Annotated in this window: 54 protein-coding genes (2 of these 54 cut by a window edge); 22 read left to right on the top strand and 32 right to left on the bottom strand. The window is 70.3% G+C overall.

The genetic code is table 11. The features are described 5' to 3' along the window. The 3 genes in view from CRP56_RS13495 to CRP56_RS13485 are tightly spaced (at most 38 nt apart) and all read right to left on the bottom strand, a layout consistent with a single transcriptional unit that may run on beyond the window. Positions 1–984, bottom strand: the 5' portion of a protein-coding gene (locus tag CRP56_RS13495; protein ID WP_179851008.1) for an NAD(P)/FAD-dependent oxidoreductase. Its footprint begins 429 nt before the window's first position; 984 of the gene's 1,413 nt are visible here — the first part of the coding sequence; the start codon lies at positions 982–984; its stop codon lies beyond the left edge, outside the window. After that, positions 977–2,161 (bottom strand): MAB_1171c family putative transporter, encoded by a 1,185-nt coding sequence (locus CRP56_RS13490; protein WP_097274010.1) that lies wholly within the window; start codon positions 2,159–2,161, stop codon positions 977–979. The genes CRP56_RS13495 and CRP56_RS13490 overlap by 8 nt, the downstream gene beginning before the upstream one ends. Before the next feature lie 38 nt (positions 2,162–2,199). Continuing rightward, positions 2,200–2,796: a toxin-antitoxin system, toxin component family protein gene (locus tag CRP56_RS13485; protein WP_179851007.1), complete on the bottom strand. Its 597-nt coding sequence runs from the start codon at positions 2,794–2,796 to the stop codon at positions 2,200–2,202. A 226-nt stretch (positions 2,797–3,022) separates the two neighbouring features. Between CRP56_RS13485 and arfA the strand changes: the two genes are divergently transcribed. Beyond that, a complete protein-coding gene (gene arfA / locus CRP56_RS13480) occupies positions 3,023–4,534 on the top strand; it encodes an arabinosylfuranosidase ArfA (protein ID WP_097263717.1) in 1,512 nt (503 codons plus the stop codon). 11 nt (positions 4,535–4,545) lie between these two features. Here the strand turns inward: arfA and CRP56_RS13475 are convergent, their stop codons facing one another. Then, on the bottom strand, positions 4,546–7,176 hold the full coding sequence (locus tag CRP56_RS13475) for a beta-galactosidase (protein ID WP_097263714.1): 2,631 nt from the start codon (positions 7,174–7,176) through the stop codon (positions 4,546–4,548). A gap of 93 nt (positions 7,177–7,269) precedes the next feature. Here CRP56_RS13475 and CRP56_RS13470 point away from each other — a divergent pair, with 93 nt between their 5' ends. Then, positions 7,270–7,740 (top strand): RrF2 family transcriptional regulator, encoded by a 471-nt coding sequence (locus CRP56_RS13470; RefSeq protein WP_097274005.1) that lies wholly within the window; start codon positions 7,270–7,272, stop codon positions 7,738–7,740. A 135-nt stretch (positions 7,741–7,875) separates the two neighbouring features. Continuing rightward, positions 7,876–8,532, top strand: a complete 657-nt coding sequence (locus tag CRP56_RS13465; protein WP_097263711.1) for a DUF4360 domain-containing protein — start codon at positions 7,876–7,878, stop codon at positions 8,530–8,532. Positions 8,533–8,547: 15 nt separating this feature from the next. Here CRP56_RS13465 and CRP56_RS13460 read toward each other — a convergent pair whose 3' ends face one another. From CRP56_RS13460 to CRP56_RS13450, 3 genes are all read right to left on the bottom strand, one after another. Then, positions 8,548–9,267, bottom strand: coding sequence for a hypothetical protein (locus tag CRP56_RS13460; protein ID WP_143664902.1), 720 nt, complete (start codon positions 9,265–9,267; stop codon positions 8,548–8,550). A 181-nt stretch (positions 9,268–9,448) separates the two neighbouring features. After that, entirely contained in the window at positions 9,449–9,658 is a 210-nt protein-coding gene (locus CRP56_RS13455) for a DUF397 domain-containing protein (RefSeq protein WP_097263706.1), read from the bottom strand. Further along, positions 9,655–10,476, bottom strand: coding sequence for a helix-turn-helix domain-containing protein (locus tag CRP56_RS13450; protein ID WP_097263703.1), 822 nt, complete (start codon positions 10,474–10,476; stop codon positions 9,655–9,657). Before CRP56_RS13450 ends, CRP56_RS13455 begins: the two co-directional genes overlap by 4 nt. 131 nt (positions 10,477–10,607) lie before the next feature. On the opposite strand from CRP56_RS13450, the gene CRP56_RS13445 reads away from it, so the two are divergent. Further along, positions 10,608–11,081, top strand: a complete 474-nt coding sequence (locus CRP56_RS13445; protein WP_097263700.1) for an ATP-binding protein — start codon at positions 10,608–10,610, stop codon at positions 11,079–11,081. A 112-nt stretch (positions 11,082–11,193) separates the two neighbouring features. Here CRP56_RS13445 and CRP56_RS13440 read toward each other — a convergent pair whose 3' ends face one another. From CRP56_RS13440 to CRP56_RS13395, 10 genes are all read right to left on the bottom strand, one after another. After that, complete coding sequence (locus tag CRP56_RS13440) at positions 11,194–11,970, bottom strand: intradiol ring-cleavage dioxygenase (protein ID WP_097263698.1); 777 nt, start codon at positions 11,968–11,970, stop codon at positions 11,194–11,196. A 149-nt stretch (positions 11,971–12,119) separates the two neighbouring features. Next, positions 12,120–12,536 (bottom strand): hypothetical protein, encoded by a 417-nt coding sequence (locus CRP56_RS13435; RefSeq protein ID WP_097263695.1) that lies wholly within the window; start codon positions 12,534–12,536, stop codon positions 12,120–12,122. Positions 12,537–12,665: 129 nt separating this feature from the next. Next, positions 12,666–14,270: a pyridoxal phosphate-dependent aminotransferase gene (locus CRP56_RS13430; protein WP_097263692.1), complete on the bottom strand. Its 1,605-nt coding sequence runs from the start codon at positions 14,268–14,270 to the stop codon at positions 12,666–12,668. Between the two features lie 171 nt (positions 14,271–14,441). Beyond that, the gene (locus CRP56_RS13425; RefSeq protein ID WP_097263690.1) at positions 14,442–15,488 is read right to left on the bottom strand and encodes an aldose epimerase family protein; all 1,047 of its coding nucleotides are present in this window, start codon (positions 15,486–15,488) and stop codon (positions 14,442–14,444) included. 64 nt (positions 15,489–15,552) lie between these two features. Next, entirely contained in the window at positions 15,553–16,797 is a 1,245-nt protein-coding gene (gene mmsB, locus CRP56_RS13420) for a multiple monosaccharide ABC transporter permease (RefSeq protein ID WP_097263687.1), read from the bottom strand. Then, positions 16,794–18,344 (bottom strand): multiple monosaccharide ABC transporter ATP-binding protein, encoded by a 1,551-nt coding sequence (mmsA, locus tag CRP56_RS13415; RefSeq protein WP_097263685.1) that lies wholly within the window; start codon positions 18,342–18,344, stop codon positions 16,794–16,796. Before mmsA ends, mmsB begins: the two co-directional genes overlap by 4 nt. A gap of 68 nt (positions 18,345–18,412) precedes the next feature. Then, complete coding sequence (chvE, locus tag CRP56_RS13410; RefSeq protein WP_097263682.1) at positions 18,413–19,525, bottom strand: multiple monosaccharide ABC transporter substrate-binding protein; 1,113 nt, start codon at positions 19,523–19,525, stop codon at positions 18,413–18,415. 138 nt (positions 19,526–19,663) lie between these two features. Next, positions 19,664–20,632 (bottom strand): hypothetical protein, encoded by a 969-nt coding sequence (locus CRP56_RS13405; protein WP_079309747.1) that lies wholly within the window; start codon positions 20,630–20,632, stop codon positions 19,664–19,666. Between the two features lie 141 nt (positions 20,633–20,773). After that, positions 20,774–21,778 (bottom strand): zinc-dependent alcohol dehydrogenase, encoded by a 1,005-nt coding sequence (locus tag CRP56_RS13400; RefSeq protein WP_097263680.1) that lies wholly within the window; start codon positions 21,776–21,778, stop codon positions 20,774–20,776. Next, positions 21,775–22,935 carry a mandelate racemase/muconate lactonizing enzyme family protein gene (locus CRP56_RS13395; RefSeq protein WP_059191553.1) on the bottom strand — a complete coding sequence of 387 codons (1,161 nt, stop codon included), beginning with the start codon at positions 22,933–22,935 and terminating at the stop codon, positions 21,775–21,777. The genes CRP56_RS13400 and CRP56_RS13395 overlap by 4 nt, the downstream gene beginning before the upstream one ends. A 288-nt stretch (positions 22,936–23,223) precedes the next feature. Here CRP56_RS13395 and CRP56_RS13390 point away from each other — a divergent pair, with 288 nt between their 5' ends. The 6 genes from CRP56_RS13390 to CRP56_RS13360 all read left to right on the top strand — a co-directional run bounded on the left by CRP56_RS13390 (position 23,224) and on the right by CRP56_RS13360 (position 30,307). After that, positions 23,224–24,243 carry a LacI family DNA-binding transcriptional regulator gene (locus CRP56_RS13390; RefSeq protein WP_097263677.1) on the top strand — a complete coding sequence of 340 codons (1,020 nt, stop codon included), beginning with the start codon at positions 23,224–23,226 and terminating at the stop codon, positions 24,241–24,243. Between the two features lie 132 nt (positions 24,244–24,375). Continuing rightward, positions 24,376–25,383, top strand: a complete 1,008-nt coding sequence (locus CRP56_RS13385; protein WP_097263674.1) for an ABC transporter substrate-binding protein — start codon at positions 24,376–24,378, stop codon at positions 25,381–25,383. A gap of 136 nt (positions 25,384–25,519) precedes the next feature. After that, on the top strand, positions 25,520–27,091 hold the full coding sequence (locus tag CRP56_RS13380) for a sugar ABC transporter ATP-binding protein (RefSeq protein ID WP_097263672.1): 1,572 nt from the start codon (positions 25,520–25,522) through the stop codon (positions 27,089–27,091). Continuing rightward, entirely contained in the window at positions 27,088–28,167 is a 1,080-nt protein-coding gene (locus CRP56_RS13375; RefSeq protein WP_097263669.1) for an ABC transporter permease, read from the top strand. Before CRP56_RS13380 ends, CRP56_RS13375 begins: the two co-directional genes overlap by 4 nt. Further along, positions 28,167–29,198 carry a galactofuranose ABC transporter, permease protein YjfF gene (gene yjfF / locus CRP56_RS13370; protein WP_097263666.1) on the top strand — a complete coding sequence of 344 codons (1,032 nt, stop codon included), beginning with the start codon at positions 28,167–28,169 and terminating at the stop codon, positions 29,196–29,198. Before CRP56_RS13375 ends, yjfF begins: the two co-directional genes overlap by 1 nt. 146 nt (positions 29,199–29,344) lie before the next feature. Then, positions 29,345–30,307 (top strand): SCO2400 family protein, encoded by a 963-nt coding sequence (locus tag CRP56_RS13360; protein ID WP_257040763.1) that lies wholly within the window; start codon positions 29,345–29,347, stop codon positions 30,305–30,307. A gap of 37 nt (positions 30,308–30,344) precedes the next feature. On the opposite strand, the gene CRP56_RS13355 is transcribed toward CRP56_RS13360, so the two are convergent. Then, positions 30,345–30,782: a MarR family winged helix-turn-helix transcriptional regulator gene (locus tag CRP56_RS13355; RefSeq protein ID WP_097263658.1), complete on the bottom strand. Its 438-nt coding sequence runs from the start codon at positions 30,780–30,782 to the stop codon at positions 30,345–30,347. An 89-nt stretch (positions 30,783–30,871) separates the two neighbouring features. On the opposite strand from CRP56_RS13355, the gene CRP56_RS13350 reads away from it, so the two are divergent. Continuing rightward, on the top strand, positions 30,872–31,870 hold the full coding sequence (locus tag CRP56_RS13350) for an NADP-dependent oxidoreductase (RefSeq protein ID WP_097263655.1): 999 nt from the start codon (positions 30,872–30,874) through the stop codon (positions 31,868–31,870). A 109-nt stretch (positions 31,871–31,979) separates the two neighbouring features. Beyond that, positions 31,980–32,399, top strand: a complete 420-nt coding sequence (locus tag CRP56_RS13345; protein WP_097263653.1) for an organic hydroperoxide resistance protein — start codon at positions 31,980–31,982, stop codon at positions 32,397–32,399. 254 nt (positions 32,400–32,653) lie between these two features. On the opposite strand, the gene CRP56_RS13340 is transcribed toward CRP56_RS13345, so the two are convergent. Together CRP56_RS13340 and CRP56_RS13335 are read right to left on the bottom strand one after the other, a co-directional pair. Next, complete coding sequence (locus CRP56_RS13340) at positions 32,654–33,805, bottom strand: serine hydrolase domain-containing protein (protein ID WP_097263650.1); 1,152 nt, start codon at positions 33,803–33,805, stop codon at positions 32,654–32,656. Next, positions 33,802–36,357 (bottom strand): M14 family zinc carboxypeptidase, encoded by a 2,556-nt coding sequence (locus CRP56_RS13335; RefSeq protein ID WP_097263647.1) that lies wholly within the window; start codon positions 36,355–36,357, stop codon positions 33,802–33,804. The genes CRP56_RS13340 and CRP56_RS13335 overlap by 4 nt, the downstream gene beginning before the upstream one ends. A gap of 170 nt (positions 36,358–36,527) precedes the next feature. Here CRP56_RS13335 and CRP56_RS13330 point away from each other — a divergent pair, with 170 nt between their 5' ends. From CRP56_RS13330 to CRP56_RS13320, 3 genes are read left to right on the top strand one after another with little or no spacing between them, the layout of a single operon-like run. Continuing rightward, entirely contained in the window at positions 36,528–37,391 is an 864-nt protein-coding gene (locus tag CRP56_RS13330; RefSeq protein ID WP_097263644.1) for a hypothetical protein, read from the top strand. A gap of 59 nt (positions 37,392–37,450) precedes the next feature. Further along, positions 37,451–38,236, top strand: coding sequence for an EI24 domain-containing protein (locus tag CRP56_RS13325; protein WP_097263642.1), 786 nt, complete (start codon positions 37,451–37,453; stop codon positions 38,234–38,236). Then, positions 38,233–38,847: a LysE family translocator gene (locus tag CRP56_RS13320; protein ID WP_097263639.1), complete on the top strand. Its 615-nt coding sequence runs from the start codon at positions 38,233–38,235 to the stop codon at positions 38,845–38,847. The genes CRP56_RS13325 and CRP56_RS13320 overlap by 4 nt, the downstream gene beginning before the upstream one ends. Here CRP56_RS13320 and CRP56_RS13315 read toward each other — a convergent pair. Further along, the gene (locus tag CRP56_RS13315) at positions 38,819–40,060 is read right to left on the bottom strand and encodes a pyroglutamyl-peptidase I family protein (protein ID WP_097263636.1); all 1,242 of its coding nucleotides are present in this window, start codon (positions 40,058–40,060) and stop codon (positions 38,819–38,821) included. The genes CRP56_RS13320 and CRP56_RS13315 overlap by 29 nt on opposite strands. 133 nt (positions 40,061–40,193) lie before the next feature. Continuing rightward, complete coding sequence (locus CRP56_RS13310; protein ID WP_097274003.1) at positions 40,194–41,165, bottom strand: LysR family transcriptional regulator; 972 nt, start codon at positions 41,163–41,165, stop codon at positions 40,194–40,196. A 50-nt stretch (positions 41,166–41,215) separates the two neighbouring features. On the opposite strand from CRP56_RS13310, the gene CRP56_RS13305 reads away from it, so the two are divergent. From CRP56_RS13305 to CRP56_RS13295, 3 genes are read left to right on the top strand one after another with little or no spacing between them, the layout of a single operon-like run. After that, positions 41,216–42,013 carry an NAD(P)-dependent oxidoreductase gene (locus tag CRP56_RS13305; RefSeq protein ID WP_097263632.1) on the top strand — a complete coding sequence of 266 codons (798 nt, stop codon included), beginning with the start codon at positions 41,216–41,218 and terminating at the stop codon, positions 42,011–42,013. A gap of 8 nt (positions 42,014–42,021) precedes the next feature. Next, positions 42,022–42,411, top strand: a complete 390-nt coding sequence (locus CRP56_RS13300) for a RidA family protein (RefSeq protein WP_097263629.1) — start codon at positions 42,022–42,024, stop codon at positions 42,409–42,411. 25 nt (positions 42,412–42,436) lie between these two features. Further along, positions 42,437–42,766 carry a YrdB family protein gene (locus tag CRP56_RS13295; RefSeq protein WP_097263626.1) on the top strand — a complete coding sequence of 110 codons (330 nt, stop codon included), beginning with the start codon at positions 42,437–42,439 and terminating at the stop codon, positions 42,764–42,766. A gap of 9 nt (positions 42,767–42,775) precedes the next feature. Here the strand turns inward: CRP56_RS13295 and CRP56_RS13290 are convergent, their stop codons facing one another. Then, positions 42,776–43,354 carry a TetR/AcrR family transcriptional regulator gene (locus tag CRP56_RS13290; RefSeq protein ID WP_097263623.1) on the bottom strand — a complete coding sequence of 193 codons (579 nt, stop codon included), beginning with the start codon at positions 43,352–43,354 and terminating at the stop codon, positions 42,776–42,778. Positions 43,355–43,480: 126 nt separating this feature from the next. Here CRP56_RS13290 and CRP56_RS13285 point away from each other — a divergent pair, with 126 nt between their 5' ends. Continuing rightward, positions 43,481–45,913 carry a glycoside hydrolase family 3 protein gene (locus CRP56_RS13285; RefSeq protein ID WP_097263620.1) on the top strand — a complete coding sequence of 811 codons (2,433 nt, stop codon included), beginning with the start codon at positions 43,481–43,483 and terminating at the stop codon, positions 45,911–45,913. A gap of 78 nt (positions 45,914–45,991) precedes the next feature. On the opposite strand, the gene CRP56_RS13280 is transcribed toward CRP56_RS13285, so the two are convergent. Both CRP56_RS13280 and CRP56_RS13275 read right to left on the bottom strand, forming a co-directional pair. Continuing rightward, positions 45,992–46,966 (bottom strand): aldose epimerase family protein, encoded by a 975-nt coding sequence (locus CRP56_RS13280; RefSeq protein WP_097263617.1) that lies wholly within the window; start codon positions 46,964–46,966, stop codon positions 45,992–45,994. A gap of 15 nt (positions 46,967–46,981) precedes the next feature. Then, positions 46,982–47,875, bottom strand: coding sequence for an SGNH/GDSL hydrolase family protein (locus CRP56_RS13275; protein WP_097263614.1), 894 nt, complete (start codon positions 47,873–47,875; stop codon positions 46,982–46,984). Positions 47,876–48,144: 269 nt separating this feature from the next. Here CRP56_RS13275 and CRP56_RS13270 point away from each other — a divergent pair, with 269 nt between their 5' ends. After that, positions 48,145–48,639 carry a DUF3145 domain-containing protein gene (locus CRP56_RS13270; protein ID WP_059192193.1) on the top strand — a complete coding sequence of 165 codons (495 nt, stop codon included), beginning with the start codon at positions 48,145–48,147 and terminating at the stop codon, positions 48,637–48,639. A 78-nt stretch (positions 48,640–48,717) separates the two neighbouring features. Here CRP56_RS13270 and CRP56_RS13265 read toward each other — a convergent pair whose 3' ends face one another. The 5 genes from CRP56_RS13265 to fasR form a co-directional block, all read right to left on the bottom strand. Continuing rightward, the gene (locus CRP56_RS13265; protein WP_097263612.1) at positions 48,718–49,989 is read right to left on the bottom strand and encodes a beta-ketoacyl-[acyl-carrier-protein] synthase family protein; all 1,272 of its coding nucleotides are present in this window, start codon (positions 49,987–49,989) and stop codon (positions 48,718–48,720) included. An 85-nt stretch (positions 49,990–50,074) separates the two neighbouring features. Further along, on the bottom strand, positions 50,075–50,323 hold the full coding sequence (locus CRP56_RS13260; RefSeq protein ID WP_015660680.1) for an acyl carrier protein: 249 nt from the start codon (positions 50,321–50,323) through the stop codon (positions 50,075–50,077). Positions 50,324–50,405: 82 nt separating this feature from the next. Further along, entirely contained in the window at positions 50,406–51,407 is a 1,002-nt protein-coding gene (locus CRP56_RS13255; protein ID WP_097263609.1) for a ketoacyl-ACP synthase III, read from the bottom strand. Between the two features lie 17 nt (positions 51,408–51,424). Continuing rightward, a complete protein-coding gene (locus CRP56_RS13250) occupies positions 51,425–52,339 on the bottom strand; it encodes an ACP S-malonyltransferase (protein WP_097263606.1) in 915 nt (304 codons plus the stop codon). A gap of 89 nt (positions 52,340–52,428) precedes the next feature. Continuing rightward, positions 52,429–53,634, bottom strand: coding sequence for a fatty acid biosynthesis transcriptional regulator FasR (fasR, locus tag CRP56_RS13245; RefSeq protein ID WP_097263603.1), 1,206 nt, complete (start codon positions 53,632–53,634; stop codon positions 52,429–52,431). Positions 53,635–53,696: 62 nt separating this feature from the next. Between fasR and CRP56_RS13240 the strand changes: the two genes are divergently transcribed. After that, positions 53,697–54,347: a pirin family protein gene (locus tag CRP56_RS13240; protein ID WP_097263599.1), complete on the top strand. Its 651-nt coding sequence runs from the start codon at positions 53,697–53,699 to the stop codon at positions 54,345–54,347. Here the strand turns inward: CRP56_RS13240 and CRP56_RS13235 are convergent. Together CRP56_RS13235 and CRP56_RS13230 are read right to left on the bottom strand one after the other, a co-directional pair. Next, positions 54,344–55,162 (bottom strand): serine hydrolase domain-containing protein, encoded by an 819-nt coding sequence (locus CRP56_RS13235; RefSeq protein WP_097263596.1) that lies wholly within the window; start codon positions 55,160–55,162, stop codon positions 54,344–54,346. The genes CRP56_RS13240 and CRP56_RS13235 overlap by 4 nt on opposite strands. Before the next feature lie 18 nt (positions 55,163–55,180). Then, complete coding sequence (locus CRP56_RS13230; RefSeq protein ID WP_097274001.1) at positions 55,181–55,651, bottom strand: GNAT family N-acetyltransferase; 471 nt, start codon at positions 55,649–55,651, stop codon at positions 55,181–55,183. A gap of 97 nt (positions 55,652–55,748) precedes the next feature. Between CRP56_RS13230 and CRP56_RS13225 the strand changes: the two genes are divergently transcribed. Further along, positions 55,749–55,803, top strand: the start of a protein-coding gene (locus tag CRP56_RS13225) for a MerR family transcriptional regulator (protein WP_179851005.1). The gene runs 416 nt beyond the window's last position; the window shows 55 of its 471 coding nt (coding positions 1–55); its start codon is at positions 55,749–55,751; its stop codon lies beyond the right edge, outside the window.

The raw sequence follows: 55,803 nt of genomic DNA, 5'->3' as shown, positions 1-55,803 counted from the left end.
CGCGGCCAACGCGTCGCCCAGGACGGTGAAGTTGTCGGGCCAGGCGGGCATCCGCTCGTAGAAGTAGCGCCGATTGACCGTCGTCCGCGTGAAGGCCACGTCGGACAACGGCTCGGCGCGGGCGAGGAGTTGGCCGATCAGCGGGTGCCGCAGCTCCTCGCGGGCGAAGCGGGCGAAGTCGTCGCCGGAGGCGTTCGCGGAGGTCGGTTCGCCGCCGCGGGTGCCGTTGAGGGTGACGATCCAGCGGCCGTTCTCGATGGGCAGCAGGAACCCCGCACGGCCGGGACCGTCGCCGCGGGCGTCGGACTGGACGTTGACGACCGGGAAGCCGTCACGGGCCTGCTCGGGCGCGAGATACAGCCGACTCGCGTAGGCCAGGCCGGAGTCGACCTCGCGCTGCTCCGGCGCGGGCAGGCCGAGCTCCGTGAGCCAGCGGGGCGCGCCCGAACCCCGCCCGCTCGCGTCCACGACCAGCCCGGCGTCGAGGGTCCGCTCCCGCCCGTCGCGCCCGCGCACCCGCACCCCGGTGACGGCGTCGGAGCTTCCGAGCAGCCCCAACACCTCCGTGCCGTCGCGGAGTTCGACGCGCTCGTCGGCGAGGACCCGTGCCCGGACCGTCGCGTCGAACAGATCGCGCCCGGCGAGGATGACGTGGTGGGACTCAGGCCAGCGGCGGAACCAGCCGTGCGCCGACAGCACGACCATGTCCGTGGTGACCGGCGCCCGGCGGGCCCCGGCGGCGCGGAGTTCCGCGGTGACACCGGGCAGGAGTTCCTCCAGCGCGCGCACACCGCCCGACCACAGCATGTGGGCGTGCCGGGCCTGTGGCAGCCCCTTGCGGGGCGCGGGCGCCACGGGCAGTTCGTCGCGCTCCACGACGACGACCCGCTCGGCGAGCCCGGCCAGGGCGGCGGCCGCGAGCATGCCGGTGTGGGATCCCCCCAGGACTACGGCGGTTCTGACGGGGGACGGAGCTTCAGTCATGCGTGGACATGCTCTCTGCCGGGACGGCCGCGCGGGCGCGTACCGCCTTGATCTCCTCGGGCTTGCGCAGGGCCTGGGACACGGCCTGGATCTCCTGCAGCAGGTAGGTGGTGTCGGGGGCGCTGGTGCCGCCGCCGTCGGGGGAGCGCCGCTCGGCCTCCACCGCGTCCAGGATCGTCACGGCCGCGGCGAGGGCCTGCGCGCGGCCGGGCGCGAAGCCGAGGGCGAGGGCGGCGTCGTACGACCGGGTCCGCAGGTCCTCGTCGAGGCGGCGGGCGAGCTGGAGGAGGGTGTCGCGGATGAACGTCTCGCGGCGGATGAGCCGCATCTCGGGCGTCGCCCGCAGACCGAGCGGCTCGCGGCTGCCCGCGACGGTCCGCATGAGCCGGGCCAGCGGCGCGAGGCCGCGGTGGCGGTGGCGGACCAGCCAGCGCTCCTGGAGGTACTGGCCGGCGTGCGGCACGATGAAGCCGACCGCGACGAACGTGGCGGCGATGCAGGCGGCCGAGGGCGCCACGTTGGTGTTCAGCCAGTCCAGGTCGTGCCCGGTCCAACGGGCCGCCACCGCCGTGAGCTTGGCCGCGCTGAACAGCAGGTTCGTCGCGAAGCCGATCCCGAGGAAGCGCAGTCCCCAGCGCAGCCAGGCGTCGAGGCCTTCGGTGCGGATCCAGTTCCACACCAGCCGGGACGTGACCAGGCTCGCCACGGTGTGCGCGGTCAGATAGAGGAGGATCAGCTCCCGCATGAAGGGCGTCGAGGCGTAGTACGTGTCCAGGTCCCGGATCTGTTCCACGGGCACGTCGGCGAGCGCGAACAGGATCCACAGCGCGGCGACGACCGCCGCGTAGACGGCGACCACCCAGCGGGTCGCGCGGCGGGTCTGGGCGTGGCGTTCGGTGCGGCCGTTGCGCCAGTGCACGACCAGCAGCAGCCAGGACGCGCACAGCGCGGTCAGCAGCGAGTACACCCAGGGCGCGGCGATGTTGGGGACGCCGGTGACGCGGTTGGTCCAGGCGATCGTGGAGGGGGCCGCGAAGACGAACACCGCGCAGGCGAACAGCAGCAGGCCGCCGACGGCCCGCAGCAGCGGGTCCCGCCACAGTTTGAGGATGCTGGGCAGTTTGATCGCCAGCGCGGCGGTCAGCACGGCGGTGGGCAGCCAGAAGGAGACGTACATCCCGCTGAGGAGGTTTCCGGCGGCCAGGGTGCTGTCGCTCACCGCTCGGTGTCCCGGCGTCCGCGATAGCCCATGGACCGCTCCAGCGGGGCGAGGTGGTGCCGGCCGCCGTGGCCCGACAGATAGGGCCGGAAGACGGCCGCGAGCCGGTGCCCGAAGTCGTCCGCCTCGGCCTCGTCCGTCTGCCGGGAGCCGTCGCGGGCGGCGACGGTCAGGGCGTCCTTCCAGTCGGGCTCGCCCGCCAGCGCGCGGGCCGCGGCCGGACCGACGCCGTGCCGGTGCCCGGCGTGCAGATGCCACAGCTCATGGCCGAGGATGACCAGTTGCTGCACCGCCTCGGCCCGCTCCTCGACGATGACCAGGTCGAAGTCCTGGAACTCCACCCACAGCCCGGTCACCTCGATCTCGTCGGGAAACCGCTCGAACCGCAGCTCCACGGGCCGCCCGCCCCGGCGGACGCTCATCGCCTCGCACAGCGCCCGGCACACCTCGCGCACCCCGGCCGGGGGCCGCGGCCTGGCCCGCACGGCGGCGCCGAGCTCGCCCGCCAGATCACGCATCGCGGAACCGCTTCTCGCCCGCCGCAGCGCCGCGGCGATCCGCCCCGCTCCGGTGCGCGCGCCCGCGATGTCCATCGATCCCCCTTCTCACCACCGCACGGCAGTTCGTCCGAGAGTACGCGGCGGGGAGTGTTCACGTCATGGGTTCCGATGACGGTTCAAGCAAGTGGGAGACGATCGCCCAGGATCTGAGAATCCCGCGCGGACCATTGACGGGAAAGTGCTTCCTCTCTACGGTCCGTTCGAGGTTACGGGCAGTCTTCGAAATGCCGAACAAGCGACCCCGTCACGAAAGGCGACCATGCGCACCGCTCGCTTCACCCTCGACCCCGCCTTCAAGGTCGGCCAGGTCAACCCCCGTGTCTTCGGCTCCTTCGTCGAACACCTCGGCCGCTGCGTCTACACCGGCATCTTCGAACCCGACCACCCCACCGCCGACGCGGACGGCATCCGCCAGGACGTCCTCGCACTCGTCCGCGAACTCGGCGTCACCACCATCCGCTATCCCGGCGGCAACTTCGTGTCGGGCTACAAGTGGGAGGACTCCGTCGGCCCGCAGGCGGAGCGTCCCCGTCGCCTCGACCTCGCCTGGCGCTCCACGGAGACGAACCGCTTCGGCCTGTCGGAGTACATCGCCTTCCTCCGCAAGGTCGGCCCCCAGGCCGAACCGATGATGGCCCTCAACCTCGGCACCCGGGGCGTCGCCGAGGCCCTGGAACTCCAGGAGTACGCCAACCACCCCGCCGGCACCGCCCTCGCGGACCTCCGTGCCGCGCACGGCGACAAGGAGCCCTTCGGCATCAAGCTCTGGTGCCTCGGCAACGAGATGGACGGCCCCTGGCAGACCGGCCACAAGACGGCGACGGAGTACGGCCGCCTCGCCGCCGAGACGGCCCGCGCGATGCGCCAGATCGACCCGAACGTCGAACTCGTCGCCTGCGGCTCCTCCAGCCAGTCCATGCCGACGTTCGCCGAGTGGGAGGCGATCGTCCTCGCCGAGACGTACGAGCTCGTCGACCACATCTCGCTGCACGCCTACTACCAGCCGGAGAACGGCGACATCGACTCCTTCCTGGCCTCCGCCGTCGACATGGAGTCCTTCATCGAGAACGTGGTCGCGACCGCCGACCACATCGGCGCGAAGCTCAAGTCCAAGAAGAAGATCAACCTCTCCTTCGACGAGTGGAACGTCTGGTACATCTCGGACTGGCACGCGATCGAGAACTCCGACGCGCGGGACTGGGCGGAGGCCCCCCGCCTGCTGGAGGACAACTACAGCGTCACCGACGCCGTCGTCTTCGGCTCCCTCCTCATCGCCCTGCTCCGGCACGCCGACCGCGTCACCGTCGCCTGCCTCGCGCAGCTCGTCAACGTGATCGCCCCGATCATGACCGAGCCGGGCGGCCCGGCCTGGCGGCAGACGACGTTCTTCCCGTTCGCGCAGGCCGCGCGGTACGGCCGCGGCGAGGTCCTCGACGTACGGGTCGACTCCCCGACGTACCCCACCGAGAAGTACGGCGAGACCGACCTGCTGCACGCCACCGCCGTGCGCGCGGAGGACGGCTCGGTCACCGTCTTCGCCGTGAACCGCAGCCGGACGGAGGCGCTGCCTCTCGAAGTCGCCCTGGGCGCCCTGAACCTGACGTCGGTCGTCGAGCACAGCGCCCTCGCCGACGCCGACCCGGACGCCCGCAACACCCTCGCCGAGCCGGAGCGGGTGGCCCCGCACCCGGTCGAGGGCACCGTCCTCACGGACGGCACTCTGACCGCCGTCCTCGAACCGCTGTCGTGGAACGTGATCCGGTTGGCCTGACAGGCCATTGCTCAGACGTTCTCCACCGGCACCCCGCCCGCCGACGCGCCCAGCAGGGTCAGCCGTACGTCCCTGGGGCCCGCCTCCGTCGTCCCGTCCGAAAGGACCGCCAGGGCGAGGGAGTTGGTGCCCCGGGTACGCAGGATGCCGTTCGGCAGGACGAAGGGGTGCCGGGGGCCGGCGTCGTTGACGTACTGGCCCATGTTCCAGCCGTTGAGGAAGACCTGCACCCGGTAGGCGCGCTTCGGATCGTCGTCGAGGGTGAGTCCGATCGAGGCGTCGACGCCGGTGGGGACGGAGAGCCGGAAGCCGGTCCGGTACCAGGTCACGCCCTGGCGGCGGTCGGCGCGCGGCAGCTTCACGGCCTCCCACGCCCGGTCGTCGAAGGCGGGCAGGTGCCAGCCCTCCCGCTCGCCGTACAGCCCGCCGTTGTTGAGCGGCCCGCGCACCCGGTCGACGGCAGCGGACCCCTGGAGTCGCCAACTCACCCTCGCGGACGCCCCCTTGAAGCGCGCCGACGTCAGTCCGCGGGCCGCCTTGTGGGTGTCGAGGGAGGTGTCGTCCACGTCATGCGCCATCCGGCGGACGAGCACGGACAGCACATGCTCCTCGCGCTTCCGCAGCTTCTCGGGTACGTCGAAGGTGGCCGTGGCGGTCCAGGTGCCCTTCCGGGCGGACCCGGCGTCCGGTACCGGCATCCGGTGCGTGCCGAGCGGCTTCCCGTCCAGCCAGGCCATCAACAGCCCCTGGGTGCCGGTGCTGTAGGCGAGCGAGACGGCTGCGAGGCCCTCGGCGTCGGTGACGTGTCCGCGGTACCAGACGTCGCCGTAGTGGAAGCCGTAGTCGTCGGCGAAGAGGACGGGCCGGCCGTCGGGGACGGGGGTGGTGCTGAAGGAGGTCTTCTTGTCGGCCTTCACCCACGCCGAGTCGTCGAAGTCCGGTGCGGACTCGGGGTTCTCGTCCTGTCGCCGCCATCCGCCGAGGGCCGGGAGCGGCACCGGGCCCTGGCCGGGCAGGGGCTTCAGGGCGAGCAGACTGAACGTGGCGCTGATCCGGGAGGGTACCGGCCGTTCGTTCCAGGTGACCTGCTCGATGCCGCGCGGGCCCCACACCTCCAGGCCGGTCAACTTGGTGGTGTCGCCGGTGAGATGGACCGTGTCGCCCTTCAGCCGGACGTCCCGCACCAGCGAGGGGCCGTACACCAGCACCGGCCCGGACGGCGTCTCGTACGGCCACAGCCGCAGCGCGGTCGTGTCGTCGGCGAACAGCAGCAGCAACGGCCGCTCGGAGCCGCCGTTCTCCACCTTCACACGGGCCAGCTCGCCGACGCCGAGCGGGCAGGTCACCCGCAGCAGGCCACGGTCGTAGATCCACGCCGGTTCCGCGTCGAGCCGGGTCGCCGTCGGCTCCTCCGGGCACTCCACGACGACCTGGGCCATGTCGCCGTACCGCCCCGAGAACACGGCGATGTCCTGCCGCCCGGCGGAGACGAACAGCATGAGCTGGGCGGTGGCGTACTTCAACGTCCGCCCGCCCAGCTTGAGTTGCGTGCTCAGCACCTTGCTGTCACCCGGCCGGACGTTGACCGGCACCTCGATCCCGGCGCGCGGCAACGGGGTGGACACCGCCTTGGCGGAGTCGTTGCGCACGACGTAGGTCTGGGAGTCGGTGTCCCGGTTGACCAGGTGCTCCACCTCGAGTCGCCCGCCGGGGGAGGCGACGTTCCTCCTGCGGTCCAGCTTGGCGAAGTCCGGTACGGTCCGCAGCAGTTGGCCGAGCTGGTGGACCGGCGCGAGCGCGGGGGCGGGCCGCCGCGCCGCGCCGAGGGCCGCGTCGCTGTCGTACGCGGTCACGGACAGCTGCGGCGCGGGCAGCCAGCCCCAGGACGTCCCGCCGTACGCCATGGCCGGGTGGTGGAGTCGGCTGAGAGGGGTCTGCGGCACGGACAGCGGTACGTCGATGCCGTCGGCCCGCACCTTCCTGCGGAGGTGGGTGACGTAGGCGGTGTCCGGCGCGCTCTCCAGCTCGTACAGCAGGACCGTGCCCTTGCCCTTGGTGTAGAGGTGCCGGGCGGCGATGGCGTTCACCCGCGTCAGCCACTCGTCGGCGTGCGCCAGATAGGCGGGGTCGGTGGTCCGGGCGCGCCCCTCGGTCGCCGTCAGCCAGCCGGGGAAGCCGCCCGCGTCGATGTCGGCGCCGAGGTGCGGGCCGGGGCGCAGCACGACGTACAGCCCGGTGTCGGCGGCCGTGCGCAGGAAGCGGTCGAGGTCGCGGACGCCCGTGAAGTCGTACGAGCCCGGGGCGGGGGAGTGGTAGTTCCAGGCGACGGAGACGGTCACCGCGTTGTAGCCGTGCGCCCGCAGCTTCTCCAGCACGTCCCGCCACAGCGACGGGCTCGGCAGCCGGAACAGATGCATCTCGCCCGGCCACAGCGCCAGCCGCCGGCCGTCGACGAGCAGGGAGTAGCGGTCGTGGCCGACCGTGTGCACGGCGCCGTCCGCGACGGGCGGGGCCGGCGGCGGCCCCGTGGGCACGACGCGGGGCCCCGTCCGCGACGGCAGCGCACCGCCGCTGCCGGCCAGCGCGAAGCCGAGCGCGGCCGTACCGGCGAGGGCGCTGAAAGTTCGTCTGCTTAGCTCCACGCGAGCGTCGCCTCCTGTTGTGCCTGCGTTTCCCGGGACGCGAGTGAGGGACCATTCTCCATGCCCGGGACGGCACGCCTCACAATGGTCCTCATGAGGATCTCGGCACGGGCGGACTACGCGGTACGAGCGGTACTGGAACTCGCCGTACGGCAGGGCGACGGGGCCGTGAAGACTCCCGTGAAGGCGGAGACCATCGCCCTCGCCCAGGACATTCCGCACAAATTCCTCGAAGGCATCCTCGGCGACCTGCGCCGCGGCGGCGTCGTCGACAGCCGGCGCGGCGGCAACGGCGGCTACGCGCTGGCCCGGGACGCGGCCGAGATCACCGTGGCCGACGTGATCCGGGCGGTCGACGGCCCGATCGTGTCGGTACGCGGCGAACGGCCCACGGGTCTGGCCTACACGGGTTCCGCCCAGCCTCTCCTGCCCCTGTGGATCGCGCTGCGGGCGAACGTGCGCCGGATTCTGGAGGGCGTGACGATCGCGGACATCGCGGCGGACGCGCTGCCGACACCGGTGCGGCAGCTGGCGGCGGAGCCGGCGGCCTGGGAGAACCCCTGAGGCAGAGTCAGGCAGTGTGAAGATGCTGTGAAAACCGCACCTGTGAATGGCCTGAGTTCACCCTGTCCGCGGCGTCGGTCTGTCCCTACGGTCCGGTTGGCACATCAGCCACCCCCCGACCGTTACGGAGAGACCATGACTCGTGGGCTCCTGCTGAGCGGTGCGTTGGCCGCTCTGCTCACCACGGCACTACCGGCCCAGGCCGCCACCTCGTCCGGCGGGTTCGAGGACCCGCCGCCGGACAAGATCGTCATCAAGGTCGCGACCGTGAACGGCAGCGGCTGCCCCGCCGGGACGACGGCGGTGGCCGTCTCCGAGGACAACACCGCCTTCACGGTGACGTACAGCGACTACCTCGCCCAGGCGGGCGGCGGCTCGGACCCGACGGCGTTCCGCAAGAACTGCCAGCTGAACCTCATCGTCCACGTCCCGCAGGGCTTCACGTACGCCATCGCCAGCGCGGACTACCGAGGCTTCGCCGCCCTCCAGTCCGGCGCGACCGGCACCCAGAGAGCCTCGTACTACTTCCAGGGCTCCCCGAACACCGCGTCCCGCTCCCACCCCTTCAGCGGCCCCTACAACGACAACTGGCAGGCCACCGACACGACCGACTGGGCCCAGCTGGTCTGGGCGCCCTGCGGAGTCCAGCGCAACTTCAACATCAACACGGAGCTGAGGGTGACCGCGGGCTCGACGTCCGCGAGCAAGGTCAGCTTCATGACGATGGACTCGACGGACGGCGACATCAGCACGGTGTACCACCTGGCGTGGAAGGAGTGCCCGGAGAAGTGACGCCGACGTAGTCCGTCACTGTCGCCCGAGGGCCACGGCCATCATCGCGGCCACGCCCACCCCCGCCCAACAGGCGGTGGCCCCCGCCACCCGGAGGCCGGTCATGAGTGGCCGGCCGCCCGGGGCGGGGGTGCGGCGGGACCACAGCGGCCGGGGTTCCGACCAGAGGTACGCCGGAAAGCCGAAGCCGAAGACGACCGAGGTCAGCAGCCAGTACCCCGCGCTCGGGGCGCGGAGGTCCTGCCTGAGCACCATGCTGACGAGCGCGACGACACAGCAGAGGGCGACGGGCCAGGCGAGGTGCGGCATGACGAACCAGTACATGAGCGGGATGAGGACGTCCAGGAAGCCCAGGGCGTCGAACCGATCGCTCTCCTCGAAGGTCACACCGGCCGCCTGCTCGCCCAACTGCCGTTTGATGCCCGCTGTGAACCGCTCGGCTTCCGCCCCCGGGAGGCTCACGACGTCGTGGTACGTGAACGTGTGATCCCCCAGATATCCGGTGGACCAGAAGACCCGCACCTCACCGACATCCGGACTGATGACCTGTACGACGGACACGTTCCCGCTCCGCAGGTCCCGCAACAACTCGGGCACCCCGGCTCGTGTCGGGAACAGGGTGGAACACAGGCCCAGGAATCCGGCGGCCAACACGACCAGCGCCAGCACCCGGAAAACCAGGCCGGCGTGTGCCGTACGCCGTTCGTCAACGCCCCAAGCGCGGAATCGCGCCATGGCACGCGTTTCAGGAGTCATTTGATTCGCCACCGATGTCGCGGCCGGAAACCCGGCGCTACCTGAGCTGGCCGCAACAGCCACTCGAAGACCGCCCCACTCGATGAGAAACGCTCGGCGACCAGGCGGGAAAACGGCGATGCTCCCCAGTACGTCGGAGCCGGTTCAGCCCAGAAGTCGATCAGTGAGGCGAGACAGTAACCGACGTGCCGCTGCCCGCGAAAGCGATGAAGGGCTGCCAGGCAGAGAGGGAGAGAGTGAGGTGCGGGGCCTGGGGGGTCTTGGAGTCGCGGACGTGGATGGTGCGGGGGCGGGTGGCGACCTCTACGCAGTCGCCAGAGCCGCTACTGCTGTAGCTGGACTTGACCCAGGTCAGTTCGCCACTGCTCATAAGGCTCCTCGCATCTGCTCCAACAGGCTCACGGAGTCTTCGAAGGAGAGAGCCTGCGCACGCATCTTGGCATACCGCTTCTGGAGCACGCTGGCGATCTTGGGGTTGGAGATGAGCTGACCGCTCTCGGGGGCCTCGGTGTAGGCGAACCACTTGCTGTCCGGGTTCTCCAGCAGCTGCATCGGCCCGTGGAGCCCGGGATGTGACTCTCGCACCAGCGGCATGATCTGGATCTCCACGTTCCGGAGGCGCGACAGCTCCAGGACGTGATCGATGAGCTCGCGGGTCACCTCCAGGCCGCCAGTGCGGCGCAGGAACACGTGCTCCTCGACGACGAAGCCGAACTCGGTGTTCGGCCGCTCCGACAACAGCCGTTGCCGCTCGGCGCGAGCTGCCCACTGGGCTTCGACCTGTTCGTCCTTCAGCGGCGGCAACTCGTCGTCGAACAGCTGGCGTGCGTAGGCCTCTGTCTGCAGCAACCCTGGGATCATCCGGCACTCGTACGTGAACAGGGTGATGGCCTGGGCCTCCAACCGTGCCCACTGCCGAAACCATGACGCCAGCCCCGGCTGTCGCACCAGACAAGCGGCCGCCCGCCGCAAGGCGCCCGTGTTACCCGTCGCCTCCTCCGCCCGCTCCACCAACACGAGGTCGGGCATACGCCTCCCCAGCTCCACCGAAGCCACCGTGTGCTTGGAGTACCGCACCAGCTCGGCGAATTCCTCCCGGCTCAGCCCCGCGTACTCCCGCAGTGCCTGCAACACCGCCCCGAACGTCCGCAGACTGTCCGACGACTCCGGCTCACCGCCATCGGCCACCGTCGATCACCTCCCGCCGTCATGGTCACGGCCAGTCACAAGTACTGTCCACCCTGTGACCGCGTACGCTCGCGCAGCGTACGCGGCGCCGACCTGGCGAAATGCCCTTCACGTGGGCCAGATTGGCGCCCATGACCGCACCCCCCACCCGCCCCGAACGAGTTATCGCACGCACATTCCGTCAGCGCCTCAGCCCCACCCCGCGCGGCGCCCGCCTCGCCAGACACCTCGCCCTGAACCAGCTCCAGGAATGGGGTATCCCGCACGACACCAGCGTCTCCGACGCCATCGCCGTGATCGTCGCCGAACTCGCCGCCAACGCCGTCACCCACGGCCGCGTACCAGGGCGGGACTTCGAGCTCGCCCTCTCCCTCGTCGCCGGCAGCGTCCGAGTCGAGGTCACCGACACCCGCGCCGACGCCGTCATCGACGTACGAAAGCCGCGCCCGCTGGAAGAAGCCGGGCGCGGCCTGGTGCTGGTCGACGCGTTGGCCGACCGGTGGGAGGTGGTGGACCGGCAGCCTCCGCCCGGGAAGACCGTGCGGGCGGAGGTGGACGTGCCGGGCTGGTTGGGGCTGGTACGGGACCTCGACGGTGAGGTCTAGCTCGGTAGGCGGAGAAGTTGCTCGCCGCCTGGTGTGAGTAGCGATCGTGGTGAGCGAGACGGCCGCCCCGCGTGAGCACAGGGAACGGCCGTCCCGTCACGTGGCTACCGGGTCAGACCTCGACGCCGAGGGTCAGCGTTCCGGTGTACCCCGACGCCGGGGAGCTGCCGAGTGCCGTTAGGGTCAGGAGGCCGGAGGCGGCGCCGCCGTCGTCGTAGATCGAGTCCTGGGCCAGGGTCGTGCGGGTGACCGTGTTCGCCGAGTACGGGGAGAGCGCGCCCACTCTCGCCGTGATCGTCTCGTTGAAGAAGAGCTGGCCGGTGTGGACCTCGGTGCCGCCCGTGAAGGAGCCGTCCGAGGTGAGGGTCACGCCCGTGTGCACCTTGACGTGGATGTGGACGCAGCGGCCCCGGTACCAGCCCGGGTACACCGTGGTGAGGTTGGCGACGCCGCTGGAGTCGGTGAGGACGCCGCCTCGCAGGAACGTGCCGTTGTCGGGCTCGCTGTGGCCGTTGCTGCCGACGTAGCCGGAGTACTCGCCGAGCACGTCGGCGTGCCAGATCTCCACCAGGGCGTTGGGGATCGCCGCACAGGTGTCGTCGTCGACGACGGTCAGCGCCAGCTTCAGCACGAAACCGGTCTTCGTCTCGCGGATGTCGGAGCGGACGAGCGCGCCGTCCAGGTAGTAGGGGCCTTCGGTCATCTCCTTGGTGAGGGTGCAGACGGCCGCGGCGGCGACGGCGGAGGCGTCGGCCGCGTCGGCTGTGGGGGCTTCGGGCACTGCGGTGCCCACGGCGACTGCCGCTGCGGTGGCGCCGGTTGCGATCAGAACGGTGCGGCGCCGGACCGGGGTGGGGGTCGCTTCAGCTGCTTCCGAAGTGTCTGTCATGGACACGGCACCGTAGAAGCGCTTGCTGTTGATGGGCTGTCAGTTCGGCAAAGTGAGAGACCGTCAAGTTCCTTGCGAGACAGGATCCGGACGCGGCCCCACGGGAAGCGCCCCCGTTCAGTCGAGTCAGAACGGGGGCGCGCAGTACGTCAGTTCGCCGCGCAGGCCAGGTTCCAGCCGCCGTACGAGCCGCTCACGTACGCGCCGTCGTCGACGTGGCCGACGCGGAAGTAGAAGCAGGCGGCCTCGTTCATGTCGGTGTCGTAGATGTAGGCGTTGGACATGCTCCACCCGGTGTAGCCGCCGGTGTAGTCCACGTGGATCTTCGTGTCGGTGGTGTGGGGGCTGCCGGTGGTGGGGTTGGTGTACTGCAGGCGCACGCCCTTGCCGTCCGAGCAGACGTCGAGGATCTTGAAGGTGTCGCCGTCGTCGTAGAAGTACGCGGCACCACAGGAGTTGCTGGAGCTGGCCGTGTAGATGTCGGCAGCGAAGGACGAACCCGCCGTCCCGACCACGAGAGCCCCGGCGACGAGGGCGGGCACGGCGAGATGTCTGAGCTTGGGCATGCTGGAACTCCTAGCAGGGCGAAGGGGGTTGAGCGTGGGGGGAGTTCACGTCGTCGATACCGTGTGAACGGACTATGCCCAATATTTGATCTCTGTACAAGAGCTGTTGGACTGTCAACTACCTGTGCGTCATGCCCCCGCCGCGTTGGGCCAAGCAGTGCCGCTGTTCGGCCACCCCTGAGCCGGCGCAGGCGTCAACCCGTTGGTCCCCCGGACCTGCGCCGCCGTCAGCCCACCCCGAGCGGGCACCCCGGGCGGCGTGAGACCGCCGGCAGGCACCCCGTACGGCGACTGAGCGGCGGCCGCGGGAGCGACCGGCATCGGCATCGGCTGCGGGGCGACCGGCATCGGCATGGGCATCGGCTGAGGCTGCTGCGGAGCAACCGGCTGCGGAGCCATCGGCTGTGCGGCGACCGGCTGTGGAGCCATCGGCTGTGCGGCGACCGGCTGAGGCGCCGCAGGCACCGGCACCGGCTGAGGCGCCGCAGGCACCGGCGCCGCCGCCATGGCCTGCGCGGCCAGCGGCATGCCGGCCCCGTTGCTCATCAGGCGGTCCACGGCCGCCGTACCCGAGCTGTAACTGGTCCCGGTCGCCAGCTCGGGCACGGCGGCTCCCCTCCTGGTCCCGTAGAGCACCTGTTCCAGCGCGGACACCAGGCGACGCACGTCCGTCTGGGGGCGCACCACGAGACGCAGGAAGCGACTGGACGAGCCGATCTTGTTGCCGCACTCGCGGACCAGGATCCGGTGCTCGGAGAGCAGCCGGTCCCGGACCACGGTGCCTTCGGCGCCCACGGGGAGGCGGACGAAGAGGAAGTTGCCCTGGGAGGGGTAGACGGTCAGACCGGGGAGGGCGGAGAGCTGGCTCGACATGTCGAGGCGGTCCCGGCGGACCTGCTGGAGGCTCTGCGCGTACTCGGCGCCGTGCTCCTTGAGCATGAACACCACGTACTCGGCGAAGGCGTTGAGGTTCCATTTCGGCAGCATCGAGCGGACGCGGCCCGCGAGCGCCGGGTTGGCGACCATGTAGCCGAAGCGGATGCCGTGCAGCCCGAAGTTCTTGCCGAGGCTTCTCAGCACGATCACGTTCGGGCGCAGCATGGCCTCCTGGACCACGCTCGGCTCCGCCTCCGCGTCGGCGAACTCCAGGAAGCTCTCGTCGACGACGATCAGGTCGAGGTCGGCCATCGCGTCCATGAACTGCACGATCGCGTGCTTGTGGAGGAAGCCGCCGTCGGGGTTGTTGGGGTTGCAGATCACGGCCGCCCGGGTGCCGCGGGCCCGTATGAACTCGGCGTACTGGGCGAGGTCGAGGGCGAAGCCGCTGGACTCCTGGAGCGGGAACATGTCGACCCGCTTGCCGGTCTCCATGGGCTGGTCGGTCCAGCGGCCGAAGGTGGGGACGGGCACGGCGAGGGACTCACGGACCAGCAAGTGGTCGATCCAGGTGATCAGTTCGGTGGAGCCGTTGCCCATCGCCACGGCCTGCGGCGGGAGTTGGAGGAGGTTGCACAGCTCGGCGGTGATGGTGTCGGCGCTGGAGGGGTAGTACGTGATGATGTCGCGCAGTCGGCCGGCCATCTCGTCCCACATCCCCGGGGTGGGGAAGTAGGGGTTCACCGGGATACAGAAGTCGATCGGGCCGGCCCCGTCTCCTGCTGCCCGCGTCAGCGCCGCCATGGACGGGCTGTGCGCCGCGGAGCTGCGGAACAGCGAGGTGACGTTCTCGGCCATGGAACCTCCGTATGGGGCGGACCCGGTGGGGACGGCCGGGTCCGTCGTCTTTGGGTGGCCCGCGCGGGGGAGCACGGGCCGCTCATACATACGAGGGCTGCGGTGACACTGTTCAACCGCTGAGAAATCGGTAAGAAGTTGTGCCCCACCTGTGAAGGAGGGGCAGGAGGGTCAGGAGGGCAAGGAGTGCACGGTCGTCGACCGGTAGGTCTCCCCAGGGCGCAGCACGGTCGACGGGAAGTGCTCGTGGTTCGGGGAGTCAGGGTAGTGCTGGGTCTCCAGGCACACGGCGTCGCCCTGACGGTAGGTACGGCCGGCGGGGCCGACCAGCGTGCCGTCGAGGAAGTTGCCGGAGTAGAACTGGACGCCGGGCTCGGTGGAGGCGATCCGCAGGGTGCGGCCGGACGCGGGGTCCTGGAGCGTCGCCACGTGCTCCGGCTCCGCCGTGATCCCCTTCTCCAGCACCCAGTTGTGGTCGTAGCCCTTGGCCGCGAGCAGTTGGGGATGCCCGGTGCGCAGGTCCCGGCCGATCGGCTTCGGCTCGCGGAAGTCGAACGGCGTGCCGGCCACCGGTGCCAGTTCGCCGGTCGGGATGAGGCCGGCGTCGGTCGGCGTGAAGTGGGCGGCGGGGATGGTCAGTTCGTGGTGCTCGATCGTGCCGCTGCCCTCGCCCGCGAGGTTCCAGTAGACGTGGTTGGTGAGGTTGACGACCGTGGCCTTGTCGGTGGTGGCCTCGTAGTCGATGCGCCAGTCGCCCTCGGCGGTCAGGGTGTACGTCACCTTCGCCGTGAGCGTGCCGGGGTAGCCCATCTCGCCGTCGGGGGAGGTGTACGACAGACGCAGGCCGACGTCGGTGCCCCGCTCGAACGGCTCGACGTCCCAGACCACCGTGTCGAAGCCCGCCTCGCCACCGTGCAGGCTGTTCTCGCCGTCGTCGACGGAGAGCTGGTACGTCTGGCCGTCCAGCGTGAACCGCCCCTTGCCGATGCGGTTGCCGTACCGGCCGATCAGCGCGCCGAAGTACGGGCTGGACGTGACGTAGTCCTCGAGGTGGTCGAAGCCCAGGGAGACGTTCGCGTACCGGCCGTGCCGGTCGGGGACCTCCAGGGACTGCACGATCCCGCCGTACGACAGGACCTTCATACGGGTGCCGCCGTTCTCCAGCGACCAGCGGTGGATCTCCGTCCCGTCGGCGAGCTTGCCGAAGACTTCCTTCACCAGATGTCTCCTCCCATGGGAAGGGCCCCGCCTTCCGACGGGGCCCGACCGGTCGACCTGTGTGCTACGAACCGGACTTGCGCTTGTTCCACACGTCGAACCCGACCGCGGCCAGCAGGGCGAGGCCCTTGATGACCTGCTGCCAGTCGGAGCCGACGCTGAGGAGGTTCATGCCGTTGTTGAGAACGCCGAGGACGAGACCGCCGATGATCGCGCCGAGGACGGTGCCGACACCGCCGCTCATCGACGCGCCACCGATGAACGCCGAGGCGATGGCCTCGAGTTCGTAGTTCAGACCCGCCTTCGGGGACGCCGCGTTCAGGCGCGCGGCGATGGCCAGACCCGCCAGGGCCGCGAGCGCGCCCATGTTCAGGAAGACCAGGAAGGTGACCTTCTTGTCCTTCACACCGGACAGCTTCGCGGCCGGCAGGTTGCCGCCGATCGCGTAGATGTGCCGGCCGAAGATCGAGTTGCGCATCAGGTAGCCGTAGCCGACGACCAGGCCGCCCAGGATGAGCAGGACGATCGGGGCGCCCTTGTAGCTGGCGAGCAGCATGGTGACGACGAGGATCGCGGCGACGATCGAGACGAGCTTCAGCAGGAAGAGGTTCCTGGGCAGCACGTCGAGCGAGAACTCCTGCTGGCGCTTGCGGTCGCGCACCTCCTGGACGACCACGAAGGCGATCAGGGCGAGGCCGAGCAGCAGCGTGATGTTGTGGTAGTTGGTGTCCGGGCCGGTCTCCGGCAGGAAGCCGTTGCCGATCTTCTGCAGGCCGCTCGGGAACGGGCCGAGGGTCTGGCCCTCCAGCAGGATCTCGGTGAAGCCGCGGAAGACCAGCATGCCCGCGAGGGTGACGATGAACGAGGGTATGCCGAGATACGCGATGAGGAAGCCCTGCGCCGCACCCGCACCCGCGCCGACCGCCAGGCTCAGCACCACGGCGATGGGCCAGGACACGTCGTGCTGGACCGTCAGTACGGCCGCGAACGCGCCCACGAACGCCGTGACCGAGCCGACCGACAGGTCGATGTGGCCGGCGATGATGACCAGCATCATGCCGATCGCGAGGATCAGGACGTAGCTGTTCTGCAGGACCAGGTTGGAGACGTTGCGCGGCAGCAGCAGGTCGCCGTCGGTCCACACCGCGAAGAGCGCGACGATCAGGCCGAGGGCGATCAGCATGCCGTACTGGCGCATGTTGCGGCGCAGGCCGTCCAGCATCAGCTGCAGCAGGTTCTCGCCGGAGGCCGATCCGCTCTTGCCCGGCGGCGCCGGGGCCGGCGTCTTGGCGGTCACATCCGTGCTCATCGGGTTACCTCTTTGTCCTTGGTCATCTGGCGCATCAGCGATTCCTGCGAGGCCTCGGCACGGGAGAACTCGCCGGTCAGCCGGCCGGCGGCCATCGTGTAGATGCGGTCACACATGCCGAGCAGCTCCGGCAGCTCGGACGAGATGAAGACGACCGCCTTGCCCTGCGCGGCCAGCTGGTCGATGACGGTGTAGATCTCGTACTTGGCACCGACGTCGATGCCTCGGGTGGGTTCGTCCAGGATCAGCACCTCCGGGCCGGCGAAGATCCACTTGCTGAGGACGACCTTCTGCTGGTTGCCGCCGGACAGCTTGCCCACCGGCTCGAAGACGGTCGGCGCCTTGATGTTCATGGACTTGCGGAAGCCCTCGGCGACCTGCCGCTCCTGGTGCTCGTCGACGAGGCCGCGCTTGGCCACCTTGCCGAGGGCGCTCAGCGAGATGTTGCGGTTGATGGTGTCGATGAGGTTGAGGCCGTAGTGCTTGCGGTCCTCGGTGACATAGGCGATGCCGTGGTCGACCGCCTCGGCGACGGTCTTCGTCCGGATCTCCTTGCCGTCCTTGAGGACGGTGCCGGCCGCGTGCCGTCCGTAGGAGCGGCCGAAGACGCTCATCGCGAGTTCGGTGCGGCCCGCGCCCATCAGGCCCGCGATGCCGACGATCTCGCCGCGCCGGACATGGATCGACACGTCGTCGACGACCTTGCGCTGCTGGTCGATCGGGTGGTGCACCGTCCAGTCGCGGATCTCCAGCGCCGGAGCCGCCTCCAGCTCACCCTCGTACGCGGTGCGTTCGGGGAAGCGGTGGTCCAGGTCGCGGCCGACCATGCCGGAGATGATCCGGTCCTCGGTGGTCTCCGCGGACTTCACATCGAGGGTCTCGATGGTCTTGCCGTCGCGGATGATCGTCACCGAGTCCGCGACCTTGCGGATCTCGTTGAGCTTGTGGGAGATGATGATCGAGGTGATGCCCTGCTTCTTCAACTCCAGGATGAGATCCAGGAGTTTGCCGGAGTCCTCGTCGTTCAGCGCCGCGGTCGGCTCGTCGAGGATGAGCAGCTTCACCTTCTTGGAGAGCGCCTTGGCGATCTCCACCAGCTGCTGCTTTCCGACACCGATGTCAGCGACCCGCGTTTCGGGGTGCTCGCTGAGGCCGACCCGGCGCAGCAGCTCGCTCGCGTGCCGCAGGGTCTCGCGCCAGTCGATGAACCCGCGCGCGGCGTGCTCGTTGCCGAGGAAGATGTTCTCCGCGAGGGAGAGGTACGGCACCAGCGCCAGCTCCTGGTGGATGATGACGATGCCGCGCGCCTCGCTCGCCCGGATGTCCTTGAACTCGCAGACCTCTCCCTCGAAGAGGATCTCGCCCTCGTACGTGCCGTGCGGATGGACGCCGGAGAGCACCTTCATCAAGGTGGACTTGCCGGCGCCGTTCTCCCCGCAGATGGCGTGGACCTCGCCCTGCCGGACGGTCAGCGTGACGTCCGAGAGCGCCTTGACGCCGGGAAAGGTCTTGACGATCGAGCGCATTTCCAGGACGGGTCCCGCCATGGTCGTGCCTTCCAATCTCTGTCTGTCGCAGACGACTACGGTTACAGCCGACTACAGCCGGGGGCGGGTTACTTGAGCTCACCCTCGGTGTAGTAGCCGCCGTCGACCAGGACCTGCTTGTAGTTGGTCTTGTCGACGCTCACCGGCTTCAGCAGGTAGGCGGGGACGACCTTGGACCCGTTGTCGTAGGTCTTGGTGTCGTTGGTCTCGGGCTTCTTGTCGTTGAGGACCGCGTCCACCATGTTCGCCGCGACCTTGGCGAGCTCACGGGTGTCCTTGTAGACCGTCTGCGTCTGCTCGCCCGCGATGATCGACTTCACGGAGGCCAGCTCGGCGTCCTGACCGGTGAGGACCGGCAGCGGCTTGGCCTTGGTGCCGTAGCCGTCGGACTTCAGCGCGGACAGGATGCCGATGGAGATGCCGTCGTACGGCGAGAGCACCGCGTCGACCCGGCCGGACTTGTAGGAGCCGGTCAGGATGTCGTCCATGCGGCGCTGGGCGGTGGCGCCGTCCCAGCGCAGGGTGGTGACCTTGTTGAGGTCGACCTGGCCGGACTTGACGACGAGCTTCTTGGAGTCGATGTACGGCTTCAGGACGCTCATCGCGCCGTTGAAGAAGTACTTGGTGTTGTTGTCGTCGTTGGAGCCGGCGAACAGCTCGATGTTGAAGGGGCCCTTGCCGCTCGCCAGGCCCAGCTTCTCGACGATGTAGTTGGCCTGGAGCTCGCCGACCTTGGTGTTGTCGAAGGAGGCGTAGTAGTCGACGTTCGGCGTGCCGAGGATCAGGCGGTCGTAGGCGATGACCGGGATGCCGGCGTCCTTGGCCTCCTGGAGGACGTTGTTGAGCGACTTGTTGTCGATCGCGGCGACGATCAGCGCCTTGACGCCCTGGGTGATCAGGTTCTCGATCTGCGAGACCTGCTGGTCGGGCTCGTCCTCGCCGTAGACCAGCTTGGTCTTGTATCCCAGCTTCTGCAGGTTGGTCTCGACGTTCTTGCCGTCGGCGATCCAGCGCTCCGAGGACTTGGTCGGCATCGCGATCCCGATGGTGCCGCCCTTGGCGTCGCCCTTGCTTTCCGCGCTGCCGCCTTCGCTGTCCTGGCCACAGGCGGTCAGGGAGAGGGCGAGGACGGCCGAGGTGGCTATGGCGGAGAGTGCAGCTCTGCGGTTAAGCATGATCATCATCCTTGATGGTCTAGGGGAGTGGCCAGGGCGATCTGCGGAACGAGCGCCTGACTGGTGGTGCGGGGTGGAACCGAGAAGTTGTGTCGGAGTCTGTTCGACTCCGTCGGCTTCTGTGAAGGGGCGTTGTCCGGAACGTTATGCAGGCGTTTCGAATCGCTTCAGCGCGCCCGGCAGTCGCGAGCCGAGCGGCGCCATGGCGCCGTCCGCTCCGTGCCGTGCGAGCAGGTCCAGGGCGAGCCGCCCGCGCCGCACTCTTTCCTTGGCGGTGGACAGCGTGAGCTCGCGCATGTGATGGCCGTAGGGGTAGATCCCCGGGGCCTTCGACAGGCCGAACTTCAGATAGAGCGGGGCGCCGCGCCGGATCAGCTCGGCGACCTCGTACATCCGGACATAGCCGCCGAGATCGTCGGGCGCCTCGATGTACATGTCCATGGGAGCGCCCGACACCCGCCGGATCTCCGTGAGTTGATCGAGCGTCAGGTCGCTGGGCACGTTGATCGAGTCGCCGCCGAGGTTCTCGTAGACGGCGTACGCGGCCGGGTTCACCGGGCCGATCAGCGCCGACACCTTCAGCGTGGTGTCGGCCGGGATGATCCCGGCGACGCGCGCCCGGTGCAGCGTCCACAGCACGCCCTCGTCGGCGACGAGCAGGCACTTCACGCCCAACTCCGTGGCCCGGACGGCGTCTTCGACGCATCCGGCGACCGCGTCGTGGCCGCGGGCGCGCAGCCCGCCGCCCTTGGAGTCGGTGCGGGTGGAGCCGCCGATGTCCCAGGTGCCGCGCGGGCCGGTGAACAGGCAGAGCTCGATGTCGCGTTCGGCGGTCGCCTCGACCATCTCGGTGATCTCGGCGTCGGTGAGCATCCACACGCCGCTGCCCTGGCTGATCCGGTGGATCGGCACGTCGAGCCGCGAGGACTCCTTGAGGACCACCGAGAGGGCCTCGGGGCCTTCCACGGAGGGCACTTCGGTGCGCCAGCGGCCGCCACCGGGGAAGGTGTGCGGGGAGGCGTCGGCCGGGTCGAGGGCGGGAGCGCCCAGGCCGAGCGCGGCGAGCGCCTGCTCACCGGGTCGTCGGGCCGCGCTGGCGGTGGTCTCGGTCACAAGCTGTCCTTCGTGTTCGATATGTCGGACGTGGATCGCGGCTCTGTATGCAACAAGGCTTAAAATAAGGCCAACTGCGTTGGATGTACGCCGGTACGAAGTCGTCAGGTACTCCGTACCGGCGTACGGCTCAAGGGGGTGTCATGGCTTGAGGAGGACCTTGCCGACGGCCGGGTCGCCGGACCCGACCAGCTCGATGGCCCGCGGGAACTCCTCCAGCGGCAGCTCGTGCGTGACGAGCGGCAGCGGATCGAGCAGCCCGGCCCCGAAGACCCGCACCGTGTGCGCCCAGGCGTCCGGCGGCGCCCCGAACACGGTGTGCACCTCCAGCTGCCGTACGACGAGATCGGTGGGGTCCAGTCCGTCCGCGCCCGGCGCCGGGATGCCCGTCAGGACGAGCCGGCCGCCGCGTCTGAGCAGCGAGGCCGCGGTGTTCGCGGCGGACGCCGACCCGGCGGTCTCGATGACGACGTCGAAGTCGCCGGGGAGTTCCTGGTCGCGGGTGCGGAAGTCGGTGGCGCCGAAGGTCTTCGACAGCTCCGCGCGGTCCGGGCGGGTGCCCACCACCAGCAGCTCCGAGGGCGAGCCCGCCCGCAGGAACTGCACCGCGAACATCCCGAGCGTGCCCGTGCCCACCACCGCGACCCGCTCACCGGGCCGCGCGTTCGCCTTCAGCGCGGCGGCCGCGATGCACGCGGCCGGCTCCAGCAGCGCCGCCGCCGTCAGGTCGGCGTCGTCCGGCAGGGCGTGCAGCAGCCGGGCCGGCAGGGTGAGGGTGGCGGCCATGGCGCCGGGCTGGGTGAAGCCCGTCTCCTCGTAGCCGTCCGTGCACAGCGTGGTCTCGCCCGCGTGGCAGCGGTCGCAGACCTGGCAGTTGCGGAAGCCCTCGCCGACCACCTTGCGGCCGACCAGTGACGCCGGCACCCCGGAGCCCACGGCCTCGACCACCCCGGACCACTCGTGGCCCGGGGTGAGCGGGTAACGGACGTACCCCTCGGGCCGGTTGCCCTGGTACACCTCGCGGTCGCTGCCACAGATGCCGACCGCGTGGACGCGGACCAGGGCCTCGCCGGCACCGGGTGCACGCGGGGTGTGCGCGACGAGCTCGTGCTCGCCGGGCGCCCCGATGACGACCGCGCTGCTCACTGCTCGGTGCCCTTCGGCTTGCGCTGCTCCCAGCCCTCGGCCCACAGGTCGAAGCGGGCCTGCTGCTGCGGGAACTCGGCGGCGGCGTCGACGTCCAGCTCGACCCCGAGACCCGGCTCGTGCGACAGCTCGAAGTAGCCGTCCACGACCTGCGGGGCGCCCTTGACGACCTTCTTGATCTCCGCGTCGGCGAAGTCGTTGAAGTGCTCCAGGATCTTGAAGTTCGGCGCGGTGAAGCCGACCTGGAGGGAGGCGGCGGTCAGCACCGGACCGCCCACGTTGTGCGGGGCGACCAGCATGTAGTGGGTCTCGGCGGTCGCGGCCAGCTTGCGGGTCTCCCAGATGCCGCCGATGTGGCCGACGTCGGGCTGGATGATGTCCACGGCCTGGCTCTCGAAGAGCTCGCGGAACTCGATCCGGTCGTGGATGCGCTCACCGGTGGCGACCGGCATGTCGACCTTGGCGGCGACCTTCTCCAGCGCCTTCAGGTTCTCCGGCGGCACCGGCTCCTCCAGCCACGCGGGCTTGAAGGGCGCGAGGTCCTTGGCGAGGCGGACGGCGGTGGCGGGGGAGAAGCGGCCGTGCATCTCCAGCATCAGCTCGGCGTCCGGACCGATGGCGTCCCGGACGGCCTCGATGAGCGAGACGGCGTACAGGCTCTGCTCGTGGTCGAGCTCGAAGTGGCCGGTGCCGAAGGGGTCGATCTTGAGGGCCTTGTAACCGCGCTCCATGACGCCCTGGGCGGCCTTGTGGTAGGCCTCCGGGGTGCGCTCGGTGGTGTACCAGCCGTTGGCGTAGGCCTTGACCTTGTCGGTGACCTTGCCGCCGAGCAGCTGCCAGACCGGGACGCCGAGGGCCTTGCCCTTGATGTCCCAGCAGGCCATCTCGATCACGGCGATGCCGGACATCACGATCTCGCCCGCACGGCCGTAGTCGCCGTACTTCATCCGCTTGACCAGATCCTCGACAGCGAACGGGTCCGACCCGAGAATGTGGTTGGTCTTCGCCTCGTGCAGATAGCCGAGCAGGGCGTCGGTGTGGCCCAGCATGCGGGTCTCGCCGACTCCGGTGAGTCCCTCGTCGGTGTGCACCTGGACGTAGGTCAGGTTGCGCCATGGCGTCCCGACCACGTGCGTGCTGATTCCCGTGATGCGCACGTCAGCTACTCCCTAGGCTCTCAAGCTGTTGTTCGAAATTTCGGCTCACGTTCGAAATGCTGGCCCGACGGTAAGGACGTCTCGGGCGGGGTGTCAATGGGTCGGAGGGTCGAACGCCGTAACGGTCTTGGTGACGTGCACATCCGTCCGGGATCTCAACTCCTGCAGCCTGCGGCGTTATTCAACCGTGACGACTTCCCTGATGCAGCCCTCTTGACCGCCGCGAATTGTTAGCGCTCACAATGTGCCTCGCATTCAATCGATCGCTGACCGCCGGGAGGTGCGGCCGTGAACCACTTAGAGCTCCGGCCGCCCACCATGGCCGACGTGGCACGCCTGGCCGGCGTGTCGCACCAGACCGTCTCCCGTGTCCTGGGTGATCACCCCAACGTGCGGGAGGAGACCCGGGCCAAGGTGCTCCGCGCCATCGAGGAGATGGGCTACCGCCGCAACTCCTCGGCACGGGCCCTGGCCACCCGCCGCACCCGCACCCTGGGTGTGGTCGCCGCCAACACCACGCTCTACGGCCCGGCCAGCACGCTGTTCGCGCTGGAGGACGCGGCACGGGCGGCGGGGTACACCGTCTCGACGGTCAGCCTGCACAAGCTGGCGAAGGAAACCCTCTCCGAGGCGCTCGACCACCTCAGCGAGGGCGGCGTGGAGGGGGTGATCGCCCTCGCCCCGCAACGCTCGGCGGTCGAGGCCCTCGCCGAACTCCGCCACCCCTTCCCGGTGGTGGTCGTCGGCACCGGCTCCGGCGCCGAGATCCCCAGCGTCAACGTCGACCAGCAGCTCGGCGCCCGGCTCGCCACCGGTCATCTGCTGGCCGCGGGCCACCGCACGGTCTGGCATCTCGCCGGACCCGAGGACTGGCAGGAGGCGGCCGACCGGGTCACCGGCTGGCGGGACACCCTCGAAGCGGCGGGCGTCGAGCCGCCGAAGCCGCTGCGAGGGGACTGGAGTCCACTGTCGGGCTACCGTGCGGGCCAGCAACTGGCCGGCTGGGTGGGCCGCGGACTCACCGCCGTCTTCGTCGCCAACGACCAGATGGCACTGGGGGTGTTGCGGGCCCTGCGGGAAGCGGGGGTGCGCACGCCCCAGGACGTCGCGATCGTCGGCTTCGACGACATCCCGGAGTCCGAGTTCTTCGCTCCACCGCTCACCACCGTCCGGCAGGACTTCGCGACGGTGGGCAAGCACAGCATCGCCCTGCTGCTGGACCTCATCGAGGGCCGGGCCCCGTCCGGGACGCCCGGAGTCGCCATCGAGCCGCATCTCGTGGTCCGGGCCAGCACCGCTCCCGACTGACATGCACCGACCAGCTAATTCGTACACCAGTGTGACCGATATTTCGAATAATGATCGACAGGCTGGACGCAGGGCAGTCGGTCCCACGAGTACAGCGGTCCTCCCCGGACCGGCTCTTCAAAGGAGAAGAACATGCTCAACAGAAGGAACTTCCTCACTGCGGCGATCGGCGTGGCGGCGGCCGGCACCCTGGCGGCCTGCGCCAAGGAGGACGACAGCTCCGGCGACTCCGCGGGAAGCGGCGGCGGCAAGAAGATCGTCCTCGGCTTCTCGCAGGTCGGCTCCGAGAGCGGCTGGCGCACCGCCAACAGTGAGTCGGTGAAGTCCGCGGCCAAGGACGCGGGCTACACCCTGAAGTTCTCCGACGCCCAGCAGAAGCAGGAGAACCAGATCTCCGCGATCCGCAGCTACATCGCGCAGAAGGTCGACGTCATCGCCTTCTCGCCGGTGGTCGTCACGGGCTGGGACGCCGTGCTCAAGGAGGCCAAGGCCGCGAAGATCCCGGTGGTCCTCACCGACCGCTCCGTCGAGACCTCCGACGACTCCCTGTACGTCACCCTGGTCGGCTCCGACTTCACCGACGAGGGCCGCCGCGCCGCCAGGATGCTCGAGAAGGTCATCACGAAGGCCGGCCTCAAGGGCAACGTCAAGATCGCCCAGCTGGAGGGCACCACCGGTGCCGCCCCCGCCATCGAGCGCGCCAAGGGCTTCAAGGAGGTCATGGACGCCGAGCACAAGGACGACTGGAAGATCGTCGTCAGCCAGACCGGTGACTTCACCCGCGCCGGCGGCAAGCAGGTCATGGCGGCCTTCCTGCAGTCCAACCCGGACATCAACGTGCTCTTCGCGCACAACGACGACATGGCCATCGGCGCCATCCAGTCCATCGAGGCGGCCGGCAAGAAGCCCGGCAAGGACATCCTCATCGTCTCGATCGACGGCGTGAAGGACGGCTTCGTCGCCATGTCCGAGGGCAAGATCAACGGCATCGTCGAGTGCAACCCGCTCCTCGGCCCCCAGCTGATGGAGGTCGTCAAGACGGTCCACGAGGGCGGCAAGGTCGAGCGCTGGATCAAGACCAAGGAGGGCGACTTCCTCCAGGACCAGGCGAAGGCCGCGCTCCCGACCCGCAAGTACTGACCGACCGCACGCACCGGTGGGGAGCCCCTGGCGGGCCGGGCACAGCCCGGCCCCGGCGGGGCTCCCCGCGGGGGACCGGCCCACCGCAGTACAGAACTGCCGTGCGCCTGAACCGATTTCATGGAGGAGCGCTGCCATGGCAGAGCCGCAGCCCGTCCTGGAGATGACGGGCATAGTCAAGGAATTTCCGGGGGTAAGGGCTCTGTCGGGCGTCGACTTCCGGCTCTTCCCCGGCGAGATCCACGCCCTGATGGGCGAGAACGGGGCCGGGAAATCCACCCTGATCAAGGTGCTGACCGGGGTCTACACCCTGGACGGCGGCACCATCACCCTCGACGGCAGGGCCGTGCGGATCGGCAGCCCGCTGCAGGCGCAGCAGGCCGGCATCAGCACCGTCTACCAGGAGGTCAACCTCTGCCCCAACCTGTCGGTGGCGGAGAACATCTTCATCGGCCGTGAACCCACCCGGGCCGGCCGCATCCAGTGGAAGCGGATGCGCAAGGAAGCCGCGGAGATGGTCGACCGCCTCGGCCTCGACATCGACGTCACCGCGCCGCTCGCCTCCTACCCGCTCGCGGTGCAGCAACTGGTCGCGATCGTACGGTCGGTGGGCCACGGCGACAGCGACGGCTCGGGCTCCGGCACCAAGGTCCTCGTCCTGGACGAGCCGACCTCCAGCCTCGACCGCGACGAGGTCCTCGAACTCTTCCGCCTGATGCGGCGGTTGCGCGACGAGGGCGTGGCGATCCTCTTCGTCTCCCACTTCCTCGACCAGATCTACGAGATCTGCGACCGCATGACGGTCCTGCGCAACGGCACCCTCGTCGGCGAGCACCTGGTCCGCGACCTCGACCAGGTCCGGCTCATCGAGCTGATGATCGGCAAGGCCCTGGACCAGCTGGAGGAGCTGCACGACCACCAGCTCCACGCGGACGTCGGCGAACCGCTCCTCACCGCGGAGGGCCTCGGCCGCACCGGCGGCATCGAACCCTTCGACCTCGACATCAAGAAGGGCGAAGTCGTCGGCCTCGCGGGCCTGTTGGGGTCCGGCCGCACCGAACTGGCCCGGCTCCTGTTCGGCGCCGACCAGCCCGACGCCGGCAAGGTCACCATCGGCGGCAAGCAGGTCTCGATGAGCGCCCCCAACGACGCCATCGGCGCCGGCGTCGCGTTCTGCTCCGAGAACCGCAAGACCGAGGGCCTGGTCCCCGACCTCACCGTCCGCGAGAACATCATCCTCGCCCTCCAGGCGGCCCGCGGCTGGACCCGCCCCATCCCGACGGCCCAGCGCGACGAACTCGTCGCCAAGTACATCAAGGCCCTCGACATCCGGCCCGCCAACCCCGAAGCCAGGGTGGGCCAGTTGAGCGGCGGCAACCAGCAGAAGGTGCTCCTCGCCCGCTGGCTCATCACCCAGCCCAAGCTGCTGATCCTCGACGAGCCCACCCGCGGCATCGACATCGGCGCCAAGACCGAGATCCAGAAACTGGTGGTCTCCCTCTCCGAGGACGGCATGTCCGTCCTCTACATCGCGGCCGAGCTGGAGGAGGTCCTCCGCCTCAGCCACACCATCGGAGTCCTGCGTGACCGCAAGTTGGTCGCCCGGCTCACCAACGGCCCGGAGATCACCCCCAGCAAGATCCTCGAAACCATCGCCAGTGGCGAGCAGAGCCTCGTCGGCGGCGCGCAGAGCGGAGAACAGCAGTGACCACCACCAACCGCTGGCGAGCACTGACACGCCACAACCTCTTCTGGCCGGTCGTGGTCCTGGTGGCCCTGCTGCTCGTCAACATCCCCTTCACACCCGACTTCTTCGCCATCCACATGACGGACGGCCACCTCTACGGCAGCCTCGTCTCCATCGTCCTGTTCGGCTCGCCCCTGATCCTGGTGGCGGTCGGCATGACCCTGGTCATCGCCACCGGCGGCATCGACCTCTCCGTCGGCGCGGTCGTCGCCATCACCGGCGCGCTGACCTGCTCGTACATCAGCGACCGCAAGGACCAGGACGCGCTGGCCGGAGTCCTGCTGGCGATGGGCCTCGGCCTGGTGGCGGCCGTCGTCTGCGGTCTGTGGAACGGCTTCCTGGTGGCCCGGATGGGCATCCAGCCGATCATCGCGACCCTCATCATCATGGTCGCGGGCCGCGGTGTCGCCCAGCTGATCACCGACGGCCAGATCATCACCATCAACAGCGAGCCGTACAAGCTGATCGGCGGCGGCTACTGGCTGACCCTGCCGTTCTCCATCTTCGTGGTCGCCGCGGTCGTCGCCGTCACCGTCGCCCTGACCCGCCGCACCGCCCTCGGCCTGCTCGTCGAGTCGGTCGGCGGCAACGCCGAGGCCAGCCGCCTGGTCGGCATCCGGTCGATGCGCATCAAGATCATGGTGTACGTCTTCTGCGCCCTGTGCGCCGGCATCGCGGGCCTGATGATCAGCTCCAACACCTCGGCCGCCGACGGCAACAACGCCGGCCTGTGGATCGAGCTCGACGCCATCCTCGCGGTCGTCATCGGCGGCACGTCACTGCTCGGCGGCCGCTTCTCCATCGGCGGCACGGTGGTCGGCGCCCTCGTCATCCAGACCCTGACGACCACCATCTACACGATCGGCGTCCCCACCCAGACCAACCTGGTCTTCAAGGCCGCCGTCGTCATCGTCGTCTGCCTGCTCCAGTCCCCGAAGTTCCGCGCCAAGGTCTTCGGCGCCCGCGCCAAGACCCCGGCCCCGGCGACGCCGCCCGCGGCCCCCGCCGAGCCCGCTGCCAAGATGGAGGTGTCGTGATGAGTGCGACCACCCAGACCCCCACGACACCCGACAAGCTCGAAGGCCGTACGCCGTCCAGGGCGGCGCGGCTGCTGGGCGACCGCCGTATGCCCGTCCTGGTCACGGCCGCCCTGTTCCTCGCGATGTACATCGCCGGACTCAGCCGCTACCAGAACTACGGCTTCGGCGACTCGCAGGTCTTCCTCAACCTGTTCATCGACAACAGCTACCTCCTGGTCGCCGCCGTCGGCGCCACCTTCGTCATCCTGTCCGGCGGCATCGACCTGTCCGTCGGCTCGGTGATCGGCTTCACCACCATGCTCACCGCCTGGCTGGTCCAGGACGTCGGCCTGCCGCTGCTGGTCGTGATCCCCATATCCCTGGGCGTGGGCGCGTTCGGCGGCTTCCTCATGGGCTATGTGATCCACAACTTCGAGATCCAGCCGTTCATCGTGACGCTGGCGGGGTTGTTCCTGTTCCGCGGCCTGTGCCTGGTCATCAGCAAGGAGTCGATCGCGATCAACGACTCCGCGGTGAGCAGCCTCGCCGAGACCCGGGTCTCCCTGGGCCTGGGCGATCTGTCGATCGGCGCCCTGGTGGCTCTTGTTGTTCTGGCGGCGGCTTTTTACCTCCTCCATTACACCCGCTTCGGCCGCCGTATCTACGCCATCGGCGGCAACGAGCAGTCGGCCCTCCTCATGGGCCTCCCGCTGGGCGGCACGAAGATCGCGGTCTACACGATGAGCGGCTTCTGCTCCGCGCTCGCCGGCCTTCTCTTCATGCTCTACATCCAGTCCGGCGACCCGCTGCACGCGGTCGGCATGGAACTCGACGCGATCGCCGCGGTGGTCATCGGCGGCACGCTGCTCACGGGCGGCTCCGGCTATGTCCTCGGCACCCTGTTCGGCGTCCTCGTCCTCGGCCTCATCAAGAGCATCATCCAGTTCGAGGGCACGCTCAGCTCCTGGTGGACGAAGATCGCCACCGGTGTGCTGCTCTGCGCGTTCATTCTGATCCAGCGCGTGATGACGACCCGCAAGAAAGCCTGAACGGCCCGGAAGGCAACCGGTTTCGGCGAGTTGGGGACGGATGGGCGGATCCTCCTCAACTCGCCGCGTCGGAACGACCAGTTCCACACAATCTTCACAGCCGCCTCTAGGAACCCTCCCTACAAGGAACTTAATCTTCCCGCGTCATGGACTACTGCCTCCCGTGCCGACGGCACCTCAACGGCGCCCTCGCCTGTCCGGGGTGCGGTACCCCAGTCGAAGAGCTGCGCGCGTACGCCGCCGAGCCCCGCGTCCCCGCCCAGTACCAGCCGCAGCAGACGCAGACGCAGCAGATGCAGGCCCAGCAGTACGTGCCGCAGCAGGTGGGTGGCGGGGCGTACGAGGCGTACGAGCCGTATGACGGTGGTGGCTCCGCGGATGCCTACGGGGGTGCCCCCGAGGCCTCCTCGCACGAAGAGCCCGACGAGCGGACCGAGGAGACGCCGGAGGAGACGTCCGAGGTCGTGGTCGGCGGCCGGGCGGCACGGCGCCGGGCGCAGGGGCGCCGCGGACGGGCCGTACCGCGGGAGGAGTCGGAGGGTCCGGAGGGGTCAGAGGAGTACGACGACTCCGAGGACCTCGAGTACGACGACGAGGACGCCGACGACACCCAGGGCGGCGCCAGTCGGCGTGACCGCAAGGCCGCGGCGCACCGCCGCAGACGCCGCCGGGTCCTCCTGGTCGCCGCGGGCTTCGTGCTGGCCGCCGGTGGACTGAGCCTCGCCGAACTCGGCATGGACGCCCCGGGCTCGCACCCCACCCCGGCCGCGGCGGGCGACGAGTCGGCGGACGGCGCGGCGTCGGCGGACGCGAGCACGCCGGCCGAGCCGCTGGACGACACGAACGGAACCGCTCCCTCGGCCTCGGCCTCCGCGGACGCCTCCGCGTCTCCGTCCGCCTCGGCGTCGAAGGACGACAAGGACAAGGACGGCAAGGACAAGGACGCCCAGTCCGCGACCGCCACGGCCCCGGTCGTCCCGCCCCCGAACGCGTCGACGTCCCCGGCCGCCTCCGCGACCCCGACCGCCGACCCGACGTCGAGCCAGCCGACCGCGCAGCCGTCGCCGACGGAGAGTGAGTGCGAGCGGTTCTTGTGGTGGTGCACCTGAGAGGCCTGCCCTGGAGGGGGCAACTGCAGCACGCCGCTTAGGAGTTCAGCATTCGTCGCAGCAAGTCCCGCAGCGACTCCCGCTCCTCGTCCGACAGTCCGGCCAGCGGCGCGCGGGCGAACCGCAGTTCCTCGCGCAGGCTCCGGGCCACCTCCCGGCCCTCGTCCGTCACCGCCGCCACCTTCACGCGCCGGTCCGCGGGGTCCGGCCGCCGCTCCACGAGCCCTCGCGTCTCCAGCCGGTCCACGATCCCGGTGACGTTCGACGGCTCGCACTTCAGCTTCTGGGCCAGCTTCCGCATGGGTAGCGGCTCCAGCGACAGCAGGCTCAGCAGCCGTGCCTGGGCGCCGGTGAGCGCGTGGTCGCCGGCGGCCTCCTCGTAGTCCTCGTAGAAGCGCGCCACGACGTCACCGATCAGCTCGACGACTTCCATGGTCAGCGCGTCTGGGCGACGGGTCTTGGGTGGGGTGGCCATGGTCCGAGACTACCTCCATTACTTGACAACATGAAATATTCAGGAGCATGGTTGTTTCAGGTACTGAAGTAAATCGGAAAGGCTCTGTCATGATCAACCGCGAGTGGCACCTGCTCAGCCGTCCCGTCGGCTGGCCGAAGCCCGAGGACTTCGCCCTGGTCGAGACCGAGGTGAAGCAGCCGGGTGAGGGACAGGTGCTGGTCCGGAACAAGTACCTGTCGGTGGACCCGTACATGCGGGGCCGGATGTCGGCCGCCAAGTCGTACGTCGCCCCCTTCGAGCTCGGCAAGGTCATGCAGGGCGGCGCGGTCGGCGAGGTCATCGCCTCCGGCGCCGAGGGCATCGCGGTCGGCGACCACGTCCTGCACTTCGGCGGCTGGCGCGAGTACGCCACCTTCGACGCCGCGCAGGCCGTCAAGGTCGACCCCGACGCCGCGCCCCTCTCCACCTACCTCGGCGTCCTCGGCATGACCGGCCTCACCGCCTACGCGGGTCTGCTGCGCACGGCGTCCTTCAAGGAGGGCGACAGCGTCTTCGTGTCCGGCGCGGCCGGTGCGGTCGGCAGCCAGGTCGGCCAGATCGCCAAGCTCAAGGGCGCCTCGCGGGTCATCGGCTCGGCCGGCTCCGACGAGAAGGTCAAGCTGCTGGTGGAGGAGTACGGCTTCGACGCCGCGTTCAACTACAAGAACGGGCCGGTGAGCGAGCAGCTGCGGGCCGCGGCGCCGGACGGGGTCGACGTGTACTTCGACAACGTGGGCGGCGACCACCTGGAGGCGGCGATCGGCTCGCTGAACCAGGGCGGCCGGATCGCGATCTGCGGCATGATCTCCGTCTACAACAACACCGAGCCGGCTCCTGGCCCGAGGAACCTCGCCCGTCTGATCCAGACCCGCGGGCGCATCGAGGGCCTGCTGGTCGGCGACCACTACGACCTCCAGCCGCAGTTCGTCTCCGAGGTCGGCCCGTGGGTGGCGTCCGGTGCGCTCAAGTACCGCGAGACGGTCGTCGAGGGCATCGAGAACAACCTGGAGGCGTTCCTCGGGGTTCTGCGGGGCGACAACGTCGGGAAGATGGTCGTCAAGCTCTGACGCCTTAAGCTCTGACACCTTCTGCTTGTTTCCGGTATGCGGTAACTTCTTTCCGAAACCGTCGTCGATCGTGGGCGCGAGTCGCGGCGGACCTAGGAGGAAGTACCGCATGTCCATCCAGCAGTCCGACGTCCTGTACACCGCCGTCGCCACCGCCGAGAACGGTCGCGACGGCCGCGTCGCCACCGAGGACGGCCGCCTCGACGTCGTCGTGAACCCGCCGAAGGAAATGGGCGGCAGCGGCGAGGGCACCAACCCCGAGCAGCTCTTCGCCGCCGGGTACAGCGCCTGCTTCCAGGGTGCGCTCGGGGTCGTGGCCCGGCAGGCCAAGGCCGACATCAGCGGCTCGACCGTGACCGCGAAGGTGGGGATCGGGAAGAACGACGACGGGTTCGGGATCATCGTGGAGATCTCGGCGCACATTCCCAACGTGGACGCCGCTACGGGGCGGGCGCTGTTGGAGCAGGCCCACCAGGTGTGCCCGTACTCGAAGGCTACGCGGGGCAACATCAGCGTGACGCTGGTCTGAGGCGCTCGTTCACATCACGGAGGCCGCACCCTTGGACGTGGGGTGCGGCCTTTTGTGTGTGGGGGCGTTTTGTGTTCGGGGCGTTGAGAAGGCGCCTTCTGCAGTTCGGTCCGCTGAGAAGGTGCCTCCCACAGTTGGCGTGCCGAATATCTGGGTCGGTCGCCTTCGGGGCGCTCTCAGCCCTACGGCTCCCTCCCGGCCGGTGGCCCGCAGACAGTTGGTGTTGGTGGGCCTGTGCTGTGGGTTGGTGGGCTCTAGGTGGCCAGGGCTGCTGTGTGTACCGCTCTGACCAGGGCGTTGTTCTCTGGGGCTGCTCCGCCTGGGAAGGCCAGCCGTCTGCGGGTGTAGCCGTAGGCCAAGCCGCTGCGGGGGTCGGCGAAGCCCTGGGAGCCTGCTGCGCCGCTGTGGCCGAAGGCGCCGGCGCCCAGGAAGGGGTGCCAGGTGTCGGCCGTGGCCTGGAAGCCGAGGCCGTAGGAGCGGTGGGCGCGGGCGATCAGGTCGTAGCCGATGGAGTGGATCTGGCCGACCTCGGCGATCGTGTCCGGCTTGAGGAGGGGTGGGCGGTCGTTGAGTTCGCTGATCGCCGCCGCGTACATTCCGGCGATGCCTCTGGCCGCGGCCACTCCGCCTGCCGACGCCGGGCCCTTGGCGCGTACCTCGCGGGAGTTGGCGTAGTCGACGAGGCCGACGGTTTCCGGGGCGTGCGCGTTGAACGCGATCGAGGTCAAGGTGTGCGGGCCCTGGGGGGACCCGTCGATGAGGGACTGCTGTTCGGGGGTGGGGAGCATCGGCTGGACCGGGCGGTAGCGGGGTTCGTGGGCCGCCGGGAGGCCCAGGTGGAAGTCGAGCGCGTAGGGGGCGCGGATTCGTTCTTCCCACAGGTCCTGGATCGTGCGGCCCGTGGCTCGGCGGACCACCTCGCCGGTCAGGGCGCCTATGACCAGCGCGTGGTAGCCGAAGGCCGTGCCGGGGCGCCAGAACGGGCGCTGGTCGGCGAGGCGTTCGGCGATCACGCGGTCGTCGGCCATCTCGGCGCGCGAGAAGCCCGCGTCCAGGCCGACCAGGCCCGCGCGGTGCGCGAGCAGGTCGCGGAGGGTGAGGGCGCCCTTGCCCTCTGCCGCGAACTCCGGCCAGTAGTAGGTCACCTTGCGGTCGAGTTCGAGCGTGCCGTCCTGGACCAGGAGCGCCACCACTAGGTGCGCGGCGCCCTTCGTCGAGGAGAAGACGGCGTGGAGGGAGTCCGCCTCGTTGCCGTCGCCGGTCCACAGGTCGACGACCCTGCGGCCGTGCACATAGGCGCACAACTGGCCCTCGTAGTCGGGGCGTTCACCGGACACGAAGGCGGCGAACTCCTCGCGCACCACCTCGAAGCCGTCGGCGACGGTGCCGTGGATCTCCTGCGTCATCCGCTCTCCTTGACTGCTGCCATGCTGAACAATGCCCGTGCCACCTGCGGGAATTCACCCTTCGGGTGGTCCCGGAAGAGAGGCTCGGTGCCGAAGAGGACCGCGTGCGGACCGCTGATCACCGAGGGCCGGCCGGCCGCGGCGGACGGACCGCCGGTGCCGTCCTCCAACGGGCGCCAGTGCCCGGAGAGCAAGGGGTTGCCGGCCGCGTACGACTGCTCCACGCGGACCTGCGGCCCGAGGTCGGTGAACCAGACGGGCGCGTACACGAAACCGTAACCCGGGGTGCCGGTGGTGATCGGTCCCGCGTTCACCATGCGGACCACGCCGTTCGCGTCCCCGTTGCCCTCGACCGGCTTCGCCGCCAGGAGGCCGGTGGCCGTGCTCAGTTCGGCTCCGCCGATCCCGCGTCCCACCAGGCCGTGGCCGGAGGTGGGCGAGAGGAATGTGTCGAGGGCCTTGCGGGCGGGGGCCGTGAGGTCCGTGTACTCCAGGCCCGTCGACACCATCAGTACGTCCGTCGTCGACCAGTCGTAGCCCGCGTTGAGGATGTCCGTCGACACCGGTGTGACCTCGAAGTTCATCTCGCGCAGGGCGAAGAGCTCACCCGGGGTGACCGCGGCGGCCACGCGGGTGCGGTGGAGAGGGGTGCCGCCGGTGCGGCGGGTGGCGTCGAAGGTGACGTCGTGGGTGCGGGCGAGGGCCGTGGCCTTCGCGCGGGCCGACGCCGGGACGATCGCGGTGCCGCCGTCCGCCGTGGCGCGTACCGGAACATCCTGCTGGAGGAGGGAGTTGAGGGCCGCGATCGCCGCCGGGTCGTCCAGGCGCAGGCTCAGGTCGCCGTGCGGGGCGACCCGGCCGACGTCCGTGGCCTCCTGTACGGAGCGGAGGGGGAGGCCTGTGAGCTTTCCTGTCGGTACGGCCGTCACCTCGGCGCCCCACAGCCTGCCCAGGCTCCAGCCCGAGATGTCGTACATCACCGACACCTTGTCGCTGATGTCCCGGCCGTCCGCCAGCAGGACGTTCGCGAGGCCGCGTTTGGGCTGGTGCATGTCGACGACGTACGAACCCTTCGCGTATGTGCGGCCGGAGAGGCGGAAGGCCTTGGTGGCGCGGGTGACCCGGATGTCGTTGGCCAGGAGGTGGTTCACGAGGCGGGTGGCGGCCGTCTTGCCGGCGGGGATCACGTAGGCGCGGGGGAAGGTGGTCGTGTAGACGTCCTCCGGGCCGATGCCGGGGACGCCCGGGACCGTCTTCTCGGACACCGGGACTTGCGCGGCACCCGCCGCCCCGCGTCGGAAGACCTCGATCTGGTCGGCGATGAGTGAGGTGCGGCGCGTCTGTACGAAGTCGAGTGTGGCTCGGATCGCGGCGCCCGCCACGGCCGTGTTGACGGTCGAGCGGCGGCGGAGTTCCTCGACGGGGAGGTTCGTGTAGGCCGCGTTGTTCACCTGGAGCGGGATCTCTACGGTGTGTGCGGCGACCGTGCCGTGGAAGGCCGCGTACTGCGGTGTGAAGATCGGCGGCCAGTCGTCCCAGCCCTCCTGCTGGTCCCGGAACGGGATCTGGACCGGCTCCACGCCGTCCTTCGCGGGTGTGTAGCCGAGGCCGTTGACGGCGGCCTCCATGCCGAGGGCGTTGGCGTAGGTGTTCTTCAGGAAGAGGTCGTACTCGTAGTTCTCGCCGTGCGGGGGAGTGGTGGGCTCGATGAGGGTGCCGTTGACGTACCCGTGCAGGTCGAGCATCACGGCCGGCTGCTTGTCGATCTCGATCTGCCGCATGGCCCGTGTCTCGGGCTGGGAGGCGGTGACGAAGTCCCGGTTCAGGTCGAAGCCGTTGGCGTTCGCGCGGGTGCCGGCGATGCGGCCGTCGGGGTTGGCGGTGATGTTGAAGTACAGGCGGGAGTGGGCGAGGAGGTCCGTCGTGCGTGTGTCCTTGGCGGTGGCGAGCTGCTCGATGAGCTTGAGGGAGGCGTCGGTGCCCTCCCACTCGTTGCCGTGGATGTTGTTGTTGAAGAAGACGGGGGCCTTGTAACTCGCCTTGATCTCGGCCGACCTGGCGGCTGCGGCGGGCGCGTTCTCGATGAGGTCGCGCATCCGTTCCTGGGCGCGGGCCTGGCGGGTGGTCTCCGGGGCGGTGACGGTGACCAGGTAGAGGCGGTGCCCGCCCGCCGACTTGCCCGTCACCTCGACGCTCACCCGGTCGCCGAGGGCCTGGATGGCGTTCAGTTTCGGGGCGATCGCGTGGTACGGGGTGAGGCCCAGCTTGAGGGACTTGTCGGCGGGGTTCTCGGGGTCGGGGGTGAGCACCTGCTCGCGCGGATAGCCGGTGACCGCCGGGCGGCCGGTGGGGGCGTCGGTGGCGAGGGCGCGGGCGGCGGCGTTCGCGGGGGTCCGGGCGGCGCCCCGGTCGAGGGCGGGCTCGTGACGGGTGGGGGCGGGCTTGGGGTCCGCGCCCGCCGAGTGCGGGGTGAGGAGCAGGGACCCCGCCGTGGTCAGGGCGAGGGTGGCGATCAGTACGGGTCTCGCAGGGGTGGGGCTCGTGGTGCGCACGGGTCGTACCTCCTCCGGGAGCTTCCTGAGATCGGTACGGCGACATGTACCTGTTCGACTCAACCGGAACAAGAGGGAGTTGGTGTCACGGATGCCCCGGATGGCGCATCCCGTCGCCCCCGGACGGGGCATGCTGAAGGCGAACGAGCCGAGGACGAGGAGAGCCACCCATGGCAACCATCCCTTCGCTCCCCAGCAGGGACGACGTGCTGCGCATGGCCCGCAGCACGACGGACATCACCGGCCAACTCCTGGACACCGCGGGCAACATCACCCGGATAGCGATCAACACCTTCGACCCCAGAGACGGTTCCGGCCAGGAGGTGCTCCGGGTCCTGCGGCAGACCACCGCCGAACTGGCCGAGGCCAGCGCCTCGCCCCAGGCGCAGGAGGCGTTCTACCGCATCGTCGACACCCTCACCCGCCTCGGCACCAGCGGGGCGCCGCTGGCCGTGCACCCGGTCAGCCAGCCGGCCCAGGCCCTCCTCACCGCGCTGGGCGACAGCCTGCTGCCGGTGCTGGACGCGGTGGAACCGGCGGTGGAGGAGTTCGCCACGGCCCTGGGCGACCTGGTGGAGGCCATGTCCCCGCTGCTCCCCGCCACGGCGGGCCTCGCGGCCGGCACCCTGCTCGCCCTCACCCCGCTGATCCGCTCGGCGGCGGAGGTCCTGCGCGACTCGTCCCCCGAACTGCGCCGCATCGCCGACGCGTTGACGGCCGCGCTGACCCCGCTGATGCCGCTCCAGGTGGCCCTCGCGGAACGCGCGGCCGGGGCGGGCGCGGGCGTCGTGAGAGCCTCCCTCCAGCCCCTCGCCGACCTCACGGAGGCGGCAGCCGCGACGGCCAAGTCGGCCGGGCCGGTGCTGGTGGCGGGCGAGGAACTGCTGGTGGCCGGCCTCGAACACCTCCAGCCGCTCCTGCTGGCCGCCGCCTCCCGCGCGGGCCGGGTGGCCCGGGCGGCGGCGGTACGGGTGTCCGCCGCGGTGAGCCCGGCGGCGGAACCGGGGGTGGTGGTGTCGGTGGCGGCCGTGTGAGCGGCAGGGTGGTGGCCACGGCCCCGACCCCCGCCCCGGTCGCCCGATAGAGTGCGGCCATGCGCGATCTTGGGGTGGGGTTCACGTACCTCCTGAAGGGCCAGCGGTGGGTGGCCCGGCACGGCAAGCAGTACGAGTTCGGGCTGATCCCGGGGCTCATCACCCTCGTCCTCTACGGGGCTGCCCTGGTGTCGCTCGCGATCTGGGGCGACGACTTCGTCACCTGGGCGACACCGTTCGCCGACGACTGGTCGAGCCCCTGGCTGGGGCTCTTCCGCGGCTTCCTCGCCGTGGTGCTGTGGGCGCTCGCCCTGCTCCTCGCGGTCCTCACCTTCACCGCGGTCACGCTGCTGATAGGCCAGCCGTTCTACGAGAGCCTGTCGGAGAAGGTCGACCGTGACGTCTCCCCGGACGGCACCGCCCCCGAGTCGAACCTCCCGCTCTGGCGGGAGCTGTGGATCTCGGCGCGGGACAGCCTCAGGATCCTTTTCCGCGCGCTGCTGTGGGGCGTCCTGCTCTTCGGCCTCGGCTTCATCCCGTTCGTCGGGCAGACGGTCGTCCCCGTCATCGGCTTCTTCGTCACCGGCTTCTTCCTCACCGAGGAACTCGTCGCCGTCGCGATGCAGCGCCGTGGCGTCGAACTCCGCGACCGGCTCGCCCTGCTCCGCTCCCGCAAGACCCTGGTCTGGGGCTTCGGCACGCCCCTGGGCCTGGCCTTCCTGGTCCCGTTCGTCGCGGTGTTCCTGATGCCGGGCGCGGTCGCGGGCGCCACCCTCATGGCCCGCGAACTGCTGGGCGAGGACACGCTGGACGACTCCGCCGACGCAGAGGAAGTCACCTCATGACCGAGATACTCGCCGTCGCCGTCATCACCGTCCTGGCCGTCATCGCCCCCGGCGCCGACTTCGCCATGGTCGTCCGCAACAGCTACCTCCACGGCCGCCGCACCGGCCTCCTCGCCGCGACCGGCGTCGCCGCGGGCGTCCTGGTCCACGTCACCTACACGATGCTCGGCGTGGGCCTGCTGATCGCCTCCTCCACCTTCCTGTTCACGATCATCAAGCTGGTCGGCGCGGCCTACCTCGTCTACATCGGCGTCCGCACCTTCCGCGCCCGGGGCGAGGTCGAGGTCGACCTGGAGACCAAGTCGGACCTCACCCCGCTCCAGGCCCTGCGCTCCGGCTTCCTCACCAACGTCCTCAACCCCAAGACGACCCTCTTCGTCGTCTCGACCTTCGCCCAGGTCGTCAGCCCCGGCACCCCGGTCTACCAGCAGGTGGGCTACGGCCTGTTCATGTCGCTGGCCCACCTGCTGTGGTTCGGCGTCGTCGCGGTCTTCTTCTCGCACGACCGGATGCGCACCCTGATGCTGCGCGGCCAGAAGGTCCTCAACAAGGTGATCGGTTCGGTCCTGGCCGGCCTCGGCATCAGCCTCGCGTTCGCTCCGTCGCACTAGCCTCGACGGCGACCGTCAGGATCGCCTTCACCTGCGCGATGATGTCGAGCCGGTTCGCCACGAACTCCGGGTCGGTCACCTCGGTCGTGTTCCCGGCCCCGAACTCGAGGACGGGCGTGTGCACATGGCCCCCCGGCAGCCGGTCGTGCAGCCCGAGCCGGTCCCGCAACAGCGTGGCGCGGTAGGCGATCTCGTTGGAGAGATAGTTCCCGCCGCCCCCGGCCCGGGCGGTCGACCCCTCCGTAGGCCCGTCCGGGCGGACGACGGGATCGGTCGCCCCGGCCGGTATCTCGGTCACGCTCGTGTTGTCGTAGACGGGGAACCGGCCGGTGGCGGCGGCCACGATCGCCTTGTACGGCAAGGTCGTCGTCGTCCACTGCGGCTGCGAGGCCGGATCGGCGACCGGCACGGTCTCCGTCCGGCTCACGTTCTCGTTGTCCGGGAACCCGCCCCGCCAGGCCCCGTTGGTCCGCTCGACGTCGAACCGCCCGACCCGCCCCTGGCTGACGGTCGTGAACAGGTCGACCTTCTTCAGATACGGCCGCAGCGTCCGCTCCACCGTGCCGTCCGCGAAGTCCCGCCAACGCACCGGGAACACGGCCGTCTCCACCCGCGCCGGCCCGTCCGCCGTCTCGATCACCGTCCCGTCGAGCGCGAGCGCGGTCGCCCCGGACGGGTTGGAGATCCGGATGTCCCGATCGAGCGTGAACGGATCGAACCCGGTGACGAGCACCCGCTTGTGGGGGCCCTTGGGGTAGTGGATATCGGTCTGCCCGCGCGACGTCCGCTCCAACTGATCCAGCAGGGAGGCCCGTTGTGCCTCACTGAGCCCGAACTCCGGCTCCCAGCCCCGTACCTCCTTGGTCATCCCCAACCGAGCCCAGTACAGCGGCCGATCATCGTCCCGACTCAGATCCCCACCCGCGGGCCCCCGCCCCTGCGCCCGCTCGACGGCCCGCTCCCACAGCGCCGACCCTTCGCGCACGACGATCCGGCGGGCCTGCGCATAGCTGTTCGCCGAGCCGAGCGCCCGCGCGAACTCCGGTGCCACGGAGTCGAATCCGGACCGCCGGAGAATCTCCTGCGGCACCGCGCCGCCGAGCCGCTGCTCCTCGACGGTGGCGGTGGCCGCCCGTGCTGGATGCGGGGCGACCGTTAGCCCGGCCACCAGGGCGAATCCGAGAACACCGATGCGAACACGTAGGGAAGTCACGGGAGTTCAGCCTCCGTATGGTGTGGGGGAGTGGCCTGAGTATCGCGTGACGGAAGTGGTCTACGCCATGGGATCAACGCCCCTAAGGGGCGCGGGGAACTGCGCGACCAGCCCCCACCGGCCCGCAGCCAGTTCACAGCCCCCCGCCCCCCACAACAATCCGCCCCGCCCCCTCCCGCAACGCCAACACAAACGCCTCCACCACCGGCGCCACCACCCGCCCCCGAACCGTCGCCGCATACACCGCCCGCGCCGGCCCCCCTCCATCCCGCACCGGCACCAGGACGACATCCGACCGCACCGACCCCGCCGCCAGCGCCGGCACCAGCGTCACCCCCAACCCCGCCGCCACATACCCCTGCTTAGCCGTCCACTCGGCGACAACATGAGCCACCCGCGGCCGGAACCCCTCCCGAAGGGCCGCGTCCAGCAGCGTCCCCTCCGGACGCGCGCTCCCCGAGATCCAGTCCGCGTCGGCGAACCGACCGAGCCGTACCGGCCCGCCGCCCGCCAGCGGATGGTCGACGGGCACGGCGACGTACAGAGACTCGTCGAGGAGATGATGAAGGTCGTACGACTCCAACGGCGGACGGCCCGTCGTCGAGACGACCGCCAGGTCCAGATGGCCGGTGGCCAGCCGGTCCAGGAGCCTCGGGGTGAGGCCCTCCTCGCGGGTGACCCGCACCTTCGGATGCCGGGCCCGGAACGCGGCCAGCGCCTGCGGCACCAGCGCCGCGTCGGCCGTCGCGAACGCCCCGAACCGCAGCCGCCCGCCCGCGAGTTCCCGCAGGTCGGTGAGCTCACGCCCGGCTCCGCGCAGCGCCTCGGCGACGGTCTCGGCGTACGGCACGAGGACGCGGCCGGCCTCGGTGAGCCGTACGCCCCTCGGCAGCCGGTCGAAGAGTGGGGCCCCGCCCAGGGCCGACTCCAGCGAGGAGATCTGCCGGGACACCGCGGACTGGGTCCAGCCGAGGCTGCGCGCGGCGACCGTGAAGGACCCCTGCCGGGCGACTTCCAGGAACGCCCGCAGCCAGACGGTCGAGAGATCGAGCGTCTCGAATTCATGCGACCCGTGCGAGCCATGCGAGTTCGGCATGACAGCCATGCTAGACATTCGCTTGTCGCATCCGTCGGGCGCCGCATAGCGTCGTCGTCATGGAGCACATCGCATTCCTGGGCCTCGGGCACATGGGCGCCCCCATGGCCCGCCGACTCCTCGCCGCCGGCCATCCGTTGACCGTCTGGAACCGCACCGCCGAGAAGGCCGAGCCCCTCGTCGCCGAGGGAGCCGTCGCGGTCGCGTCGCCCGCCGACGCCGTACGGGACGCCGACGTCGTGATCACGATGCTCGCCGGGCCGGAGGCGCTGGACGCGGTCACGGAGGTCATCGCGTCTGCCCTGCGTCCCGGCACTCACTGGATCGAGATGTCCACCGTCGGGCCCGACGCCGTACGCCAACTCGACCGGTTCACCGGGGTCTCCGTCGTCGACGCGCCTGTCATGGGGAGCACCGACAGGGCCGCCGCGGGCACGCTCGGCATCCTCGCGGGCGGTGACCCGGCCCCCGTCGAGCATGTCCTCGCCCACCTCGGCACCGTCACCCGCACCGGGCCGCTCGGCTCCGGCGCCGCGCTCAAGCTCGTCGTCAACTCGGCCGTCATCGGCGGGATCGCGGTCGTGGCGGAGGCGCTGCGGCTCGCCGACGCCCTCGGTCTGGACGGGGAGACGGCCCGCGCGGCCCTCGCCCACAGTCCGCTCGGGGGCGCCGTCGCCCGCGCCTTCGCGGAGGGCGTCCACTTCGACACGGCGCTCGCGGTGAAGGACCTCGACCTGGCGACGAAGGCCGCCGAACTGCCCGTGGCCGAGGCCGCGTTGGCGCACTACCGGCGAGTCGCCGAACCCGGCGCCGACATCTCCGTCGCCGCCGCCCGCATCCGTACCACCGACCGCTGAAGGAACCCGTGAAGATCACCCTCGGCAACCCGGCCTCCGCGCCCCAGCCCCTGAGCCCCTACTACTCCCAGGTCGCCCGCGTCGAACAGGCCGACGGCAGTGCCCTGTTGTTCCTCTCCGGCCAGATCGCCGAGGGCGACACCCTCGCCGAGCAGAGCCGGGGTGTCTTCGAGACCATCGACGCGCTGCTGACGGCGCACGGCGCGACGCTCGCCGACGTCATCAACATCCGCACCTATCTGACGGACATCGGCCGCCTCGCCGAATACGGCGCCGTACGACGGGAGTTCCTCACCGGCACCCCGCCCACCAGCATGACCTTCGAGGTGCCGCGGCTGTTCCGGGAGGAGGCCCAGATCGAGGTGGAGGTCGTCGCCGCGGTGCCCGCACCGAAGTGATCGCTTACGGGTGATACTGCCTCCCATGAAGGCGACGAACCTGGGCGTGCTCTTCCTGATCGAACTGGGCGCGCTCGCGGCCGTCGGCTACTGGGGCTTCACCCTTGCCGTGACGACCCCGCTCACCTGGCTGTTCGGCCTCGGCGCCCCGGCCGTGCTCATCGTGCTGTGGTCGTGCTTCGGGTCGCCGAAGGCCCCGTACAAGACCCGCGGCGCGGCCCGTGTCGGCTTCGAACTGCTCTGGTTCGGGGCGGGAGTTGCCGCGCTGTTCGCCGCCGGGGCGGTGGGCTGGGCCGTGGCCTTCGCCGTCGTGTGCGTGGTGAGCAAGGCCCTCGCCGTCATCTGGCGCCAGTAGCCGGGAGGTTCAGCTCTCCTCGCCCAGCAGCGTGAGGAAGTCCCGGAAGGCGCCCGGCATGTCCACCGACTCCGGGTCCAGCAGCCACTGGTACTGAAGTCCGTCCATCACCGCCACCAGCAGCGGTGCCGTGCGCTCGGGGGTGAGCCCGTTCGGCAGCCGGTCGCCGTACTCGGTGCGCAGCACCGCCGCCATGTTCTCGCGCACCTTCGCGTAGCGCTCGGTGAAGTAGCCGCGCGCCGGGTGCCCTTCGGTGACGCTCTCGCCGAGCAGCGCCGAGAAGGTCTGGATGATGCCGGGCCGCATCGCGTTGTACTCCACCAGCGAGACCAGCAGATCGACCCGCCACTGGGTGTCCGGCACCGCGTCCCACTGGTCCCGCTCGGTGAGCACCGCGACGAGCAGGGCGTCCTTGGTCGGGAAGTAGTGCAGCAGCCCCTGCTGGGTCAGCCCGACCCGCTCGGCGACCGCGGCCAGGCTCGCCCCCCGGTAACCGCGCTCGGCGATCACCTCCAGCGCCGCCCGCACGATCTCCGCGCGCCGCGCGTCGCTCCTGACCCTGGCGTTCATGAGCTCACCGTACGGCATGACCGTACGGCGAAAATAACGTAGAGATAACGAAACCTACCGGTCTACAGGTGACGGGTGCACGATGGGAGGACCGCGGGATGCACGGTCCCGCGGACCTCGCAGCCCCGAACCCAGGAGGACCCAATGGCGGGTGCCCACTCCACGACCCCGGCCGACCACGCCCGAGACGCCGCCGTCGAGGCCGCTCTCGGCAAGCTCGACCTGGACGCCAAGGCCCGGCTGCTGTCCGGCCAGGACATGTGGACGCTGCCCGCCCTGCCGGAGATCGGCCTCACGTCCCTCGTCATGTCCGACGGCCCGATCGGCGTCCGAGGAGTGCGCTGGACCGCCGACGACCCGTCGATCGCCCTGCCCTCCCCGACCGCCCTCGCCGCCACCTGGGACCCCGAACTCGCCCGCCGCGCAGGCGTCCTGCTCGCCCAGGAGGCCCGCCGCAAGGGCGTCCACGTGCTGCTCGCCCCCACCGTCAACCTGCACCGCTCCCCGCTCGGCGGCCGGCACTTCGAGGCCTACAGCGAGGACCCGTACCTGACCGGTCTGATCGGCGCGGGATACGTGAGCGGCGTCCAGTCCGGCGGCGTCGGCACCACCGTCAAGCACTTCGTCGCCAACGACGCCGAGACCGACCGCTTCACCGTCGACAACCTCGTCTCCGAACGGGCCCTGCGCGAGCTGTATCTGCGGCCCTTCGAGCTCATCGTGGAGAGCGCCCACCCCTGGGGCATCATGACCGCCTACAACCAGGTCAACGGCGTCACCATGACCGAGCACCACCACCTGGTCAACGAGATCGCGCGCGGCGAGTGGGGCTTCGACGGCTACAACGTCTCCGACTGGATGGCCGCCCGCTCCACCAAGGGCGCCATCGAGGGCGGCCTCGACGTCGCCATGCCCGGCCCGCAGACCGTCTACGGCCCCGCGCTCGCCCAGGCCGTGCGGGACGGCGAGGTCGACGAGGCCAAGGTCGACGCCGCCGTCCGCAACGTCCTGCGGCTCGCCGCCCGCGTCGGCGCCCTGGCGGACGCCGAACCCGTCGTCACCGAACTCCCCGACCCCGTCGACGGCCAGGGGCTCGCCCGCGAGATCGCCCGCCGCGCCTTCGTCCTGGTCCGCAACGAGGGCGCCCTCCCGCTGAAGCCCGGCAGTGTCGCCCTCATCGGCGCCGCCGCCCGCGACGCCCGAGTCCTCGGCGGCGGCTCCGCCACCGTCTTCCCGTCCCGGATCGTCTCCCCGCTCGACGGCCTCACCGCGGCCCTGCCCGACCTGACGTACGCCGTCGGCGCCGACCCGAACACCGAACTCGCCGTCGCCGACAAGGGGTTCACGCTGCGGGCCGTGTGCCGGGACGCCGACGGCACCGTCCTCGGCACCGGCTCCGCGCCCAACGGCCAGATCCAGTGGATGGGTGACGACCTCCCCGAGGGCGTCACCCACGACACCCTCCACACCATCGAGCTCACCGGCACCTTCACCCCGCGCGACACCGGCCCGCACACCTTCGGCATCAAGGGCGTCGGCGCCTTCACCCTCACCGTCGACGGCACCACGTACTACGACGACCTCCAGCTCCCCGCCGACACCACCGACCCCTTCGAGGCCTTCTTCGGCTCCCCGGTGCCCCGCGCCGAGGTCGAACTGACCGCCGCAGAGCCGGTCGAGGTCTCCCTCACCCATGTCTTCCGGCTCCCCGAGGGCTTCCCCTTCAAGGTCGTCGCCTTCGCCCTCGCCCACCAGGAGCCGCAGCGCGACCCCGACGAGCTGATCGCCGAGGCCGTGTCGGCTGCCCGGAACGCCGAGACGGCCGTCGTCGTGGTCGCCACCACCGACCGCGTCGAGTCCGAGGGCTTCGACCGCAAGGACATGAACCTCCCCGGCCGCCAGGACGACCTGGTCCGCGCCGTCGCCGCCGCCAACCCCAACACGGTCGTGGTCGTCAACTCCGGCTCCCCGGTGGAGCTCCCGTGGCGCGACGACGTCGCCGCCGTCCTGCTCAGCTGGTTCCCCGGCCAGGAGGGCGGCGCGGCCCTCGCCGACGTACTCACCGGCGCCCACGAGCCCGGCGGCCGCCTCCCCACCACCTGGGGCGCCCTCGCCGACGCCCCGGTCACCCGGGTCACCCCGCAGGAGGGCCGGCTCCCGTACACCGAGGACGTCTTCATCGGCTACCGCGCCTGGGCCAAGGAGGGCCGCACCCCCTCGTACCCCTTCGGCCACGGCCTCGGCTACACCGACTGGGCCTACGAATCCGTCGAGGTCACCGGTACCACCGTCAAGGTCCGCGTCCGCAACGCCGGCGAGCGCGCCGGCCGTGAGGTCGTCCAGGTCTACCTCGCGCCCGCCGAGCCGGGCGACCGCCCCGAGCGCGTCCTCGCCGGCTTCGCAGGCGTCGAGGCGGCCCCCGGTGAGAGCGTCGAGGTCACGGTGGAGATCCCCCGCCGGGCCTTCGAGACCTGGAACGAGGAGGAGGGAGCGTGGTCGTTTGTGAAGGGTTCGTACGAGATCGAGGTCGGGCGGTCGATCACGGACCGCCGTCTCACCGAGACGATTAACGTCTGATCCGGGACAAGTCTCCCCATGAGCAGCCCCGGCCCGGGACCTGACACCCGGGCCGGGGCAAATGCTTTCCCGAGCGACTCAGCGCGTGCCGAACCCGTACACCGTCTCCGAGCGGAACACCTCGCCGGGCCGCAGCACCGTGCTCGGGAACTCCGGGTGGTTGGGGGAGTCGGGGAAGTGCTGGGTCTCCAGCGCCACGCCGTCGCAGGGGGCGAAGGGCTCGGGCAGATGGTCGGCGGTGTACAGCTGCAGGCCCGGCTCGGTGGTCGCGACGGTCAGGACGCGGCCGGAGGAGGGGTCGTACAGCTCGGCGACCTCGACGGGCGTGTCCGTGACGCCCTTGTCGAGGACGAAGTTGTGGTCGTAGCCCGACCCGGTCTTGCGCCCCTCCCGGAAGTCGAACCGCCCGCCCGTCACATCCTCCAGCGCCCCGGTCGGGATCAGCTCCGCGTCCACCGGCGTGTACCGGGAGGCGGCCAGCCGCAGCTCATGACCGCCGGCGTTCCCGGAGCCGGCCAGGTTGAAGTAGCTGTGGTTGGTGAAGTTGACGACGGTCGGGGCGTCCGTCGTCGCCTCGTAGGCGATCCGCAGCGCCCCGTCGGCGTCCAGCACGTAGGTCGCCGAGACGTCGAGCCGCCCCGGGAACCCCTCCTCGCCGTGCGGACTGACCCGCGACAGCCGCAGTCCGTGCTCGCCGGCCGGTGTCACGTCCCACACCCGCTTGTCGAAGCCGCGCTCACCGCCGTGCAGCGAGTTGGGCGCGCCGTTGGGCGCGAGCGCGTAGGTCACCCCGTCCAGCGGGAAACGGCCGTGGGCGATCCGGTTCGCGAACCGGCCGATCAGCGCGCCGAAGTAGGGCCCGGTGTGCGTGAGATAGCCGTCCAGCTCCGCGAACCCCAGCACCACGTTCTGGACGCGCCCGTCGCGGTCCGGCACCTCCACCGACTGCACGATCCCGCCGTACGACAACACCCGCACCCGCACCCCGGCCCGCTCCAGCGTCCAGCGGTGAACCGGGGTGCCGTCGGGAAGTGTGCCGAAGAGTTCGTTCATGTGCGGAACTTTAGGTCACGTGCCTATGGCGGTGATTTTCCGGTAGGCGATCTCGGCGAGCCTCGCCTGGCCGTTCACACTCGGGTGGAACCAGTCCCAGTGGCTCAACTGGTCGGTCCCGAACCGGTACGCGTAGACCGCGCCGCCGTCGAAACGGCACCGCTTGTCCTTCGCGCACACCGACTCCAACACCTCGTTGTACGCCTCCACCCGCTCCTGCACGGTGTCGCGCCGCTCGGTCGCCGCCGCGGCCAGATCGTCGGGGTCGCCCAGCATGGACGGGCATATCCCCAGCTTCCACACCTGCTTGCCCAGCGGATTGGTCCGCCCCTGCGACCACAGCCGCTTGAGATCGGGCACGCTCGCCACGTACACCTGCGCCTTCGGCGCCGCCGCCCGCAGCGTGTCCAGCGCCTCCTCGAACTGCGCCCGGAAGTCGGCCACCGAGGTCATCGCCGCGGCCGAGTCCCGGCACGCGTCATTGGCCCCCGCCATCACCGTCACCAACTCCGGCTTCCGCGTCGCCGCCTGCGCCATCTGCCCGGCGAGATCCGCCATCCGCGCCCCGGTCACCGCGTAGTTCCAGCTGGACGCCGCCGCCTTCGCCCGCCCCAGCAGACGTACGGCGAGACTGTCGACCGCGGTGTCGCTGCCGGTCGCCCACGACGCCTCCGTACAGTCCTTGAGCAGCGAACAGGCGTCGAAACCCCGGGTGATGGAGTCACCGACCGCGGCGAGGGACGCCGGACTGCGGTCCCACAGCGAGGTCGGCGACGGGGACGGCTTCCCTCTCCGGGCCGCGGAGCCGGACGGCTCCGACGCGTTGCCACCGACGGCATCGCACCCCGCGACGCCCAGAACACCCGCCGTCACGACGGCGAGAACGGCACGCGCACGACGGCTACGCATCCCCTGGTGACCCCCTCGGTCGACTTGCAGTTCCTTGCGAGATTCGTCCCCCTCCATGACAACGCACGGGAGTTCCCGACGACGCCCCGGGAACCCCGGACCCCCCGTACTAGCGTCCTGCCGGGTGAATGGCGGGCGTTTCCGGGCACCGGGACCGACGGTACGTCACACTCCTTGCGCCGCCGCACGGTAGCCTCGCCATCAACGTGGCTGCCGCCACCGCCACTCATCTCGTCCGCACAATGGTCCCGCTCTGCCCGGAGGTCCCGGTGACGACACGTGGAGTTCTGTACGTGCACTCCGCTCCGCGCGCGCTGTGCCCGCACGTCGAGTGGGCCGTCGCCGGAGTGCTCGGCACGCGCGTCAACCTCGACTGGATCCGGCAGCCCGCGGCACCCGGCACCTGGCGCTCGGAGTTCTCCTGGCAGGGCCAGCCGGGCACCGCGTCCAAGCTCGCGTCGGCCCTCAGAGGCTGGCACCTCCTGCGCTTCGAGGTGACCGCCGAGCCCTGCCCCACGGCCGAGGGCGAGCGCTACAGCTGCACCCCCGACCTCGGCATCTTCCACGCCGTCACCGGCATCCACGGCGACATCCTGATCCCCGAGGACCGGCTGCGCGCCGCCCTGACCCGCTCCCAGCAGGGCGAGACGGACCTGGAGGCCGAGATCGCCAAACTCCTGGGCAAGCCGTGGGACGACGAGCTGGAGCCGTTCCGGTACGCGGGCGAGGGCGCGCCGGTGCGCTGGCTGCACCAGGTGGTCTAGGAGTCGTAGACACGCCGAAGGGCCCCTACCAGCGGCAGGGGCCCTTCAGTTGTGTACGAGTGCTGCTCGCAACGCTTCTCAGACCGTACGGAACGCCAGCACCACGTTGTGGCCGCCGAAGCCGAACGAGTCGTTCAGCGCGGCGATACGGCCCTCCACGGGCAGCTTGCGGGCCTCACCGCGGACGATGTCGGCGTTGGCCTCCGCCTCCGGGTCGAGGTTCTCGACGTTGATGGTCGGCGGCGCGACCCGGTGGTACAGGGCGAGGATCGCGGCGACGGACTCCACACCACCCGCGCCACCCAGCAGGTGGCCCGTCATGGACTTCGTCGCGGACACCGCGAAGTGGTCGGTGTCGTCGCCGAACACCTTGCGCAGCGCCTTCAGCTCGGCCACGTCACCGGCCGGCGTCGAGGTGGCGTGCGCGTTGACGTGCACGATCTCCGCCGGGTTCAGGTCGCTGTTGTCCAGCAGGTTCTGCAGGGCGTGGGCGATGCCCCGGCCCTCCGGCTCCGGCTGCACGATGTCGTGGCCGTCGGCGGAGATGCCCTGGCCCACGGCCTCGGCGTACACGCGGGCACCGCGCTTGGCGGCGTGCTCCGCGGACTCCAGGACGATGACACCGGCACCCTCGCCGAGCACGAAGCCGTCGCGCGCGGTGTCGTAGGGACGCGAGGCGCCCTGCGGGTTCTCGTTGTTCTTGGACATCGCCATCATGTTGCCGAACGCGGCGATGGGCAGCGGGTGGATCGCCGCCTCCGTGCCACCCGCGACGACGACGTCGGCGCGGCCGGTGCGGATCATCTCGATGGCGTAGCCGATGGCCTCCGCGCCCGAGGCGCAGGCCGACACCGGGGTGTGCACACCGGCGCGGGCGCCGACGAGCAGACCGACGTTGGCCGAGGGGCCGTTCGGCATGAGCATGGGGACGGTGTGCGGGGAGACGCGGCGGACGCCCTTCTCCTTCAGCACGTCGTACTGGTCGAGCAGCGTCGTGACGCCACCGATGCCGGAGGCGATCACAGCGCCGAGACGGTCGGGGTCGACGGCGGGGTCGTCGCCGGCCTTGGCCTCGAACCCGGCGTCCGCCCATGCCTCCTTGGCCGCGATCAGCGCGAACTGCGCCGAGCGGTCGAGGCGGCGGGCCTGCGGCCGGGGGATGACCTCGGTCGGCTCCACGGCGACGGGCGCCGCGATGCGGACGGCCTGGTCGGCCGCCCATTCCTGCTCGAGGGGCTTGACGCCGGACTTGCCGGCGATCAGACCCTCCCAAGTAGAGGCTGCGTCGCCACCCAGCGGTGTGGTTGCGCCGATACCGGTGACGACCACGGTGCGATTGGTCGGGCTCACGGGAAATCTTTCTCCAAGTATCACGAGGATTCAGCGGCGCCACCGCCGGGTGGCGGGGCCAGCGCAGCCGGGCCTAAGGGGTGGCTCAGGCCTGGTGCTTGAGGATGTAGTCGGTCGCGTCGCCGACCGTCTTGAGGTTCTTGACGTCCTCGTCCGGGATCTTGACGTCGAAGCGCTCTTCGGCGGCGACGACGACCTCGACCATGGACAGCGAGTCGACGTCCAGGTCGTCGGTGAAGGACTTGTCCAGCTGGACGTCCTCGACCGGGATGCCGGCGATCTCGTTGACGATGTCGGCGAGACCGGCGACGATCTCTTCCTGAGTGGCGGCCATGTGAGGCGCTCCTTCTTCTTGATCCAGAGGGTGTGGCAGGTGGTGCTTCCCGTACCGGACCGTGTGATCCGGCACGGAGTGCCTAGGGGAGGGTAACGACAGTGGCGGCGTAGACGAGACCCGCCCCGAAGCCGATGACGAGCGCGGTGTCGCCGCTCTTGGCCTCGCCGGTCGCCAGGAGCCGCTCCATCGCGAGCGGGATCGAGGCGGCCGAGGTGTTGCCGGTGGTGCGAACGTCACGGGCGACCGTGACGGACTCCGGCAGCTTCAGTGTCTTCACCATCGAGTCGATGATCCGCTCGTTGGCCTGGTGGGGAATGAAGACATCCAGGTCGTCCGCGGTGATGCCGGCGACGTCCAGCGCCTCCTTGGCGACCTTCGCCATCTCGAAGACGGCCCAGCGGAACACCGCCTGGCCCTCCTGCGTGATGGCGGGGAACTTGGCGACCTCGCCGGAACGGTAGTCCGTCCACGGCACGGTCTGCTTGATCGTCTCGGACTTGTCGCCCTCGGAGCCCCACACGGTCGGGCCGATGCCCGGCTCCTTGGCGGGGCCCACGACGACCGCGCCGGCCCCGTCACCGAACAGGAAGGCCGTCGCGCGGTCCTCCAGGTCGGTCAGGTCCGAGAGCCGCTCGACGCCGATGACGAGGACGTACTCCGCGCTGCCCTCGACGATCATGCCCTTGGCGAGGGTCAGGCCGTAGCCGAAGCCCGCGCAGCCGGCGGAGATGTCGAACGCGGCGGCCTTGTTCGTGCCCAGCTTGTCGGCGATCTCCGTCGCCACGGCCGGGGTCTGCTTGAAGTGCGAGACGGTCGAGACGATCACGCCGCCGATCTGCTCGGCGGAGATCCCGGCGTCCGCGATGGCCTTGCCGGACGCCTCGATCGACATCGCGGCGACGGTCTCCTCGTCGTTCGCCCAGTGCCGGGTCTCGATGCCGGAGCGCGAACGGATCCACTCGTCGGACGAGTCGATCGTCTCGAGGATCACCTCGTTGGGCACGACCCGGGTCGGGCGGTAGCCGCCCACGCCCATGATCCGCGCGTACGGGGAGCCCTTGCTGGGCTTGATCTTCGACATTGCTCGTTGGCTCCTTTTCAGGCGCTCTGCTCGGCGATGAGCTCGCGAGCGGCGTCGAGGTCGTCGGGGGTCTTGAGCGCCAGGGTCTTCACACCCGGCAGGGCACGCTTGGCGAGGCCGACCAGGGTGCCGCCGGGAGAGACCTCGATGATCGCGGTCGCGCCGAGCTCCTTGAACGTCTCCATGCACAGGTCCCAGCGGACCGGGTTGGCGACCTGGCCGACCAGCCGCTCCAGCACCTCGGCGCCGGTCGCGACGGTCCGCCCGTCCTTGTTGGAGACGTACGGCAGCGTCGGGTCGGCGGGAGTGACGGCCTCGGCGGCCTTCGCCAGCGCGTCGACCGCGGGCGCCATGTGGTGCGTGTGGAAGGCGCCGGCCACCTTCAGCGCGATGACCTTGCGGACACCCTCGGGCTTGTCCTCGTTCAGCGCGGCGAGCTGCTCCAGCGTGCCGGCGGCCACGATCTGGCCCGCGCCGTTCACGTTCGCCGGGGTCAGGCCGAGCTTCTCCAGGTGCGCCACGGAGGTCTCCGGGTCGCCGCCGAGCAGCGCCGACATCCCGGTCTCGGTGATCGCGGCGGCCTCGGCCATCGCCAGACCGCGCTTGCGTACGAGGGTGAGGGCGGCGGTGTCGTCGAGGACACCGGCGAGGGCGGCGGCGGTGAACTCACCGACGGAGTGGCCCGCGACCGCACCCGGCGTGATGGCACCGAGTGCCGAGGCCGACAGGATCCCGGCGGCGACCAGCAGCGGCTGCGCCACCGCGGTGTCACGGATGGCGTCCGCGTCGGCCTGCGTGCCGTAGTGGGCAAGGTCCAGCCCGATGGCGTCCGACCACGCGGCGACGCGGTCCGCGGCACCGGGGAGTTCGAGCCAAGGAGTCAGGAAGCCGGGCGTCTGGGCGCCCTGGCCGGGAGCGACGAGTACGAGCACTCTCACACTCTCTCTTGTGGACGGCCACGACCGCCCGTGGGGACAGGGACGAAGAACACGGGGGCGTTTTGTGGGCCCCCGACAAAAGCCTAGAGTTGGAGATCCCCGTCGACCAGACGCCCCAGGATCAGCGCGATCCGCAACGTGAATGCCGAGCGTACATCCGAAGGCGACCAGCCGGTGACGTCAGTCACACGTCGAAGCCGGTAGCGCACGGTGTTGGGATGGACGAAGAGCATCCGGGCCGCGCCTTCGAGACTGCTCGCCTGTTCGAGATAGACGGAGAGCGTCTCCAGCAGCGCCGACCCGGCCTCCTCCAGCGGTCTGTAGATCTCCTCCACCAGTTGCTCGCGGGCGCTGGGGTCACCGGCGATCGCGCGCTCCGGAAGCAGATCGTCCGCCAGCACCGGGCGCGGCGCGTCCTGCCAGGCGGAACACGCCTTCAGCCCGGCCGCGGCGGCCTGCGCGGACCGGGTCGCGGCCAGCAGATCGGGCACCACGGGCCCGGCGACCACCGGCCCGGCCGCATAAGGGCCGATCAGCGACTTGGCGACCGCGAGCGGATTGTCACTGCCGCCCGCGATGACGACGAGCCGGTCGCCGAGCACCCCGGTGAGCACCTGGAGCTTGGCGTGCCGGGCGGCCCGCCGGATGGCCTCGACGGTCAGCTCGGAGTCCCCGTCGGGGGCGGTACCGAGGACGACACACACATGTTCGGGAGCGTTCCACCCGAGAGCCGCGGCCCGGCTGACCGCCCCCTCGTCGGCCTCGCCGCTCAGCACGGCATTGACGACCAGCGACTCGAGACGGGCGTCCCAGGCACCCCGTGCCTCCGCGGCCTGGGCGTACACCTGGGCGGTGGCGAAGGCGATCTCGCGGGCGTACACGAGCAGGGCCTCGCGCAGGATGGACTCGTCTCCGGGAGCGGCCACCTCGTCGATGGCGCTCTCCATCACCTCGATGGTGGTGCGCACCATCTCGACGGTCTGCCGCAGGGTGATGGCCCGGGTCAGCTCGCGGGGAGCGGTGCCGAAGACATCGGTGGAGATGGCCTGCGGGGCGTCGGGGTGCCGGAACCACTCGGTGAACGCGGCGATACCGGCCTGCGCGACCAGCCCGATCCAGGAACGGTTCTCCGGGGGCATGGCCCGGTACCACGGCAGTGTCTCGTCCATGCGCGCGATGGCCTGCGCGGCAAGAGACCCGGACGACTTCTCCAGCCTCTTCAGGGTCGCGGAGTGCGGATGGACGACGGATGCGGCGGCTGCGGTGTTGCCGGTTTCGGGTTCGGGCACGGGACAAGACTGCCTTATCCGGACGGGAGCATGCGCTGGCGGGGTCTACGGTGGGGCTCGTGATGGATGTGCGGCGTGCTGGTGAGCGTTGTCCGGGGGGCGATCCGGCGGGTGGGATCGAGTCGTTCCACGCCTTCTCCTTCGGGGCGCACTACGACCCGGACAACCTCCGCTTCGGCGCGATGATCGCCTGCAACGAGGAGCGGCTCGCCCCCGGCGCCGGGTTCGACGAGCATCCGCACAGCCACACCGAGATCGTGACGTGGGTGGTGGAGGGCGAGCTCACGCATCGCGACACGGCGGGGCACGAGACGAAGGTCCGTGCCGGGGACGTGCAGCGGCTGAGTTCCGCCGGTGGCGTGCGGCACGTGGAGCGCAACGACGGGGACCGGCCCCTGACCTTCCTCCAGATGTGGCTGGCCCCACGGGAGCCGGGCGGCGACCCCGCCTACGAGATCGTCCACGGCATCGCCGACTCCACCCCGTACGCCGTCCCGGAGGCCGCCGCGATGCTCCACGTACGGCGCCTCGCGGCGGGGGAGCGGACGGCCGTGCCGGACGGGCGGTATGTGTACGTCCATGTCGTGCGCGGTGAAGTCCGGCTGGGCGGAGCGGAGTTGGGCCCCGGCGACGCGGCCCGGATCACCGACGCCGAGGACGTGGAGGCGGTGGCGCTGACGCGGGCCGAGCTGCTCGTGTGGGAGATGGCCTAGCGGAGTTCGGCGAGCACCGCGTCCGTGAACGGCGGCCACGCCTCCACCGCCCACGGGCCGAACGCCCGGTCCGTCAGCGCCACGCAGGCCGCGCCCGCGTCCGGGTCGATCCACAGGAACGTACCGGACTGACCGAAGTGCCCGAAGGTGCGCGGTGAGGACGAAGAGCCCGTCCAGTGGGGGGACTTGGAGTCGCGGATCTCGAAGCCGAGGCCCCAGTCGTTGGGGTTCTGGTGGCCGTAGCCCGGCAGGACCCCCTTCGTGCCCGGGTATTGGACGGTCATCGCGTCGGCGACCGTGCCGGGGTCGAGCAGCCGGGGCGCCTGCACCTCGGCCGCGAAACGCAGGAGGTCCTCGACCGTCGAGACGCCGTCCTTGGCGGGAGAGCCCTCCAGGCTCGTCCCCGTCATGCCCAGCGGCTCCAGCACCGCCTGCCGCAGATACTCGGCGAAGGGGATGTCCGTGGCCTTCGCGATGTGGTCGCCGAGCTGCTCGAACCCGGCGTTGGAGTACAGCCGGCGCTCACCGGGAGGCGCGGTCACCTTGTGCTCGTCGAAGGCCAGCCCCGAGGTGTGGGCGAGCAGATGCCGGACCGTCGACCCGGCGGGCCCCGCCGGCTCGTCGAGCTCGATCGCGCCCTCCTCGTACGCGACGAGCGCCGCGTACGCCGCGAGCGGCTTGGTGACCGAGGCCAGCGGGAAACGCCGGTCGACGGGCCCGTGGGTGCCGAGGACCGAACCGTCGGCCCGTACGACACCCGCCGTGGCGGTGGGAACCGGCCAGTTCTCGATCAACGCGAGGCTCTTCAGCGACATGCCGTCGAGCCTAAGCCGTCACAGCGCCAGCTCCAGCAAGGGGTCCGGCTTGGGCAGGAAGCCGAGGGAGTCGTACAGCGTCCTGGCCTCGGTGGACGCGGTGAGCTGGACGCGGCGGACGCCGCGCTCGCGGAACCACTCCAGCAGCGCGGTCATGCCGGCCCGCGCGTAGCCCCGTCGCCGGGCGCCCGGGTCGGTGGCGACGCTGAAGACGAAACCGACGACACCCTGCGGGTTCCCGGCCTTGCCGATCCGGTAGTCGACCGTCCCGCACACCAGCGCCGCCAGGGCCCCGGGCCGCTCGGGGTGGTCGACGACGAAGGCGGCGAAGTCCCCGTCCGGCTCCGCAAGCCGGGCCTTGAGGACCGGCAGCGACTCCGTGTGCCACGCTGTGGACGGGTCGGCGTCGGCCATCGAGTCGATCATCACCTGGCGCAGCCGCAGCACTTCAGCGGCATCCTGGGGCTCAGCACGTCGTACGAGACTCATGCCCCGCACGCTAGTCAGCGCGCCCCCGTCCCGTCCTGCGGATTTCTTACCCGTTCCGCTTGCTTGGAGTGCACTCCAAGGTTTTAGCGTGGGGGACATGACGGTGATGGAGACCACGACCACGGGTACCAGGACCGACAGCTGCGCCGCCC

Origin of the sequence: Streptomyces sp. TLI_55, from assembly GCF_900206255.1 — a bacterium.
Classification (GTDB): Bacteria; Actinomycetota; Actinomycetes; order Streptomycetales; family Streptomycetaceae; genus Streptomyces; species Streptomyces aquilus.
This window is presented reverse-complemented; position numbering and strand designations above follow the sequence as displayed.

Bases quoted from the DNA above. Each gene is read 5' to 3' on its own strand.
- yjfF (WP_097263666.1), top strand. From the start codon at position 28,167: ATGAGTGCGACCACCCAGACCCCCACGACACCCGACAAGCTCGAAGGC.
- CRP56_RS13240 (WP_097263599.1), top strand. From the start codon at position 53,697: ATGGATGTGCGGCGTGCTGGTGAGCGTTGTCCGGGGGGCGATCCGGCG.
- mmsB (WP_097263687.1), bottom strand. From the start codon at position 16,797: ATGAGCACGGATGTGACCGCCAAGACGCCGGCCCCGGCGCCGCCGGGC.
- CRP56_RS13380 (WP_097263672.1), top strand. From the start codon at position 25,520: ATGGCAGAGCCGCAGCCCGTCCTGGAGATGACGGGCATAGTCAAGGAA.
- CRP56_RS13355 (WP_097263658.1), bottom strand. From the start codon at position 30,782: ATGGCCACCCCACCCAAGACCCGTCGCCCAGACGCGCTGACCATGGAA.
- CRP56_RS13280 (WP_097263617.1), bottom strand. From the start codon at position 46,966: ATGAACGAACTCTTCGGCACACTTCCCGACGGCACCCCGGTTCACCGC.
- CRP56_RS13275 (WP_097263614.1), bottom strand. From the start codon at position 47,875: ATGCGTAGCCGTCGTGCGCGTGCCGTTCTCGCCGTCGTGACGGCGGGT.
- CRP56_RS13295 (WP_097263626.1), top strand. From the start codon at position 42,437: ATGAAGGCGACGAACCTGGGCGTGCTCTTCCTGATCGAACTGGGCGCG.
- CRP56_RS13385 (WP_097263674.1), top strand. From the start codon at position 24,376: ATGCTCAACAGAAGGAACTTCCTCACTGCGGCGATCGGCGTGGCGGCG.
- CRP56_RS13470 (WP_097274005.1), top strand. From the start codon at position 7,270: ATGAGGATCTCGGCACGGGCGGACTACGCGGTACGAGCGGTACTGGAA.
- CRP56_RS13440 (WP_097263698.1), bottom strand. From the start codon at position 11,970: ATGACAGACACTTCGGAAGCAGCTGAAGCGACCCCCACCCCGGTCCGG.
- CRP56_RS13320 (WP_097263639.1), top strand. From the start codon at position 38,233: ATGACCGAGATACTCGCCGTCGCCGTCATCACCGTCCTGGCCGTCATC.
- CRP56_RS13345 (WP_097263653.1), top strand. From the start codon at position 31,980: ATGTCCATCCAGCAGTCCGACGTCCTGTACACCGCCGTCGCCACCGCC.
- CRP56_RS13485 (WP_179851007.1), bottom strand. From the start codon at position 2,796: ATGGACATCGCGGGCGCGCGCACCGGAGCGGGGCGGATCGCCGCGGCG.
- CRP56_RS13490 (WP_097274010.1), bottom strand. From the start codon at position 2,161: ATGTACGTCTCCTTCTGGCTGCCCACCGCCGTGCTGACCGCCGCGCTG.
- CRP56_RS13435 (WP_097263695.1), bottom strand. From the start codon at position 12,536: ATGCCCAAGCTCAGACATCTCGCCGTGCCCGCCCTCGTCGCCGGGGCT.
- CRP56_RS13255 (WP_097263609.1), bottom strand. From the start codon at position 51,407: ATGTCGAAGATCAAGCCCAGCAAGGGCTCCCCGTACGCGCGGATCATG.
- mmsA (WP_097263685.1), bottom strand. From the start codon at position 18,344: ATGGCGGGACCCGTCCTGGAAATGCGCTCGATCGTCAAGACCTTTCCC.
- arfA (WP_097263717.1), top strand. From the start codon at position 3,023: ATGCGCACCGCTCGCTTCACCCTCGACCCCGCCTTCAAGGTCGGCCAG.
- CRP56_RS13465 (WP_097263711.1), top strand. From the start codon at position 7,876: ATGACTCGTGGGCTCCTGCTGAGCGGTGCGTTGGCCGCTCTGCTCACC.
- CRP56_RS13325 (WP_097263642.1), top strand. From the start codon at position 37,451: ATGCGCGATCTTGGGGTGGGGTTCACGTACCTCCTGAAGGGCCAGCGG.
- CRP56_RS13460 (WP_143664902.1), bottom strand. From the start codon at position 9,267: ATGGCGCGATTCCGCGCTTGGGGCGTTGACGAACGGCGTACGGCACAC.
- CRP56_RS13260 (WP_015660680.1), bottom strand. From the start codon at position 50,323: ATGGCCGCCACTCAGGAAGAGATCGTCGCCGGTCTCGCCGACATCGTC.
- CRP56_RS13340 (WP_097263650.1), bottom strand. From the start codon at position 33,805: ATGACGCAGGAGATCCACGGCACCGTCGCCGACGGCTTCGAGGTGGTG.
- CRP56_RS13455 (WP_097263706.1), bottom strand. From the start codon at position 9,658: ATGAGCAGTGGCGAACTGACCTGGGTCAAGTCCAGCTACAGCAGTAGC.
- CRP56_RS13350 (WP_097263655.1), top strand. From the start codon at position 30,872: ATGATCAACCGCGAGTGGCACCTGCTCAGCCGTCCCGTCGGCTGGCCG.
- CRP56_RS13430 (WP_097263692.1), bottom strand. From the start codon at position 14,270: ATGGCCGAGAACGTCACCTCGCTGTTCCGCAGCTCCGCGGCGCACAGC.
- CRP56_RS13445 (WP_097263700.1), top strand. From the start codon at position 10,608: ATGACCGCACCCCCCACCCGCCCCGAACGAGTTATCGCACGCACATTC.
- CRP56_RS13360 (WP_257040763.1), top strand. From the start codon at position 29,345: ATGGACTACTGCCTCCCGTGCCGACGGCACCTCAACGGCGCCCTCGCC.
- CRP56_RS13290 (WP_097263623.1), bottom strand. From the start codon at position 43,354: ATGCCGTACGGTGAGCTCATGAACGCCAGGGTCAGGAGCGACGCGCGG.
- CRP56_RS13285 (WP_097263620.1), top strand. From the start codon at position 43,481: ATGGCGGGTGCCCACTCCACGACCCCGGCCGACCACGCCCGAGACGCC.
- chvE (WP_097263682.1), bottom strand. From the start codon at position 19,525: ATGATCATGCTTAACCGCAGAGCTGCACTCTCCGCCATAGCCACCTCG.
- CRP56_RS13235 (WP_097263596.1), bottom strand. From the start codon at position 55,162: ATGTCGCTGAAGAGCCTCGCGTTGATCGAGAACTGGCCGGTTCCCACC.
- CRP56_RS13310 (WP_097274003.1), bottom strand. From the start codon at position 41,165: ATGGCTGTCATGCCGAACTCGCATGGCTCGCACGGGTCGCATGAATTC.
- CRP56_RS13230 (WP_097274001.1), bottom strand. From the start codon at position 55,651: ATGAGTCTCGTACGACGTGCTGAGCCCCAGGATGCCGCTGAAGTGCTG.
- CRP56_RS13305 (WP_097263632.1), top strand. From the start codon at position 41,216: ATGGAGCACATCGCATTCCTGGGCCTCGGGCACATGGGCGCCCCCATG.
- CRP56_RS13330 (WP_097263644.1), top strand. From the start codon at position 36,528: ATGGCAACCATCCCTTCGCTCCCCAGCAGGGACGACGTGCTGCGCATG.